This window comes from Stenotrophomonas sp. YJH_SMC_91, from assembly GCF_059368495.1.
The window spans coordinates 57,158-114,828 of record NZ_JCAFRT010000010.1 but is presented as its reverse complement, the minus strand read 5'-3'; the positions used below and the strand labels follow the sequence as shown (position 1 = coordinate 114,828).

Below are 57,671 nucleotides of genomic sequence, written 5' to 3'. Positions count from 1 at the left end.
GCCATACCGCCGCACGCATCGCCCGTGTGCAGGACCTGCTGGGTCGCCGCATCGCAGTGGAGAACGTGTCCTACTACTTGGCGCCGGAGCCGGCGATGGACGAGCTGGCCTTCACCAACGCCGTGCTCGCCGAGGCCGACTGCGACCTGCTGCTGGACGTCAACAACGTCTACGTCAACGCCTGCAACCACGGCTACGACGCCGACACCTTCATTGCCGGGCTGCCCGCAGATCGCATCGTCTGCCTGCACGTGGCCGGGCACCTGGACGAGGCACCGGACCTGAAGATCGATACCCATGGCAGTGCGGTGATCGACCCGGTCTGGGCGCTGCTGGCACGCACCTATGCGCGCATCGGCCCGCGCCCCACCCTGCTTGAGCGCGATTTCAACTTCCCGCCCTACGCCGAACTGCAGGGCGAGCTGCAGACCATCCGTCGCCTGCAGGCGACGCACGCCGGGGGCGCACATGGCTGATGCTCCCGACACGCTGCGCGCGCAGCAGCACGCATTCACTGCCCATCTGCGTGATCCACAGGGCGTGCCGCCACCGGCCGGGCTGGAATCACGCCGGGTCGCGGTATACCAACGACTGCTTTTCAACAACCTGCTCGGCCTGTTGAGCAACGGCTTCCCGGTCTGCGTGCGCCTGCTCGGCGAACCGGCCTGGAGCGGACTGGTGCGCCATTACTTCGCGACCCATCGCTGCCAGACACCGCTGTTCACCGAACTGGCCGCCGAATTCGTGCAGTGGCTGCAGGCGCAGCCACAGCTGCCGCATCCGGCGTTGGCCGAACTGGCCCACTACGAGTGGGTGGAAACCGCGCTGTACCAGCTGGATGCCGAACCGCTGCCGGCGCAGGACGACACCGACCCGCTGCGGGTGCCGCTGCAGCGCTCGCCGTTGGCATGGCCGCTGCTGTACCAGTGGCCGGTGCACCGGCTCGGTGCCGAGGACGCACCGACCGAGCCGCCGGCCGAGCCGACTGGCCTTCTGGTGCGCCGCGATGCCGACGGCGAGGTGCGATTCGCCACGCTCAGCCCTCTGGCGGTGTTCCTGCTGTCCAGCATCGGCGAACAGCCTGGGCTGGAAGGACAAACCTACCTGCAGCAGCTGGCCAGTGGACACGGGCTGTCCGAGGATGCGCTGGCCGGACCCGGCGCCGCGCTGCTGCGGCAGTTCCTGCAGGCCGGCGTGATCGGCCCGCTCACAGCCCCTCCCTGACACACCTCATTCGCGGAGACCCCCTGATGAACCTTCCGAACCTGGCCACCGCGCGTGGCCAGCTGGACCGTCTCGCCCCCTGGTTGGCCCCGCTCGGCCTGCGCCTGCTGCTGGCCTGGGAGTACTTCGAATCCGGCCGCGAGAAACTGCACGGCCAGAACTGGTTCGCCGACCTGCAGGATGCCTTTCCGTTCCCGTTCGATCAGCTGCCGAGCACGCTGAACTGGCAGCTGGCGACCTGGTTCGAACTGGTCGGCGCGGCCTGCCTGCTGCTGGGTTTCGGTACGCGTTTCGCCGCCGCCAGCCTGCTGGTATTGACCGTGGTGGCCACCTACGCCGTGCACTGGCCGATGCAATGGGACTCGCTGGGCGACCTCGCGATGGGCTATGCGATCACTGACCAGGGCTTCGGCAACTTCAAGCTGCCGGTGCTGTTCATGGCGATGCTGCTGCCGTTGATTTTCAGCGGCGCCGGTAGGCTGAGCGTGGATGCGTGGTTGGCACGGTGGCAGCCATCGGGCACGCCTGCGCGGCCAGCAGTCCGGTAGATGCCGACCCTGGTCGGCGCGCATCGTGCCAACCCAGGTTGGCACCTACCGGAATCCTGGGCGCGCGGTGCACCGGTAGGTGTCGACCTTGGTCGACACGCTCCTGCGCAGGGAGCCCGTGCGTCACAGGCTGGCCGGGCGCTCGAGGCCGCTCTGCTAGAATTCACGCATGAATGACCCCACTCCCGCACCTGCCGCCGCCTCCGATTCCGCAATCCCCCAGGCGCAGCGCGCGATGTCACAACGATTCCGCGGCTTCCTGCCGGTGGTGGTGGACGTGGAAACCGGCGGCTTCGACAGCCAGCGCAACGCCCTGCTGGAAATCGCCGCGGTGCCGATCGAGATGGACGAGAACGGCCTGCTCTACCCCGGCCAGACCGCCAGTGCCCATGTGGTGCCGGCCGAGGGCCTGGAGATCGACCCGAAGTCGCTGGAAGTGACCGGCATCATCCTCGACCACCCGTTCCGGCTGGCCAAGGAAGAGAAGGCCGCACTGGACCACATCTTCACCCCGGTACGCGCGGCGATGAAGAAGTACGGCTGCCAGCGCGCGATCCTGGTCGGCCACAACGCCCATTTCGACCTGGGCTTCGTCAACGCCGCCGTGGCCCGGACCGGCCACAAGCGCAATCCGTTCCATCCGTTCAGCGTGTTCGACACCGTCACCCTGGCCGGCATCGCCTACGGGCAGACGGTGCTGGCGCGTGCAGCCACGGCCGCCGGGTTGGGCTGGGATGCGAACGAAGCACACAGCGCGGTGTATGACACCGAACAGACCGCACGATTGTTCTGCACCATCGCCAACGCCTGGCCGCGGTGAAGCGGCCAACGGCGGAGCCCCTCGTGGCGTGAAGCAAATCAGCGGTCGGGCCGGACAAGGTGGGTTCGCGGGGGACGCCGTGAACCCGCCCCTGGGGGCTTAGCCGCACTTCTCTGGTGGGTGCCGACCGTTGGTCGGCACCGCCGGTTGGTACGACAACACCAGTAGATCCACGCCATGCGTGGATGCGATCAACCAATACTCGTACGATCGCGGCCGTCGCTCTTGGCGCGGTACAGCGCGCGGTCGGCGCGCTGGTACAGCAGCGCCGGGGTGCGGTCATCGGCATCCAGTTCCACAAGGCCTGCGCTGAAGGTCACGCGCAGGCCCGCTACACCGGCCCAGTCGGGGTGGTCATGGAACAGGCCGCGCAGGCGCGCGCACAGCTGCGCGGCTTCTTCCAGGCGGGTGTCGTTGAGCAGCAGCGCGAACTCCTCGCCACCGGTACGCGCGGGCAGGTCCGAATCGCGGCAGGCCGCGGCGATCAGCCTGGCCACCTGCACCAGCACCGCATCGCCGATGCTGTGGCTGTGGCGGTCGTTGACGTCCTTGAAGTGGTCGATGTCCAGCACCACCAGGCACAGCGGGTGGCCGCTGCGCTGTGAACGGGCGAAGTCGCGCGCCAGCGTTTCGTCGAAGGCACGGCGATTGGCCAGCCCGGTCAGCGCATCCTCGCGCGCCTGCCGCTCAAAGGCCTCGGCCTGCCGTGCAAGGCGCTCGGCCAGCTCGGTCTTTTCCTGGTTCAGCGCCTGCAGGTGCACGGTCTTGGCCTGCAGGTCGAAGGTTGCCTCGTCCACGCGCCGTGCCAGGCGCAGGTTGCTGGCCTTCAGCTGCTGCAGCAGCAGGCGGTACAGCACCACCAGCCCAGCCAGCAGCAACAACCCGCCCAGCAGCTGCACGCTGCGGCGTTGCCACCAGAACGGCTCCACCGTGAAGCTCCACACGGCTTCCTGCTGGCCCCAGGCCCCGCCTGGATGCGCCGCCGACACGTGCAGGGTGTAGTCACCCGGAGGCAGGCCGACGAACTCGACGCTGCGCTGCGGGCCGCGCTCGACCCAGCCGGTGTCCAGGCCATCCAGCCGCGTGCGATAGCGGATCCGGTCCGACATCAGGTAACTCAGGCCCACATAGCTCACCGCCAGACGTCGGCCGCCGGGAATGTAGTTGCGATCCGGGCCCTCCCAATGCACGGGTGCGCCATCCACCTGCACGCTCTCGATCGCTGCCGGCGGTGATGGGCGCTCGCGGAAGCGCTGCAGGCGTTGCGGGTCGACGGTGCTCAGGCCTCCGGCGGTGACCACCCAGAAGGTGCCGTCCTGGCGCAGGATGGCCGATGGCCCGGAGCTGCCGTTGGCCTGCGCGTTGGCCATGCCGTCGATCTCGTTGTAGCGCTCCACCACCACTCGTGGTGCGCGGCCATCTGCCACGGCATTGAGGGTCGCCATGTCGGTGCGCAGCACGCCGCGGTTGCTGCTGATCCACACGTTACCAAGACGATCCGGCACCAGCTGGAACACCGCATCCACCGGCATGCCCTGCTCCAGGCCGACGCGCGCCAGCTTTCCGTCGAGCCAACGGTACAGGCCGCGGTCGCTGCTGATCCACATCGCGTCGCCCAGCTGGTGGAAACCGAACACACTGCGGCCCCCGCCCATCGGTGCCAGGTCGATCGACTGCACGTGGTCGCCACGCAGCACGCGGATGCCCTCGATGGTGCCGATCCACAGGTTGCCCTGGTGGTCGTGCTCAAGTGCGGTGATGAGGCCACCGGGCATGCCCGGGGCAGTCGACACCTGCACCCGGTCGCCGTCGATGCGTACCACGCCCTTCTGCGTACCCGCCCAGACCCTGCCCTGCGGATCGACACTGATCGCGCGGATGTTGCCACCCGGCATGCCGTCGGCTGCCGCATAGTTGTGGCGGAGACTGCCATCGCGGTCCAGCCGGTAAACGCCGTCGCCGAACGTACCGACCCACAGGTCGCCGTCCGGCCCCTGCGCCAGACTCAATACCGATGGCGCCTTGCCGCCGCGGTTGTGCAGGGGAACCGCGCGGAAGCGGCCATCGGGTGTCTGCAGGTCGAGACCACTGGCACTACCGACCCACAACTGGCGGTCGCGGTCCTCCAGCACCGTGCGCACATAGTCGCCACTGAGGCCATCACGCTCGGTGTAGCTGCTGAACAGTGTTTCGCGCAGGCGGTACAGGCCACCGTTGGCCCCCACCCAGATGCTGCCTTCGGCATCCTCGCGCAGGCTGACCACGCGCCCGCCCGGCAGGTTCAGGCCGGCCGGCAATCGTTCCAGGCCATGTGCCGAGATCCGCAGCAGGCCCTGGTTCTCGGTTCCCAGCCACAGGTCGCCGTGCCGGTCCTGCAGCATCGAGGTCATGTGCAGCTGTCCCGGCAGCCGGTGCACCAGCACCAGCTGATCGTCCTCCACGCGGTACAGGCGCTCGCCAGCGACGATCCACAGCGCGCCATCAGGAGCCCGGTACGGCCAGGACAGGCCGGTGCCGGCCCCCAGGCCCCACGCCGCGGGCGCGCGCTTGAGCACGCCGTCGTTGTCGCGCAGCACCAGCCCGTCAAGCGTGCCAACCCAGACCCGGTCCTGCGCATCGACCACCAGCTTGGTGAAGCTCATCGCCATCGGCAGGTCGGCCGCCGGCGCCTGGTAGACGATGCCCTTGTCCGGCGTGAGATAGCCGATGCCCTTGCCTTCGTACAGCAGCCACAGGCGCCCCTGGCTGTCCATCTGCATGGACTGGATCAGCACCTGCGGGGTGTCGGCCTGATGCTCCCAGACCCGCCACTGGCCGTCGTTGCCACGATGGCTGACGTTACCGCGCGAATCACTGATCCACAGCCCTCCCTGCCGATCGACCAGCAGTGCGCCGATGCCGTTGTCGCGCAGCCCCGGGCGGGTGCTGCGGTCGAACACGGTGAAATCCAGGCCGTTGTAGCGGACCAGGCCTTCCCAGGTGGCAAACCACAGGTGCCCCTCGGGAGTCTGCGCGATATCGCGCAGCGAGTTGTGCGGCAGGCCATTGCGCGAGGTCCACACGTCGATGGCGTAGTCGCGCAGCGGCGGCGCGCCCTCCTGCGCGGCCAGCGGCAGCGCCAGCACCAGCAACAGCCAGAGCAGACCGCGCTGCAGTGCCTGCCTGGCCTTCGAAACGCGGCGCTCCACCCAGCACCCGTTGTCCCCTGACCTGCCCATCAGCTCGGCGGCAGTGGCCGGTAGCGGCTGCAGGGCATGACAGCAAGCGGGAACGACCGGGCAACGCGGAACGGCGTGCCGTCAGGAACGGGCTGACTCATCGGGGAGAAACTGGGGAGATGCGCAGATGATAGGCCAAACCCTGGCCCCGGCGTCATCGCGTGCGGACGGCGGGGTCAGCCGGGCCGGCCAGGCGGCACCACCTGCGCACTGGCCGGCCACTGCACCACCGCCTCCAGACCGCCCTCGGCACGGTTGCGCAGCCACAGCCGCGCGCCATCCTTCTCGGCCAGGGCGCGCGCGATGGTCAGGCCCAGCCCTGCGCCGCCGGTTTCCCGCGAACGCGAGGTTTCCACCCGCACGAACGGGTCGAACACGGCCTCCAGCTGGTCTTCCGCCAGGCCCGGGCCGTCGTCGGACACCATCGCCGTGATCGTGCCGCCGCTTCGCTCCACCCGCACGCGCACGCGGTGGGCATACATCACGGCGTTATCCACCAGGTTGGAGAACAGACGGTGCATGGCCAGCGGGCGCAACATCAGCACCGCACCGGTGCCGCCCTCGAAGACCACGTCGGCACCACCCTCTGCGGCGTCTTCCACGATGCTTTCCAGCAGCGAATCCAGATCCAGCGCGGCGCGCTGCTCGGCGCTCTCGGCACTGCGGGCCAGCTCCAGGCCTTCGCGCACCAGTGCCTGCATCGCCGCCAGATCGCCGATCAGGCGCTCGCGCAGCACCTCGTCGCTGACGTTCTCCAGGCGCAGGCGCAGGCGGGTCAACGGGGTCTGCAGGTCATGGGTGATCGCCGCCAGCATCTGCGTGCGTTCGGCCAGGTGCCGCTGCAGGCGGTGCTGCATGGCATTGAAGGCCTCGGCGGCGCGCTGCACCTCGCGCGGCCCGCGCAACGGCAGTGGATCGCGCTGCAGATCGTCGCCGAGATCCTCCGCGGCCGCCGCCAGCTCCTGCAGCGGCGCACTGGCCATGCGCGCAACGATGTAGGCCAGCACCGCGATGGCCAGCACCAGCAGGGTCAGGAACCACGGGTCCACGGCCAGAATGCCGTTGTGGGCCACTGCTGGCGAATCCAGCGCCAGCTTCAGCAGCGTACCGTCATTGAGCGTCACATCGACCGCGCGGCACTTGGGCGGAATGAAGGCCGGATCACGCTCACGCGGATGCCGTCGGTGCCCCGGCGGCGGTGGCGGCAGCAGATCCTGCAGCTTGGGAATGCAGGAACGGAACGAGGTGAAGTGCACATGCGCGCGCGACACCGGGCCGGGCCGGTCATCCAGGACTTCCATCAGTGCGGTATCCGCCCGCCCCAGGCGCGCGCCGGGCTGCAGCGCACGCACGCTGGGCCCACCGATCTCAAGCAGTCGCTCGCGCAGTTCGGGATTGCCATCGAGCAGGTTGACGTAGCCCTGCAGGCGGTCGGCGATGCGGTTCAGGTTCTGCCGCTCGAACTCCTGCTGGCGTTTGGAGGTGGCCAGCATGGTCGCGCCGATCGCAGCCACGCTCATGCCCAACAGCAGGATGACGAACAACCGCCCGACCATCGAGGACAGGAAATGGCGCAGGCGCTTCATGACGGCTTATTCCAGGTTCACCGAGGAGGCCAGCACGTAGCCTTCGTTGCGCACGGTCTTGATCAGGCCATCCGGCCCACCGTCATCGCCCAGCTTGTTGCGCAGGCGGCTGACCTGCAGGTCGATCGCGCGATCCTGCGCCTCGTAGTTGCGGCCGCTGCTGAGCGCGACCAGCTGTTCGCGCGACAGCACCTTGTTGGCATGCGCGATGAACACGCGCAGCAGGCGGAACTCGGCACCAGACAGCACCACCACGCGGTCGTCCGGATCGACCAGGTGGCGATGCTCCAGGTCGAACACCCAGCGCGAGAAACGCGCACGGCGCACCGCCAGCGGCTCCAGGTTGGCCGGCAGCGCCTCGGTCCGGCGCAGCACGTTGCGGATGCGCGCCAGCAGCTCGCGCGGTTCGAACGGCTTGGCCAGGTAGTCGTCGGCGCCCATTTCCAGGCCGAGCACGCGGTCGATCGGCTCGGCGCGTGCGGTCAGCATGATCACCGGCGTGTTCGAACGCGCACGCAGGTCACGGCACAGGGTCAGGCCATCCTCGCGCGGCAGGTTGAGGTCCAGCACGATCAGGTCCACGTGTTCGCGGTCCAGCAGTTGGCGCATGGCGGTGCCGTCTGCGGCCGTGCTCACCTGGTAGCCGGCGCGGCCGAGCTGCTCGGCCAGCAGGGTGCGGATGTCGTTGTCGTCGTCGACGATCAGCAGTCGATGCATCGTGTTTTCAGTCTCCATGTCGCGATCATCCCGTGTCGGCAGCTGAACCGCATCCGGGGCAATGCGTACCAGTGTATCCAGCCATGAGCGGGATACCTGTGGTTACGCGTATTCACCGACAGTGTTACATAGAGACATACCCCGAGGATTGAGCCGCCTGTCGCCCGGTCTTCACAATGCCCACCAACGCCGCCGCCGCGGCCCCGAGAGTGAAGCCACGACGTGACGTTCCGCCTGTTGCCCGCGACCCGCCGTGGTCGCCTGATACTGATCGCCCTGCTCGCCCTCATCGTGGCCGTCGCCGCCTGGTGGCTGCTGCGCAAACCCGCCGCCCCGGCGGTGGCGACCACGCCGGTCAGCCGCGGCGACATCGAGCAGACCGTGGAAGCCACCGGCGTGATCGACGCCTACAAGCTGGTCAGCGTCGGCGCGCAGGCCTCGGGCCAGATCAAGTCGCTGAAGGTACAGCTGGGCGATACCGTGAAGGAAGGCGACCTGATCGCCGAGATCGATGCCACCACCCAACAGAACCAGGTGCTCAACGCGCAGGCTTCGCTGGACCAGGTCACCGCCCAGCGCGCCGTTCAGCAGGCCACCCTGCGCCAGGCCGAACTGGAGTTCGCGCGCCAGCAGCAGATGCTGGCGGCCGAGGCCACCTCGCGTCAGGAATACGATGCCGCCGAAGCACAGCTGAAAACTGCCCGTGCCCAGCTGCAGTCCTACGAGGCGCAGATCAAGGGCCGCCAGACCGAGCTGGGCACCGCCCGCGCCAACCTGGCCTACACCCGCATCACCGCGCCGATGGATGGCACCGTGGTGGCGGTGGTGGCCGAGGAAGGCCGCACCGTGAATGCCAACCAGACCGCGCCCACCATCGTGATGCTGGCGCGGCTGGACGTGGTCACGGTCAACGCCGAGATCTCCGAGGCCGACGTGGTCAAGATCAAGGCCGGCATGCCGGTGTACTTCACCACCCTGGGTGACCCCGACCGCAAGTACCACGCCACGCTGCGCCAGATCAATCCGGCGCCGGCCTCGATCGCCAACGAGAACTCGTCCAGCTCCAGCAGTTCGTCCAGCTCCAGTTCCAGCAGCGCGGTCTACTACAACGCGCTGTTCGACGTGGAAAACCCGGACGGCACCCTGCGCATCGACATGACCGCGCAGGTCTCGGTACTGCTGAAGCAGGCCAAGGACGTGCTGATGGTGCCGGCGGTGGCGCTGGGACCGAAGCGCCGCGGCGACGAGCGCATGGTGCGGGTGCTGGACGACAAGGGCCAGCCGCAACCGCGCAAGGTCACCGTGGGCATCAACAACGGCGCCTCGGCCGAAATCCTGTCCGGGCTGAAGGAAGGCGAACGCGTGGTGGTGGGCGAAGCCGGTGCGGCCGGTGCCAGCGCCGGCGACGGCAACCGCGGCGGCATGCAGATGCGGGTCGGCGGCCCGGGCATGGGTCCGCGCCGATGAGCACGAAGGCGCCGCTGCTGCGCCTGCGCGACCTGCGGCGCGAATTCCCGGCAGGCGATGATGTGATCGCCGTCCTGCGCGACGTCAACCTGGATATCCACGCCGGCGAGATGGTGGCGATCGTCGGCCAGTCCGGCTCGGGCAAGTCGACGCTGATGAACATCCTCGGCTGCCTCGATCGCCCTACCCGCGGCAGCTACCAGGTGGCCGGCCGCGAAACCGGCAGGATGGCGCCGGATGAACTGGCCGAACTGCGCCGCGAGCATTTCGGCTTCATCTTCCAGCGCTACCACCTGCTGGGCGACCTGGATGCGCGCGGCAACGTGGAGGTACCGGCCGTGTATGCCGGCAGCCCGGGCGCAGTGCGCAACGCGCGTGCCGAGCAGCTGCTGCAGCGGCTGGGCCTGGGCGACCGCATGCACCACAAGCCGGGCCAGCTGTCCGGTGGCCAGCAGCAGCGCGTGTCGATCGCACGTGCGCTGATGAACGGCGGCGAGGTGATCCTGGCCGACGAACCGACCGGCGCGCTCGACACGAAATCCGGCGAGGAAGTGATGGCGATCCTCGGCGAGCTGCACGCCGAAGGCCACGCCATCATCATCGTCACCCACGACATGAGCGTGGCCGAACACGCGCAGCGCATCATCGAAATCCGCGATGGCGAGATCATCGCCGACCGCACCAATCCCAACGCACCGACCTACCGCGCGCAGCGCGAGGCCAGCACCGGCGTGGCCCGCGGCAACAGCTGGCGGGCGGCCCGTGACCGCTTCACCGAAGCGTTCCGCATGGCCCTGCTGGCGATGAACGCACATCGGCTGCGCACCTTCCTGACCATGCTCGGCATCATCATCGGCATCGCCTCGGTGGTCTCGGTGGTGGCGCTGGGCAATGGCTCGCAGCAGCAGATCCTGCAGAACATCAGCGCGCTCGGCACCAACACCATCGACGTCTATCCCGGCCGTGGTTTCGGCGACATGCGCTCGGCGCGGGTACAGACGCTCAAGGCCAGCGATGCCGATGCACTGGCAAAGCAGAGCTACGTGGACAGCGCCACCCCCAGCGTGTCGACCTCGGTCACCGCGCGTTACCGCAACCAGTCCTCCACCGCCCAGGTCAGTGGCGTCGGCGAGCAGTTCTTCCGGGTCAAGGGCGTGACCCTGCTCAGCGGCAGCTTCTTCGATACCGACGCGGTGAAGGGCCTCGGCCAGGTGGCGGTGATCGACGAGAACACCCAGACCCAGTTCTTCCCCGATGTCGATCCGGTCGGCCAGGTGATCCTGCTCGGCAACGTACCGGCACGCGTGGTCGGCGTGGCCAAGCGCCAGAGCTTCGGCTTTGGTGGCAGCACCAGCCTCAGCGTGTGGGTGCCCTACACCACGGTGATGTCGCGCATGCTCGGCCAGAGCCACGTTTCCAGCATCACCGTGCGCGTGGACGACGACACGCCGATGGATGCGGCGCAGGAAGCGATCACCCGCCTGCTGACCCTGCGCCACGGCACCGAGGACTTCTTCCTCAGCAACAGCGCCGAGATCCGCCAGACCATCGAGCAGACCACGCGCACGATGACCCTGCTGATCGGCGCCATCGCCGCCATCGCGCTGCTGGTCGGCGGCATCGGCGTGATGAACATCATGCTGGTCTCGGTCACCGAGCGCACCCGCGAAATCGGCGTGCGCATGGCGGTGGGGGCACGGCAGAGTGACATCCGCCAGCAGTTCCTGATCGAAGCGGTGCTGGTGTGCCTGCTCGGTGGTCTGCTCGGCATCGGCCTGGCCCTGCTGCTGGGCTCGATGATCGGCCGCTTCGCCAGTGACTTCCAGGTGCTGTTCTCCACCGCCTCGATCGTTGCCGCGTTCGCCTGCTCGACCCTGATCGGCGTTGCATTCGGCTTCCTGCCCGCGCGCAACGCCGCGCAGCTGGACCCGGTGGAGGCCCTGGCCCGCGAATGAAGATGATGACCCGACTGCCCTTCCCTGCTCCCTCGCGCCTGCTGCTGGTGGGCGCTGTTCTGCTTGCCCTCTCAGGCTGTGCCTCGGTGGGCCGCTACCCGGTGCAGGCCCCCGACGTGGCGGCCAGCTACGGCCGTGGCGATGCCACCCTCAACGCACCGGCCGACGATCCGCGCAGCAGCCTGGATACACCGGGCCGCGACATCCGCCAGGACAGCTGGTGGACGGGCTTCGGCGATGAACGACTGAACCGCCTGGTGGCGCAGGCGCTGGCCGCCAACAGCGATCTGGCCGCCGCTGGCCTGGCCGTGCAGCGGTCGCGCCTGCAGGCCGGCCTGGCCAGCAACGCGCTGTGGCCGCAGCCGTCGTCGTCTGGCGTGAGTGGCAGCGCCAGCCGCGCCACCGACCAGGCCGATGACTGGCGCCGCAGCTATTCCACCGGCGTCTCGCTGGGCTGGGAGGTCGATCTGTGGGGCCGTCTGCGCACCCAGCGCGACATCGCCCGCTGGGAAGCCGAGGCCAGCGAGGAAGACCGGCAGAACACCGCGCTGCTGGTGATCGGCGACACCATCACCCAGTACTGGAACCTGGCCTATCTCAACCAGTCCATCGCCACCGGCCAGGCCAACCTGGAGCGGCTGGAGCGCACCCGCGACCTGGTGCAGGCCCGCTTCGACGCTGGTGCGGTATCGCGCCTGGAAGTGCGCCAGGCGCTGCAGAACCTGCAGTCGCAGCGTTCGTCGCAGAGCGCGCTGGAACAGCAGCGGGTGGAGGTGCGCAATGCACTGACCGTGCTGCTGGACGGCACGCCCTGGCCGCAGCAGGACGAACCGCAGGACCTGCTGGGCGCACGCAGCCCCGGGATCAATGAAGGCCTGCCGGCCGACCTGCTCGGCCGCCGTCCCGACCTGCGCGCGGCCGAACTTCGCCTGCGCAACAGCCTGAAGACCATCAAGGTGACCGCTACCCAGTACTACCCGGCGCTGAGCCTGACCGGCAGCCTCGGCTCCAGTGCAACGTCGCTGGGTGACGTGCTGCGCAACCCGGTGGCCACGCTGGGCGCCGGCCTGTCGCTGCCGTTCCTCAACCTGCAGCGCGCGCAGCTGGATACCGACATCGCCGGCACCAGCTATCAGATCGCCGCGACCAATTTCCGCAAGACGCTGTACACCGCGCTGTCGGAAGTGGACAACGCGCTGTCGGCACGCGAGCAGCTGGCGCGCCAGGTGGCGGCCTCGCAGGCTTCGTATGACGAAGCAGTGGAAGTGGAGCGCGCGCAGGAAGTGCGCTACCGCGTAGGTGCCACCGACCTGCGCACCTGGCTGGAGGCCCAGCAGACCAGGCGTGATGCCGAGCTGTCGCTGGCGCGCGTGCGCCAGGGCCAGCTGAACAACGACGTCACCCTGTTCAAGGCACTGGGCGGCAGCGCGGGGTGAGGCGGCAAGAGCGCCAACCCAGGTTGGCGACTACCCGGTGGGTGTCGACCTTAGTCGACACGGCAACGACCCGGTAGGTGTCGACCTTGGTCGACACGGCACATGGAAAAGGGATCCGACCTCGAAATCAACCGCGCTGGCGCACGGCCTCGAACAGGCTGACGCCGGCGGCAACGGAAACGTTCAGGCTCTCGATCTCGCCCGGCATCGGGATCTTGACCAGGCCATCGCAGTTCTCGCGGGTCAGGCGGCGCAGGCCATCGGCCTCGCCACCCAGCACCAGGGCAATGTTGCCCTTCAGGTCCAGCTGGTACAGTGACGCAGTGGCTTCGCCGGCCAGGCCGTAGATCCACACGCCCTGCTTCTGCAGGTCCTTCAGGCAGCGCGACAGGTTGGTCACCGCCACCACCGGGATCAGATCGGCGGCACCGGCCGAGGTCTTGCGCACGGTCGCGTTCACCGTGGCCGACTTGTCCTTGGGGATGATCACGGCAGTGGCGCCTGCGGCAGCCGCCGAGCGCAGGCAAGCGCCAAGGTTGTGCGGGTCCTGCACTTCGTCCAGCACCAGCAGCAGGGCCTTGCCCTCGGCTGCGGTGACCAGGCCCTCCAGCTCGTTCTCGCTGTAGGTGCGGGCGGCGGCATAGCGCGCGGCCACGCCCTGGTGGCGTACCGAACCGCCGACACCGTCCAGCGCCTGGCTGTTCACCTTGCGCACGTCGATGCCCTTGCGGCGGGCGTTTTCCTCGATCTCGGTCAGGCGCGGGTTCTTCGCACCGGCCTCGACCAGCACTTCGCGGACGTTCTCGGCGTCGTTCTCGATGGAGGAGGCGACGGCGTTGACGCCGACGATCCACTGGCTGTTCTTGCTCATGCGGGCGGGGACCGGAAAGGGGGTGGCTATGGTAGAGCATCGGCGGGCCGGGCGCTGCGGCGGCGCCCCTGTTGAGCCGAGCCTGCGCTCGCTGCCGGGCTGAGGCCGCGGCGACCTGCCAGCCGAGCCTGGGCTCGGCGCTACAGGGGCGTTACCGGCTGCGCGGCGGCCAGTGCGGCGTGTCGTGGTCCGGGTGCTGATGGGACACGATGGTGGCCAGGAACTCCAGCGCCGCGATGTCTTCCTCGGTACGACGGGCCGGCAGGCTGGCCAGCGTATCGACGAACGGCAGCTTGCGCTCGACCCCGTACTGGATCGTCGGCGGCAGGCGCTCGGGTTCGTCAAAGGCGCCGGCCGCCACCGCCACGCCGTCCGGCGCCTCGTAGCTCAGCGGCGTGCCGCAGTCGGCACAGAAGCCCCGGCGCACCACGTTGGAGGACTGGAAATAGCGCGGCTGGCCACGGGTCCAGCTGAACTGCACGCCGCGCACCGACACCAGCGGTGCGTAGTAGGCACCGAAGGCCTTCTGGCACATCCGGCAATGACAGATCGAACTGTCGGTCAGCGCGCCACGCACCTGGAAGCGGATCGCGCCGCACTGGCAGCCGCCGCTGTATTCGGGTTGGCCCTGCATGCGATGTCTCCTGGTAGTGCCGGCCGCTGGCCGGCAACCCGTCGGTGCCGAGGGTGCCATGGATGCCGGCCAGCGGCCGGCACTACCACGGTCATCAGTATTTCTCTTTCTTCCGCTTGGCCGGCTTGCCACGCTCGGGCAGCGGCGGCAGGCCATCGCCTTCGTCCTCGCCCTTGTGTTCGACCAGGCGGAAGTCGATCTTGCGCTCTTCCATGCTGGCCTTCAGCACCAGGATCCGCACGCGGTCGCCCAGACGGTAACTGCTGCCGCGGCGTTCGCCCGTCAGCGTCTTGCGCGTGGCGTCGAACTTGTAATAGTCCTGCGGCAGCTGGGTCACGTGCACCAGGCCCTGCACCTTCGACTCGTCCAGTTCCACGAACAGGCCGAAGCTGGTCACGCCGCTGATCACGCCATCGAACTGGCCACCCACGTGCTTTTCCATCCACGCCGCGCGGTAACGCTCGTCGACCTCGCGCTCGGCTTCATCGGCACGGCGCTCGCGCTCGGAGCACTGCAGCGCCAGCGCAGCCATTTCGCGCGCGTTGTAGGTGAACTTGTCCAGCGGCTTGCCGGACAGCGCGTGCTTGATCGCGCGGTGCACCAGCAGGTCGGGGTAACGGCGGATCGGCGAGGTGAAGTGCGCGTACGCCTCCAGTGCCAGACCGAAATGACCGTGGTTTTCCGGGCTGTAGATCGCCAGGCTCTGGCTGCGCAGCAGCACCGATTCCAGCAGCGTGGCATCGGGGCGGTCGCGGATCTTCTTCAGCAGCTTGGTGTAATCGCCCGGGCGCACCTTCGACCACGGCGGCAGGCTCAGCTTGAACTCCTTGAGGAATTCCAGCAGGTCGGCGTACTTGGTTTCCGGCGGCTTCTCGTGGATGCGGTACGGGGCCGGCACATGGCGCGACAGCAGGTACTTCGCCGCCTCCACATTGGCCGCGATCATGCATTCCTCGATCAGCTTGTGCGCGTCGTTGCGCACCAGCATGCCCGCCTGGGTCACTTCACCGCGGTTGTCCAGCACGAAGCGCACTTCGCTGCTTTCGAACTCGATGGCGCCACGCTTGGCACGCGCCTTGGACAGGACCTTGTACAGCTGGTGCAGGCGCTGCACCTGCGGCAGCAGGTCACCCATCCAGGCCTTGGTATCGGCATCGTCCTCGCCCACCGCCTTCCACACCTGGGTGTAGGTCAGGCGCGCATGCGAGTTCATCACCGCTTCGTAGAAGCGCGAATGCGTGACCAGGCCGTCGCGGTCGATCTGCATGTCGCAGACGAAGCACATGCGGTCGACCTTCGGCATCAGCGAACAGATGCCGTTGGACAGCGTCTCCGGCAGCATAGGCACCACGAAGCCCGGGAAGTACACCGAGGTGGCACGCTTCTGCGCCTCTTCGTCCAGTGGCGTGCCGGGCCGGACGTAGTTGGAGACATCGGCAATCGCCACCACCAGCCGGAAGCCATCGGCATTCGGCTCGCAGTACACCGCGTCGTCGAAGTCCTTGGCATCCTCGCCATCGATGGTGACCAGCGGCATGCTGCGCAGGTCCACGCGGTCGCCGATCATCGCCGGCTCAACCACCAGCGGCACCGAGGCGGCTTCGTCCAGCACTTCCTGCGGGAACTCGAATGGCAGTTCATGGCCGTGGATGGCGGTCTCCACCACCAGCGAAGCGGTCAGCTTGTCGCCGAGCACGGCGATGATGCGGCCGATCGGCGGGCGACGGCTGTCCGGCGCCTGGGTCAGTTCGCAGACCACCAACTGGCCGTCGCGCGCACCACCGGTCTGGTCCGGCGGCACCTGCACGTTGCGCTGCACGCGCTTGTCGTCGGGCACCACGTAGTTGATGCCCATCTCGATGCTGAAGCGACCGATCAGGCGGGTCATGCCGCGCTCCAGCACGCGGGCGATGCTGCCTTCGCGGCGGCCACGGTGGTCGATGCCGGTCACGCGGGCCAGCACCTTGTCGCCGTGCATGACCTTGCGCATTTCATACGGCGGCAGGAACAGGTCGTCGCCGCCCTCGACCGGGCGCAGGAAGCCGAACCCCTCCGGGTTGGCGATCACCACGCCGGTGACCAGGTTCAGGGTCTGGATCGGGGCGAAGCCGCCGCGGCGGTTCTGCACCAGCTGGCCGTCGCGGACCATGGCGCCGAGCCGGCGCGACAGTGCTTCGGCACGGTCCGGTGCGGTCAGGCCCAGGCGTGCGCCCAGTTCCTCTGCCGTCTGCGGCCCTTCGCAACGCTCCAGCAGGGCCAGGATGGCTTCGCGGCTGGCGATGGGCTGTTCGTACTTCTCTGCTTCGCGGGCGGCATAGGGATCGTCGATCACCTTGCCGGTCGGCGGCAACTTGCGGCCCGGGGCCGGGCCCGGTGCGTCGCTGCTGCGGACCTTGCGGCCACGCGGCGGTGTGCCGCCTTCATTCAATTCGGGGAACCAGCCCGGCAACGGCTTGCCCGGCTTGGTGGTGCGGGCCGTGCCCGCCTTGGCGCCCTTCTTCGGGGCCTGGCCGCGGGAGGTGCTCCCGCCCTTGCTTGGTTTTTTGGTAGTCATCGCCCTACATGGTAGCCGTTGACGGCGTGCAGAACGGGTCAGTGGCCGTCTTGAAGGCCTTGCGTGAAAAATATTCAGGAAGTCGTTGACAACCTGCGGATTCATCTTCACAATTGCGCCTCTGGAACGCCCAGGTGGCGGAATTGGTAGACGCACTAGTTTCAGGTACTAGCGGGTAAAACCGTGGAGGTTCGAGTCCTCTCCTGGGCACCAACGAAAAAACTCCTCGCTTCGGCGGGGATTTTTTTTGCCTGCAATCCAGCAACGGGGCCGAATTCCTTTCCGAAGGAAAGCGCTCCGACCCCAAGCGAGTGAGATGGGGTCAGCGCCCGCTCCGCACGCGAAACGGGATCCGACACCGGATCCAGAAAAAGTGTTGACACCCCCGTAACAACACCCCATAATCTCGCTCCTCGACGCCCAGGTGGCGGAATTGGTAGACGCACTAGTTTCAGGTACTAGCGGGTAAAACCGTGGAGGTTCGAGTCCTCTCCTGGGCACCACGTCGAGAATGAGAAAAACCCGCGAGAGCGGGTTTTTTCATGCCCGGAATCCGGCATCAGAGCAGCGGCCGCAGCACCAGTTCCAGCCCGAGCAGCAGCAGGAAACCCAGGAAGCAGCCCCGGAACACCCGCGCACTGATGCGCTGCCGGATCACCTGCCCCAGCCACATGCCCAGCAATGCCGGCAGCACCGCCAGCGCACTCAGCCCCAGCTGCTGGATGCCGAATGCGCCGTGCAGCACCAGGCCGGCGGTCAGCGAAATCGTTGACACCGTGAACGCCAGCCCCAGCGCCTGCACCAGCTCCTCGCGCTGCAACCCCAGCGACTGCAGGTACGGCACCGCCGGCATCACGAACACGCCGGTGGCGCCGGTCACCACGCCCGACAACGCCCCCACCAGCGGCCCCAGCCAACGCTCGCGCCGCTGCTGCACGCGGAACACCGGCGCAAGCAACGCATAGGCGGCATAGACCACCAATGCCACGCCCAGCGCAACGCGCGACCAAGTGCGATCGACCCGCACCAGCAGCGCCGCCGAGCCCAGCGTCACCACCACCACGGCCAGCATCATCGGCCACAGGCGCCGCACGATACGGTCCAGTGACGGCCCGGACAACAGCTGCCACGCATTGGTGACGAAAGTGGGAATGAACAGCATCGACGCTGCCGCCACCGGCGACAGCGTGCTGCCCAGCAGCCCCATCGCCACCGTCGGCAACCCCATGCCAGTCACACCCTTGACCACACCGGCCAGCACGAACACCGCCACCAGCAGCACGTAGAAGTACATCGATTCATTCATGCCTTCATTGGATCGGCCGGCCGCTCGGCGCACAATGCGGTGTTTCCGGCCTTGCCCTCGGCTGATCCGAAGGCGCAGCCGTTGCGATGAGGGCATCACATGCGGATGGATATCGCCGACCTGCGCCTGTTCCTGGCGATTGCCGAGGCGGGCAGCATCACGGCCGGCGCAGCGCAGGCAAACCTGGCACTGGCGTCGGCCAGCGAACGCCTGCGCACGATCGAAGCCGATGCCGGCACCGCGTTGGTGAACCGGCACCCCCGCGGCGTCAGCCTGACCGAAGCCGGCGCCGCACTCGCCCACCATGCACGATTGATCCTGCAGCAGCAGGCGCAGCTGCGCGGTGAACTGCAGGCGTTCGCGCACGGCGCGCGCGGCACACTGCATCTGTATGCCAACACCGCAGCACTGACCAACTACCTGCCTTCGCGGCTGGCACCGTGGCTGGCCGAACGCCCGCGCCTGCACGTGGAATTGCTGGAGCGCACCAGCCCCGAAGTCGTGCGTGCGATCAACGCTGGCCAGGCCGAAGCCGGCATCATCAGTGATGCGGTCGACGCTGCCGGCCTGCAGCAGCACGTGGTCGCCGAAGATCCACTGGTGATGCTGCTGCCCGCGGAACACCGCTTCGCATCGCGGCGCAGCGTGGCCTTCGCCGATGTTGCCGGCGAGACCTTCGTCGCGCTGGCCGACGGCAATGCACTGCAGGCCTACATCGAAGACCAGGCACGCGACATCGGGCGACGCCTGGACGTACGCATCCGCATGAAGACCTTCGAAGGCGTGTGCATCATGGTCGGCCACGGCATTGGTCTCGGCATCGTGCCGCGCACCATCGCCCGCCAGCATCGACGCAATACCCGTACTGTTGCGGTCCCGCTTGCAGATGCGTGGGCACAGCGCCGCCTGTGCGCCTGTTTCGCCGGATGGGCGCAGCTGTCACCGGCGATGCGCAGCCTGCTGCTTCATCTGGGCGTGCAGCCGCAGAAAAATGTGTGAAATGTTGTTGACACTCTCTCTGCCGTCCCGCACAATTCATCCCCTGAGTCGCCCAGGTGGCGGAATTGGTAGACGCACTAGTTTCAGGTACTAGCGGGTAAAACCGTGGAGGTTCGAGTCCTCTCCTGGGCACCACGACTCAAGATGATCAAACCCGCGAAAGCGGGTTTTTTCGTTTCCGGGGTTTGGCGATCCTGGCATCGCAACCGCCACTCGGACTGTCGTATCTCGCACCGTCCGGGCGTCGTCTGCGGGTGCATACCTCCTCCCGGCGCGTCGTCACCAGACCTTGAACGGCCCCCTTTTGGGGCGCATTTCACGTTCCCCGTTCAATTCGTACTTTTCCTAGTCGAGATCCACCCGATTCCTTTTCGGTGGGAGGCAGATTTGCGGGAGCCGGTTGCAGGTGTATCGCCACGACCTGACCAGCGCCCCTCCTCTCCCCAAAAGGACGCACCAATGCAGCGCAGCATCATCTGCCCACACTGCCATACCGGCTCGAACCACGGCGTAAGCGTATGCGTGGGATGCCAGGCCGAGGTCCACTACGGCGCATCAAAGGAGGCCGTAATGCTTGTCTTTGTCGCCGCCATCATCTGCGGCGCACTTGTCGGCAGCCGACTTCAGGCCACTGCCGGCTGGCTCGCATGCGGCGCCTTACTTGTGGCGGGGATCTGGGCCATTTCCCGATTGTCTTCCGACCGGGTGGTGTTCAAACGCGTCTATCGCACGCGCTGAACCTGCGCCGTTGCACCACCCCGAGGGCAATGCCCGCGCGACCAGCGTCGCCCCAACAAAAACCCCGCCTCGCGGCGGGGTCAAAATACAGCACGGTGTTTCCAGGGAGTTTCAGTGTCCACCACCGGCGGCTGCACCCGCACCTGCGCCGAATGGCGGCTTGGCCAGCCACAGGAACGTGATGATCGCCAGGAAGATCCAGCCCAGCAGGAAGAAGATGTCGTTGAAGCCCATCTGCGATGCCTGATGGTTGATCATGTTGTTCAGTACCGCTGCGCCGTGCTGCAGGTCGCCCTGCCCCATCGCCGCCACTTGGTCCTGCATGCCCGGCTGATAGGCCGAGATATGCTCGGTCAGGTCGGCATGGTGCACCTGGGTGCGCCGCGCCCACAGCCACGTCGTCAGTGACGCCGCGAAGCTGCCACCCAGCGTACGCAGGAACGTGGCCAGGCCGGAGCCCGCCGCGATCTCGCGCCCATCCAGGTCCGACAGCAGGATCTGCAGCACCGGCATGAAGAACAGCGCGACGCCGATGCCCATGATCAGCTGTACGCCGGCCACGTGCATGTAGTCCACCTGCAGGTTGAAGTTCGAACGCAGGAAGCTGGTCATCGACAACACGATGAACGCGACCGTGGCCAGCATGCGCATATCGAAGCGCGACGCATACTTGCCCACGAACGGGGTCATGATCACCGGCAGGATGCCGATCGGCGCCGTCGCCAGGCCCGCCCAGATCGCGGTGTAGCCCATGTCACGCTGCAGCCACTGCGGGATCAGCAGCGCCACGCTGAAGAACGCCGCGTAGGCCACCACCATCGCCAGCGTACCGGCGCGGAAGTTGCGGTGCCGGAACAGCTTCAGGTCAACGATCGGATCCTTGTCGGTCAGCTCCCAGATCAGGAACACCGTCAGCGTCACCACCGCTACGCAGGCCAGCACCACGATCTTCATCGACGAGAACCAGTCCTCGTCGTTGCCCAGGTCGAGGACCAGCTGAAGCGCACCGACGCCGATCACCAAGGTGACCAGGCCGACGTAGTCCATCTTCGGCTTCTCGATCTGCTCCGGTCGCCCCTTCAGCTGGTTGCCGACCACCAGCGCAGCGAAGATGCCCAGCGGCACGTTGATCAGGAAGATCCACTCCCAGCTGTAGTTGTCGGTGATCCAGCCACCAAGGATCGGGCCACAGATCGGCGCAACCACCGTGATCATCGCCAGCAGTGCCAATGCCTGCCCGCGTTTCTCGCGCGGATAGATCGAGACCAGCAGCGACTGCGTGATCGGGTACATCGGGCCGGCAACGAACCCCTGCAGCGCACGCGACAGCACCAGCATGCCCATGCTCTGCGCCAGGCCGCACAGCAGCGAGGTGATGACGAAGGCCAGCGTGGCCCAGACGAACAGCTTGCGTTCGCCGAAGCGGCGGCTGAGCCAGCCGGTCAGCGGCAGCGCGATGGCCGTGCTGACCGCGAACGAGGTGATGACCCAGGTCGCCTGCTGCGAACTGGCGCCGAGATTGCCGGCGATGGTCGGCAGCGAGACGTTGGCGATGGTGGTGTCGAGCACCTGCATGAACGAGGCCATCGCCAGGCCCACGGTGCACAGTGCGACGCTGGGCGGCAGGAACCCGGAGGCCGCACCCGGCGCCGCCGGTGCGCCCGGAGCGCCGGGCGCGGCTGGAGCTTGTGCGGACATGGCGACCTCAGCCCACCTTCGCCTGCTGCTGCGGCAGGTTGCCCTGGATGATCGTGTGGATCACCTCGTCGGCATCATGCAGCTGCTTGGCATACACGTCGGTGTCGAACACCGTGCCCTTGGCCGGAGTGCTCGGCAGCACTTCACCCTTCTGGTCGCGCAGGCTCACTTCAGCCTTCATCGACAGGCCGATGCGCAGCGGGTGTTCGGCCAGCTGCTTGGCATCGATGGCGATGCGCACCGGCACGCGCTGCACGATCTTGATCCAGTTGCCGCTGGCGTTCTGCGCCGGCAGCAGCGAGAACGCGGAGCCGGTGCCCAGGCCAAGGCTCTGGATGCGGCCCTTGTACTTCACGTCACCGGCGTACAGGTCCGACTTCAGTTCCACTTCCTGGCCCAGGCGCATGTGGCGCAGCTGGGTTTCCTTGAAGTTGGCCTCGACCCACATCTGCTCGGTCGGCACCACGGCCATCAGGGCATTGCCCGGCTGCACGCGCTGGCCGACCTGCACCGAACGCCGGGCGACGTAGCCGGTGACCGGCGCGACGATGCCGGCGCGGGCGTTGTTGAGGAAGGCCTGGCGCAGCTGCGCGGCAGCCGCCTGCACGTCCGGCTGGGTGGCGATCACGGTGTCGTCGACCAGCGCGCGGTTGCGCTCGACGGTCTCGCGCGAGCCGGCCACGGCCGCTTCGGCGGCAGCCAGCTCGTCACGGGCGTGGGCCAGTTCTTCGTTGGAAATGGCGCCGGTGGCGGCCAGGTCCTTGCGGCGGGCGAAGTCTTCGCGCACGCGCTTCAGGGTCACCTGGCGGGCGTTCAAGTCCGCTTGGGCGCCTTCCACGCTGCGGTACAGACCGCGGGTCTGGCGCACCGTCTTGGCCAGGTTGGCTTCGGCCTGCTGCAGTGCCACCGCGGTGTCGGACGGGTCCAGCTGCACCAGCAGCTGGCCGCGCTCCACGCGCATGCCGTCATCGGCGTTGATGGCGACCACGGTACCGGCCACCAGCGGGGTGATCTGCACCTGGTTGCCCTGCACGTAGGCATCGTCGGTCTCTTCGAACCAACGGCCGAACATGAAGTACCACAGCGCCAGTGCGGCAAGCAGCAGCACGACGATCACGAACAGGCCGCGCAGCAGGTTGCCGCGGCGGTTGGGGGCGGCCGGGGCCGCGGTGTCTTGGGTCTGGCTCATGGCGGACGTCTTCAGGAATGCGAGGAATCGGAATGGGAGGCGATCGGTGCGCGGTCGGCGTCAGCGGACTGGAAACCACCGCCCAGCGCCTTGCTCAGGCGCACCGAGGACTGCACCTGCTGCGACTGCAGGCCGGCCAGCTGCTGCTGCGACTGCAGCAGGGTGGACTGCGCGGTCAGCACGTCCAGGTAGCTGCCGATGCCGGCGCGGTAACGCTGCTGGGCCAGGTCGAAGGCCGAGCGTGCGGTATCCACCGCCTGCTGCTGCGAGTGCGCCTGCTGCGCCAGCGAGCGCACCGCGTTGACCTGGTCGGCGACGTCGCGCAGTGCGTCGAGCACGGCCTGGTTGTAGTTGGCCACCGCCAGGTCGTACTGCGCATCGGTGTTGGCCAGGTTGGCGCGCAGCTTGCCGCCTTCGAAGATCGGCAGGCTCAGCGCCGGGCCGATGTAGGCGAAGGTGGAGCTGCTCTTCAGCAGGTCGCCCACGTTCGGGGCGACCACGCCGGCCAGCGCGGTCAGGTTGAAGCTCGGGTAGAACCTGGTCTTGGCAACCTTGATCTGCTTGTCGGCCGCTTCAACGCGCCAGCGTGCGGCAACGATGTCGGGGCGACGGCCCAGCAGTTCGCTGGGCAGCACGCCCGGCAGCTGCAGCGCCACCGGGTTCAGCGGCTGCGGGCGCTGGATCGACAGGCCACGGTCCGGGCCCTTGCCGACCAGCGCGGCCAGTGCGGTGCGGGCCGCGTCGATCCGCTGCTGTGCGGCCTGCACCTGCTGCTGCGCGGCCGGTACGCGGGCCTCGGCCTGGCGCACCTGCAGATCGCTGTCGATGCCGGCGCGGCGGCGCTGGCGGGTCAGTTCCAGCGACTTCTGCGAACGGGCCAGCTCTTCCTCGGCCACATCGTTGAGCTGCCAGGCGTAGGCCAGGTCGGCATAGGCCTGGGTGATGCCGGTGGACAGGTTCAGGCGTGCGGCCTGGGCCTCGACGGTGGCCGCATGCGCGCCGTCCACGGCCGCTTCCCAAGCGGCGCGCTTGCCGCCCCACAGGTCCACGCCATAGCTGAAGTCGAAGGCGACCTGGCTGCTGCCGGCGTAATGGCCACCGATCTCGCTGCCTGCCATCGACTCAGGCAGGCGCAGCCCGGTATATCCACCGGACACCGACAGGCTGGGCAGCTCATCGGCGCGTGCGGTGCCGACCTGGGCCTGGGCCTGGCGCAGGCGCGCGTCGGCGGCGTCCAGGCTCGGGTGGCCGGCCAGGCCCTCGGCGACCAGCGCGTCCAGCTGCGCATCGCCCAGCGCCTTCCACCAGTCCTGCGCCGGGAAGCCGGTGGCGCTGAGGTCGGTGTCGGCCAGGGTGCGTTCGCTGTGCAGACTGTCCACGTCAAGCACGTGGCCCTGCGGGTTGAGACCACGACTGCTGGCGCAGGCGGCCAGGGCCAGGGCCAGCGCTGACACCAGCAGCGCGCGCCCGGACCGGCGGAGAGTGGAATGCGGGATCGGGTTCATGGGGTCGTCAGGGAATCGCGGATTCGGGTAAGGAGGGACAGCAGCAGCGTGCGCTCGTCGGCGGAAAGATCACGCAGGGCGTAATCCATCACCGCGTCGCCACGCAGCTTCAACCGCGCCCACAATGCGCGGCCTTCATCGGTCAGCACGATCTGCAGCGCACGCCGGTCCTGCGCATGCGGTTCGCGGCGGACGCAGCCCAGTGCCTCGAGCTTGTCCAGCAGGCGGGTGACTGCGCTGGGTACCTGGTCGATGGCCTGGGCCAGTTCGTTGGCCGTGCACGGGGCCATGTGCGAGAGCACCTTCAACCCGATGTAGTGGGTGAAGCCGATACCCAGGTCTTCTTCAGCCATGGACGCGTCGAGTTGCCGGACCAGGCCGTCGCGCACCTGGCGCAGCAGCAGGCCGAAACTGGGGGGAGTGGTTGCAGGACAGATCATGGGGGAGCATTCTCTTCCAAAAAAAATATTTCTCAATGGAAATATTCGATCTGGCATCGAATGCTGTGTTGCAGCAGTGGGCTGGATCAATGAAGGCGCCTACCTTAATGATCTGGTCAGGTGGCCCGGTAGTACAATTCAGCCAATGGATGACACATTTCAGCCAGCGGACATGATGAACAAGGCAGAAATTCCCGCTCCCAAGCGCCTGCTCAGGGACGACGCACTGGATTGGTTCGAGCGCAACGATGGCCCACCGGTGGTCGCTTTCCGCTTCGACAGCCCGCAGGGGCTGGTCCGGGAAGTGGACTGGCACCACCACCAGCGCGCCCAGCTGATCTGTGTCGAGCGTGGCCTGCTGACCACCCGCACCTCGCACGGGACGTGGTCGCTGGCGCCGGGCTCGGCCGGCTGGATGCCGCCGCTGGAGCCGCATACGGTGACCCTGGACGGTCCGCTGCGCGGCTGGGGCATGGCGCTGGCCGCGCCGGCCTGCGCCACCCTGCCCGCCGATCCCTGCGTACTGGGCCTGTCCAAGCTGGCGCAGGCGCTGGCCGACCGCATCTGCGAATGGCCGCTGGGCTATGACACCACGCCCGAGCGCCAGCACATCATCGAGGTGCTGCTGGACGAGATCCGCACCGCGCCGCGCCAGCGCATGCACCTGCCGATGCCGCACGACCGGCGCCTGCTGAAGATCGCCTCGCAGCTGCTGGCCGACCCGTCCGACGAGCGCAGCCTGGCCGAATGGGCGCATTGGGCCGGCCTGTCGCCGCGCAGCCTGACCCGTCACTTCCGCGACGAGACCACGCTCAGCTTCGCCCAGTGGCGGCAACAGGCCCGCCTGTCCGAAGCCCTGCGCCAGCTGACCGATGGCCGCAGCGTGGCCGACATCGCCCATGCACTGGGCTTCAGCAGCGCCAGTGCCTTCGTCACCGTGTTCCGCCGCCACTTCGGGCTGCCACCGGGGCGCTATCTGGCGCGGGCCGGGCATGGCCTCGAAACCGGGCTGGACCCTGCACGTGGCTTGGCATCCCCCGCCGCATCCGGATAATCACAGGATTGCGAGCGGCGACCGCCGTCGCCGCCTCCCGACATAGGTAACAACGCCGCATGACCGAACTTGCCCGCCCCGTGTTCCACGGATTCGAACAACTGCCGCTGCGCGAGTACGCCGAACGCGCCTACCTCGACTACTCGATGTACGTGGTCCTGGACCGCGCCCTGCCGTTCATCGGCGACGGCCTGAAGCCGGTGCAGCGCCGCATCATCTATTCGATGAGCGAGCTGGGCCTGAATGCCGCGTCCAAGCCGAAGAAGTCCGCGCGCACCGTCGGTGACGTCATCGGTAAGTACCACCCGCACGGCGACAGCGCGTGCTACGAGGCGCTGGTGCTGATGGCGCAGCCGTTCTCGTACCGCTACCCGCTGATCGAGGGCCAGGGCAACTTCGGCTCCAGCGATGACCCGAAGTCGTTCGCGGCGATGCGTTACACCGAATCCAAGCTGACCCCGATCGCCGAAGTACTGCTGGGCGAACTGGGCCAGGGCACCACCGACTGGGCACCGAACTTCGACGGCACCCTGCAGGAACCGACCTGGATGCCAGCGCGGCTGCCGCACCTGCTGCTGAACGGCACCACCGGCATCGCCGTGGGCATGGCCACCGACGTGCCGCCGCACAATCTCAACGAGATCGTCAGCGCACTGCTGCACCTGCTGGACAACCCCGATGCGACCGTGCGCGACCTGTGCGAGCACGTGCAGGGCCCGGACTACCCGTCCAGCGCCGAGATCATCACCGCCGCCAACGATCTGCGGAACATCTACGAGACCGGCAACGGCAGCGTGCGTGCGCGTGCGACCTTCAACAAGGAAGCCAACAACATCGTGGTGACGGCGCTGCCGTTCCAGGTGTCGCCGTCGAAGGTGATCGAGCAGATCGCCGCGCAGATGCGCGCCAAGAAGCTGCCGTGGCTGGAAGACATCCGCGACGAATCCGACCACGCCAACCCGGTGCGCGTGGTGCTGGTGCCACGTTCCAACCGCGTTGACGCCGACCAGCTGATGGGCCACCTGTTCGCGACAACGGACCTGGAGCGCAGCTACCGCGTCAACCTCAACGTGATCGGGCTGGACGGCCGTCCGCAGGTGAAGAACCTGAAGATGCTGCTCAGCGAATGGCTGACCTTCCGCAGCAACACCGTCACCCGCCGCCTGCAGCACCGCCTGCAGAAGGTCGAGCGCCGCCTGCACCTGCTGGAAGGCCTGCTGGTCGCCTTCCTCAACCTGGACGAGGTGATCCACATCATCCGTACCGAGGACGAACCGAAGGCGGCGCTGATCGCGCGCTTCGGCCTGTCCGAGGAACAGGCCGAGTACATCCTGGAAACCAAGCTGAAGCAGCTGGCCCGCCTGGAAGAGATGAAGATCCGCGGCGAGCAGGACGAGCTGGCCAAGGAACGCGAGAAGATCCTCGGCATCCTCGACAGCAAGGCCAAGCTGAAGAAGCTGATCCGCGACGAACTGACGGCCGACGCCAAGAAGTTCGGCGACGCGCGCCGTTCGCCGCTGGTGCAGCGCCAGGCCGCGCAGGCCATCGACGAGACCGAGCTGGTGCCGAGCGAGCCGATGACCGTGGTGCTGTCGGAAAAGGGCTGGATCCGTGCCGCCAAGGGCCATGACGTCGATGCGTCCGCCCTCTCCTACCGCGACGGTGATGCCCTGCAGGGCGCGGTGCGTGCGCGCAGCACCCAGCAGGTCGCGTTCCTCGACAGCGAGGGCCGCGCCTACTCGACGCCGGTGCACACCCTGCCCTCCGCGCGTGGCAACGGTGAGCCGCTGACCGGCCGCTTCTCGCCGGCAGCGGGTACCAGCTTCGTGACCCTGGCCAGTGCCGAGCCGGATGCCCGCTTCGTGCTGGCCTCCAGCCATGGCTACGGCTTCGTCACCCGCTTCGAGAACCTGATCGGTCGCAACAAGGCCGGCAAGGCGATGCTGAACCTGTCGTCCGGCTCGTCGGTGCTCACCCCGTCGATGGTCGCCAACGTGGCCACCGACCGCATCGTGGCAGTGACCAGTTCCGGCAACCTGCTGGCGATCGCCGCCAACGACCTGCCGGAACTGGACAAGGGCAAGGGCAACAAGATCATCGAGATCCCGAAGGCCAAGCTCGCCACTGAACGCGTGGTCGCCATCGTGGCGATCAGCCCGGGGCAGACCCTGCAGGTGCGCAGCGGCCAGCGCACGATGGGGCTGAAGTTCAACGAGCTCGACGCCTACCTCGGCGCCCGCGCCACCCGCGGCCACCTGCTGCCGCGCGGCTGGCAGAAGGTGGAAGGGCTGTCGGTGGAATAAGGGCTGGGCCCTGCCCCTGGCGGGTGTCAACCTTGGTTGAGGTGGGTGTCAACCTTGGTTGACACGCATTACCCCGGCAAACGCCAACCTCGGTTGGCGTTTTCGATCCCAATGGGGTCAGAGCCGTTTTCGTTGAAAACGGATCCGACCCCGGACACGAAAAAGCCGGGGCATTCCCCGGCTTTTTCGTTGTCGGCTGGCGGGCGATGGAGCAGCTGGCTGGCGAAGGCTGGCTGGCGGTGCTCCGGTGCTGGCGGGCGACAGAACGCTGTGCTGCTGGTAGAGCCGACCGCTGGTCGGCTGCTCTTTTGCTCCTGGTAGAGCCGACTGTCAGTCGGCTGCTCCTTTGCTCCTGGTAGAGCCGACTGTTAGTCGGCTGCTCTGCCGAAAGGCAGCCGACTAACAGTCGGCTCTACCGGGTTGGCTCTACCGGGTCGGCTCTACCGAAAAGAGCGACGTCGGCTCAGTGCGCCGGGGCGCCGTTGCCGTCGATCTTGCTCAGCTGGTACAGCTCCAGGCCGATGCGCTTGATCAGGCCCAGCTGCTGCTCCAGCCACCAGGCGTGGTCTTCCTCGGTGTCCTTCAGCTGGGCCAGCAGGATGTCGCGGCTCACGTAGTCACCCTTCTCCTCGCACAGCTTCATGCCGGCGGCGAGATTGTTCCGAACCGCGTATTCAGTGTCGAGATCCTTCTGCAGCATCTCTTCCACGGTCTTGCCCGGCTCGGTGGCGTGGGGGCGCATGTCCGGGTCGCCGCCCAGGAACAGGATCCGGCGCAGCAGCGCATCGGCGTGCTGGGTTTCCTCTTCCATCTCGTGGTTCAGGCGTTCGTACAGCGCGAACAGGCCCTGGTCCTCGTAGCGGCGGGAATGGATGAAGTACTGGTCGCGGGCAGCAAGCTCGCCGCGCAGCAGTTCCTTCAGGCAGGCGATGACGTCCGGGTTGCCTTTCATGGGGGGCTCCTGTGAATCGATGCGGCATAGGGTGCCGCATTTCAAAATACGGTGATCTAATCGGAATCAGTCGCAGTTGCGCCTGCGGCTACAATCGGCCCACGAGTTCGGAAAGGACGTGCGATGCGACGTACATGGCGTTGGGTGCTGGGCGTGTTGGTCGCCATCGTGCTGGTCACCGCACTGGTCCTGTGGCTGCTGCTGCGCGGCAGCCTGGCCGACCTGGACGGCGAGCATGCGCTGCCGGGCCTGGCCAGGCCGGTCACCATCGAGCGCGATGCGCTGGGCGTGGTCACCATCACCGCCACCAGCCAGGCCGACGCGATGCGCGCATTGGGCCGCGTGCATGCGCAGGAACGCTATTTCGAGATGGACCTGATGCGCCGTAGCGCCGCCGGCGAACTGTCCGCACTGTTTGGCCCGAAGGCGATCGATGCCGACAAGCGCATGCGCGTGCATCGGCTGCGCGCGCGCACCGAGGCGAACATGCAGGCTGCGCTGGGCGACAACGTCGAAGCCGTGAGCGCCTATGTCGGCGGGGTCAATGAGGGCCTGGCCGGCCTCTCCGTGCGGCCATGGGCCTACCTGCTGCTGCGGCAGTCGCCGCAACCGTGGCAGGCCAGCGACAGCGTGCTGACCGGGCTGGCCATGTATGCCGACCTGCAGGACCCCGGCAACCAGACCGAGCTTGCACTGAGCCGCATCCGCGCAGTGGTGCCGCCGGCGCTGTACGCATTGATCGCCCACGACGGCACCGAATGGGATGCACCGCTGTTCGGCGAACCCACCGGCAACGCTGCCCTGCCCGATGCCAGCCAGCTGGATCTGCGCACATTGCACGCGAAACCGGGCACCGAGCAGGAAGAGGCCGATGTCATCGGCAGCAACAACTTCGCCGTGGCCGGCGCGCTCACCGCCGACGGTCGCGCGATCGTCGCCGACGACATGCATCTCGGCCTGCGCGCGCCGGGTCTGTGGTTCCGCGTGCGCCTGCGCTACCCCGACCCGCAGGCCGCGGGCGGACAGGTTGACGTCACCGGCTTCTCGCTGCCCGGCCTGCCAGCGGTGATCGTCGGCAGCAACGGCCACGTCGCCTGGGGCTTCACCAACAGTTACACAGACACCGCCGATTACCGCACTGAACCAGCCAACGCCGCAGTGACCGTGCATGAAGAGCGGATTGCGGTGGCCGGCCAGGCCGACGTGCTGTTCCCAGTGCACGAAACCGACTGGGGGCCGATCCTGCACACGCATGCCGATGGCAGCGGCGACGCGCTGCGCTGGGTCGCCCACCTGCCCGGCGCGGTGCGCCTGGACTTCGGTGACCTGGCCCGCGCCGGTGACCTGGACAGTGCCCTGCAATTCGCCGACCACGCCGGCATCCCCGCACAGAACCTGGTGGTCGGCGACCGCAGCGGACGCATCGCCTGGCGCCTGATCGGCGCCCGCCCCGACCGCGGTCCGGGCTGTGCACCGGCCGGCTTCACCGCCGCCAACAACCACGACTGCGCCCCCTGGCCGATCCGCAGCGACGCCTCGCCGGCATTGATCGATCCCCCCACCCATCGCCTGTGGACCGCCAACGGTCGCGTCCTCGACGGCGAGGCGCTGGCCACCGTCGGCAACGGCGGTTACGACCTGGGGGCTCGTGCGCGGCAGATCCGCGATCTGCTCGCCATCCAGGACCGTTTCGACGAGCACGATCTGCTGGCGATCCAGCTCGACGATCGCGCGGTGTTCCTGCAGCGCTGGTGGGCCCTGCTGCACGACGTCATCGAGCGCAGTGACGACCCTGCACTGAAGCGTTTGAAGGAAGTCAGCCATCAATGGGGCGGTCGTGCCGCGGCCAGTTCGGTCAGCTACCGGGTAGTACGTGAATTCCGCACCCAGGTGATGGAGACGTTGTCCGATGCACTGCTGGCACCGGCCAATGCGCAGCTGGGTGATGACTACCTCGACCCACGACTGGCGCAGCTGGAAGGCGTGGCCTGGCCGATGCTGCAACAGCGTCCGGCCCATCTGCTGCCACCGGCCTTCGACAGCTGGGATGCGCTGCTGATCGACGCGGCACGCCGTACCGAGAGCGAGCTGGCCAAGCAGGGACCGCTGTCCAAACGCACCTGGGGCGAACGCAACACTGCGGCGATCTGCCACCCCATCGCACAGGCGCTGCCGGGCATCGCCAAGCGCTGGCTGTGCATGCCCGCCGACCAGCTGCCCGGCGACCGTGACATGCCACGCGTGCAGACGCCGAACTTCGGTGCTTCCGAGCGCATGGTGGTCTCGCCCGGCCACGAGGCCGACGGCATCGTGCACATGCCGGGCGGCCAGAGCGGCCATCCACTGTCACCCTACTGGGGCGCCGGCCACGAGGACTGGGTGCATGGACGGCCGACGCCCTTCCTGCCCGGCAAGGCAAAGCACGTGATGACACTGGTGCCGGCGCGGTAGTGCCGGCCATTGGCCGGCATCGATGCAGGTGTGTCCAGCATCATGAGGTTGCCGGCCAGCGGCCGGCACCACCGTTCAACGCTCAAGCCCTGCGACGCTCGATCAGATTCAGCAGCGGCCCGGTCATCGCCGTGGTCACCAGCGCCATGACCACCAGCACCGCGAACAGGCGGTCGCCGAGCAGGCCCAGCTCGTAACCCAGGTTGAGCACGATCAGCTCCATCAGGCCACGGGTGTTCATCAACGCGCCCAACCGCCACGCCTCGCGCGTGGGCATGCCGGCACTGCGTGCAGCACTGAAGGTGCCCAGCAGCTTGCCGGCCGTGGCCACCACGATCACCACCCCGCACAACACGATGTCGCTGGCCTGCAGCGCATCGGCACGCATGCGCAGGCCGGTCATGGCGAAGAACAACGGCAGCAGCAGGGTCACCGCAAACGGTTCGACGCGGGCCATCAACAGGTCGCGCAGCTGCGCGTTGGACGATACCGCGACGCCCGCCGCGAAGGCACCGAACAGCGCGTGGATGCCCAGCATTTCGGTGATCAGGGCACTACCCAGCGACAGCAGCAGGATGCCGAGCAGCCAGCGCCCCTCACGGCCCGGCGCGATCTGCTGGCGGGCAAACCACGGCTTCACCAGCCCCAGCATCAGCGCCACGAAGGCGACCACGCACAGCAGGTTGAGGCTGGCCGGCAGCCATCCACTGGCCTGTGCAGCCGCCACGATCAGTGCCAGCAGGCACCATGCGGTGGCATCGCCCAATGCCGCGCAGGCGATGGCGGTCTGCCCCAGCGACGTCTGCGCGATGCCGCGGTCGGCAAGGATGCGCAGCAGCACCGGGAACGCGGTGATGCTCATCGAGATGCCGACGAAAAGTGCGAAGGCAGTGAAGCCCACGCCCTGCGGGCCGTGCTGCGGATACAGCCAGATCGCCAACGCGACGCCGAGCACGAACGGCACCGCGATGCCGGCATGGCTGACCGTGAAGGCGAAACGCCGGCGGCCGCGCAGTGCCGCCAGGTCCAGCTCGGCACCGGCCACCAGCAGGAACATCAGCACGCCCAGCTGGCTGAGCATGCCCAGCGGGCCCAGCGAACTGGCCGGGAACAGCGCACCATGCAACTGCGGCAGCAGGCTGCCGAGCACCAGCGGGCCCATCATCAGGCCGGCCGCCATCTCGCCAATCACCGCCGGCTGGCCCAGCCGCTTCAGCAATGCACCGGCGCCCTTGGCTACCAGCAACAGCACCAGCAGCTGCAGCAGGAAGAGGCCCAGCGGTGACGCCAGATGCTGCGCCCAGCTGCCTTCGGCAGCAACCGTGGCACGGGCGACCATCTCGGGCGCCGCCGGCCCGGCATACCGCGCCAGCAGCACGCCGGCCAGCAACGGCACCCCGGCCCACGCCAGATAACGCCATCCCCATTTCGTGGGCGGCGCGTTGCCGCCTGCCTGTACGTCCATGAACATTCCCCAATGCGCAGGGGGCGATCATACAAAAAGGGGACGGAGGGGATTAAGTCGTTTGTGCCACTTACGACTTAATCCCCTCCGTCCCCTTTTTGGGGCTTAGGCCAGTGCCTGCTCGTGCACGCCGGCGATCGCGCGGCCCGAGGGGTCTGCAGCTGCGGCGAAGCTGGCGTCCCAGGCGATCGCCGCCGGCGACGAACAGGCGATCGACTTGCCGCCCGGCACGGTCTCGGCGGCCGCGCGGCTCGGGAAGAACTGCTCGAACAGGTGGCGGTAGTAGTACGCCTCCTTGGTCTGCGGCGGGTTGTGCGGGAAGCGCTTGTCGGCCGCCGCCAGCACGCGGTCACTCACCTGCGCCTCGGCATGCGCCTTCAGGCCGTCGATCCATCCATAGCCGACGCCATCGCTGAACTGCTCCTTCTGACGCCACAGGATGCTGTCCGGCAGGTAGCCGTCGAATGCCTCGCGCAGCACCGCCTTCTCGATGCGACGGCCACCGAAGCCGGCACCGACCATCTTGTGCGCAGCATCGAAGCGCATCGCCACGTCGAGGAATTCGCGGTCCAGGAACGGCACGCGTGGCTCCACGCCCCAGGCCATCATCGACTTGTTGGCACGCAGGCAGTCGTAGTTGTGCAGCGCGTCGAGCTTGCGCACCAGCTCCTCGTGGAATTCACGCGCATCCGGTGCCTTGTGGAAATACAGGTAGCCACCAAAGATCTCATCGCTGCCCTCGCCGGAGAGCACCATCTTCACCCCCATCGCCTTGATCCGCCGCGCCAGCAGGAACATCGGCGTGGAGGCGCGGATGGTGGTGACGTCGTAGGTTTCGATGTGGCGGATCACTTCCGGCAGCGCATCGAGGCCTTCCTCGAAGGTGTATTCGAAGCCGTGATGCACGGTGCCCAGCGCTTCGGCAGCAATGGCAGCGGCAGCCAGATCGGGCGAGCCCTTCAAGCCGATCGCGAACGAATGCAGGCGCGGCCACCAGGCTTCGGTCTGCCCGCCATCCTCGATGCGGCGACGTGCATAGCGCGCGGCTACCGCCGCCACCAGCGACGAGTCCAGGCCACCGGACAGCAGCACGCCGTACGGCACGTCGCTCATCAACTGGCGTTCCACCGCGTGCTCGAAGGCCTGGCGCAGTTCGGCCAGATCGGCCTGGCGACCCTGCACGTCGGCATAGTCACGCCACGGTTGCTGGTAGTAGCGCACCAGTTCACCGCTGGCACTGTCGAAATAGTGGCCCGGCGGGAACTGCGCGACATCGGCACAGGTATCGACCAGCGCCTTCATTTCCGAGGCCACGCGCAAGCGCCCCTGGGCGTCGTGGCCCCAGTACAGCGGCACCACACCGACCGGGTCGCGCGCCACCAGCACGCGTCCACTGTCACGGTCCCACAGCGCGAAGGCGAAGATGCCGTTGAGCTGTTCCAGCCACTGCGCCGGCGCGCCGCCCTGGCGGTACAGCGCGTTGATCACCTCGCAGTCCGAGCCGGTCTGGAAGTCGTAGGGGGTGGTCAGCGCCGCCTTCAACGCCTGGTGGTTGTAGATCTCGCCGTTCACCGCCAGCGCCAGCTGGCCATCGGCCGACAGCAGCGGTTGCGAACCACCGGCCGGATCGACGATGGCCAGCCGTTCATGGACCAGCAGCGCACCTTCGTCGAGGTACACGCCGCTCCAGTCCGGGCCACGGTGGCGCTGGCGTTGCGACAGTTCCAGCGCGTGGCGGCGCAGGGTGGGAAGATCGTCACCGGCCTGCAGGCCGAAGATTCCGAAGATCGAACACATGGGGGAGCTCCTGTTGGGGAATTTCACGGGTGGGAAGGTGTTCGACCGGCCATCCAGGCCCGGGCAGGCTGCGCCCGGGCACAAAAAAACCCGCATCGGCTGATGCGGGTTTTCTGGTGTCCGGGCGTGTGTTGCTGTCTATCTACCCAGGGCGCAGTCCCGCATCGGCCGCGCACGATTATTCGCGCGCAGATTATTGCGGTTGTTGTTGACGGCGGTGGCTTGGCGGATCGACATGGCATCGACCCTACCCCGGTTTCCAGCGCGGCGCAACAGTTGCGTCGGCAACCGAGGCACCGGGGCACTGGCTGCCCTGCCCTGCCCTGCCTGGGCCTGGCGCCTGCCAGACCCTCACCCGCCTTCGGCCCTGCCAGCGGCGGCCGGCTTGTTCGCCAGGCCCCAGGCGCAGCGCTCCTACATGGCCGCGCCAAGCTACTGGGAAAAGGCGATCATGCCGCCGTTACTCATCTTTTCGGACCAGGGCCCGGCTGCAGTCCTGCGGAAGGTGTGCCGACCGACGATCGGCATCCACCATCCTCACACCAGCAGCCGTTCCACCAGCCGCTGGTACAGCCCCGGCAACGCTTCCAGATCGTCCACGCGCACGTTCTCGTCCACCTGGTGGATGCTGGCATTGACCGGGCCTACTTCGATGCATTGCGCGCCCAATGGCGCGATGAAGCGTGCATCGGAGGTGCCGCCGCCGGTGCTTTCTTCTGGCGCGCGGCCGATGTGCTCGGCCAGCACCGCACGGGCGATGGCGCGCAGCGTGCCTTCCGGGGTGTAGAACGGCTCGCCGCTGCGATGCCACTTCAGCGTGTACTGCAGGCCATGCCGTTCCAGCAGTGCGGTGATCTCCGCCTCCAGCTTCGGCGCATCCCAGTGCGGGTTGTAGCGGATGTTGAAATCCACGTCGAGCTCACCGGGAATCACGTTGTTGGCACCGGTGCCGGCGTGGATGTTGGAGATCTGCAGGCTGGTCGGCGGGAAACTCTCGTAGCCTTCGTCCCAGCGCCGCGCGCATAGTTCTGCCAGGGCCGGCGCCGCCTGGTGAATCGGGTTGCGTGCCTTTTCCGGATACGCCACGTGGCCCTGCACGCCTTGGACGCGCAGTTTGGCCGACAGGCTGCCGCGACGTCCCACGCGCAGCAGATCGCCCAGCGTCGCGGTCGACGACGGCTCACCGGTGATGCACCAGTCGATGCGCTGCCCGCGTGCGGCGAACAGGCGTGCAACGTGGCGCACGCCATCGATGGCATCGCCCTCCTCGTCGCTGGTCAGCAGTACCGCCAGCGTGCCGGGATGGTCGGGATGGTCGGCGACGAACTGCTCGGCGGCCACCACGAACGCCGCCACGCTGCCTTTCATGTCGGCGGCACCGCGCCCATACAGCACGCCATCGCGGATCTGTGGGGTGAACGGGTCGCTGGTCCAGGACTCGCGCGGGCCGGTGGGCACCACGTCAGTGTGGCCCAGCAGAACCAGCACCGGCGCGCCCTGGCCATGGGTCGCCCACAGATTGTCAACGTCGCCCAGGCGCAGATGATCGCACTGGAATCCGGCCTGCTTCAGCCGCGCCGCCAACAGCGCCTGGCAACCAGCATCGTCCGGCGTTACCGAAGGTCGCGCAATCAGCTCGCAGGTCAGGTCGAGGACCGCGCTCATGCGTCGCCCACGCCGAAGCGTGCCTTGAAACCATTGTCACTGAAACCCTGGCTGGCCTTGCCATCGGCGGTGACCACCAGTGGGCGCTTGATCAGCTGCGGATACTCGCGCAGCAGCAGCTTCCATTCGGCCTCGGAGTCCGCAGCCTTGCGGTTGTCCGGCAGCTGCCGCCAGGTGGTGGAGGACTTGTTGACCATCGCCGCCAGCCCCCCCAGCTGCGCGGCCCATTCCAGCAGCATTTCCGGGCTGGGTTTGTTGTCGCGGTAGTCGTCGAAGGTGTACGGCACGCCGAAGCGGTCCAGCCACTTGGTCGCCTTCTTGCAGGTATCGCAGTTCTTCAAACCGTAGACAGTGGTGCTCATGGCCATCTGTGATGCTGGAAAACAGAGGGCCAGAATCTCACAACAGGCGCTCGGACACGACCCGGAACGGCACTCTCGGCAAGCGGAAGGCCAGGCCCGATGCAAGCGCCACGCTCATCGCCTGCAGGCGCGGGCACTGCAGCTCGCGTTCCAGGCGCAGCGGCTGCAGGCTGTCGAGGTCTACCGGCAGCCCGATGCGGGTGCTGGCCCAGCGACAGTCGCAGGTGCGGGCGATGGCCTCGTCCTGGCAGGTGAGGAAACGCAGGGGGGCCTGATGGCCACCGAAGGCGGCGCCGGCATCGGCCAGCGCCGCGACAGTGCGCGGCGCAGTCGGGTCCAGCGCATGGCGTGCAGCAGGCGCGGCAGCATCCGCCCCAACAGGGTGTCGGACGGATGCCGGTAGATCGCGGACTGCGCCAGATCCTCCGGCGCAGCCACCTTCAGTCGGCCAGGCCGCGCAGCAGGTCGTTGACGCTGGTCTTGCTGCGGGTCCTGGCATCAACCTGCTTGACGATCACCGCGCAGTACAGCGAATGCGTACCGTCCTTGCTCGGCAGCGAGCCGGACACCACCACGCTGTACGGCGGGATGTAGCCGTAGGTGATCTCGCCGGTGGCACGGTTGTAGATGCGGGTGCTCTGGCTGAGGAACACGCCCATGCCGATCACGCTGTGGTGTCCGACCACCACGCCTTCCACCACTTCCGAACGCGCACCGATGAAGCAGTGGTCTTCAATGATGGTCGGGCTGGCCTGCAGGGGTTCCAGCACGCCGCCAATGCCGGCACCGCCGGACAGGTGGCAGTGCTGGCCGATCTGCGCGCACGAACCCACGGTGGCCCAGGTATCGACCATGGTGCCTTCACCGACATAGGCACCGATGTTGGTGAAGCTCGGCATCAGCACCACGTCCTTGCCGAAGTACGTACCGCGGCGGGCAATGGCGCCCGGCACCACGCGCACGCCACCACGGCGGAACTTCGCTTCGTCATAACCGGCAAAACGCGATTCGACCTTGTCCCAGAACGGCGCCGGACGTGCGTCGACCACGGCCATGTCGTTGACGCGGAAGTACAACAGCACGGCCTTCTTCAGCCACTCGTTGACCTTCCAGCCACCGTGGCCGTCCGGTTCGGCAACGCGGAATTCGCCGCTCTCCAGGCCGTCGATCACACGGTTGACCAGCGGCCTGGTCGAGCCTTCCAGTTCGTGAAGGGTCAGCGTGGCGCGGCGTTCGAAGGCACTTTCGATGCCGAACTTCAGTTCTTCCACGCCCGGCGCGGCCGGCTTGCGCAGCGACTTGCGGGCGATGGTTTCGGCGCGTGCGGCTTCTGCGCTCTTGGCCGGGGCCTTCTTCGGTGCTGCCACCTTCTTCGCCGGCGCCTTCACCACCGCGGCTTTCTTCGGCGCGGCCGGCACGGCGGCAGTTTTCTTGGCCGCTGCGCTCTTGGCGGTGGCAGCAGTCTTCTTAACAGGCTTGGTGGCCATCAGGCGGGGTCTCCGGCGTTTCTATCAGGGTCCAGGCAGGCCAGCATCGCGTCATGCAGCTGCTGCCGGGCAGGTTCAGTCAGGGGGAGGTCGTGTTCGTCACTGATCACGAAGGTGTCTTCGGCGCGCTCGCCGAACGTGGCAATGCGGGCATCATGCACGCGCAGGCCCTGGTTGCGCAGCACGAACGCCACGTCGGCCAGCAGGCCGGGGCGGTCGGGGGCGACCAGGGCAAAACGGGTTGCGCCCGGTTCATCGCGGAACTCGATGCGCGGCGCGAAGCGGAAATGGCGCAGCTGGCGTGGCACCACCCGACGCGACGGGCGCAGGCGCGACAGGTCACCACTGAGTGCCTCGCGCAGCGCGGCCTCCAGGTTGGCGCTGCTGCCATCGGCGAAGCTGTCGGCCGGGTTCACTTCGAAGGTATCGAAAATGGTGTCGGCCGGGCCATCCAGCACGCGCGCGCGATGGATCCCGTAGCCCTTGCGGTCCAGGGTCATCACGATGGCGGCAAACAGGCCGTCGCGGTCCGGCGAATGCACGAACACTTCCAGTGCCGGGTCGTCGACACTGATGCGGCGCACCTTCACCAGCGTCTGGCCCTGTTTCACCGGTACCAGCGCGGCGGCCTGCCAGGCCAGCTGCTCAGGGCGCAGGCGAATGAAGCCCTCATCCGGCATCACGGCGAACTGGCGGTCGATGGTGGCGTCGTCGTAACCCTGCTCGCGCACCAGTGCGCGCACGCTGTCGCGCGCCTCGGCCACGCGCTCGGCCGCCGGTACCGGATGCTCGAGCCCTTCGCGCAGCGCGCGCCGGGTGGCGAAATACAGATCGGCCAGCAGGCGATCCTTCCAGGCATTCCACAGTTTCGGGCTGGTGCCGGCGATGTCGGCACAGGTCAGCAGGTACAGGTAGTCCAGGCGGTCGCGGCTGCCGACCAGCGTGGCGAAGCGATGGATCACCACCGGGTCGGCGATGTCCTGCTTCTGCGCGGTCACCGACATGCGCAGGTGCTGTTCGACCAGCCACGCCACCAGTTCGGTATCGGACGTGCTCAGCGCATGCGCCTGGCAGAACGCGCGCGCATCGACCGCGCCCAGTTCGGAATGGTCGCCGCCGCGGCCCTTGGCAATGTCATGGAACAGGCCGGCCAGCAGCAGCAGCTCCGGCTTGCGCAGGCGCGGCCAGACTTCATGGGCGATCGAGAAGCGTTCGTCGGCACGGCTGCTGGCGAACAGGCCGATGTTGCGCAGGACCATCAGCGTGTGCTGGTCGACGGTATAGACATGGAACAGGTCGAACTGCATGCGCCCGCTGACCTGGGCGAACGCGGGAATCCACTGGCCGAGCACGCCCAGCCGCGCCATGCGCGAAAGCGTATCGACCGGGCGTTGGCCACGCAGCAGGGTCATGAACTGCTCGCGCGCATCGGTGTCGGCCTGGTCGTAGGCCGGCAGCAGCGGCAGCGATTCGGCCAGCGCGCGCGCGGTCAGCGAATGCAGGCCGCGTACCTGCGGATTGTTGGCCCAGCTGGAGAACAGCGCGAACACCTGGCCGATGTCGCCGCGCGGCCAGTCGGCCTCGTTGGCGGCCAGGTAGCCACGGCGCAGGGAAAAGCCCACGGTCAGCGGTTCCGGCTGCGCTTCGCCATCGAACTGTTCCTCGAAGCGCTGCAGCAGGCGGTCGCTGATCCGGCGCACCACCAGCGCTGCGCGGTAGAAGCCCTGCATCATTTTCTCGACACCGAGGTTCTCGGCGTCGTCTTCGAAGCCCAGGCGCGCGGCCAGGGTCTTCTGGTAATCGAAACGCAGGCGCTCTTCCGGGCGACGTGCTACCAGGTGCAGGCCAAACCGCAGTCGCGCCAGCACCGCACGTTCGCGCTTGAGCGCCGCGGCTTCGTCGGCACCCAGATGGCCGAGCCCGACCAGGGCTTCCAGGTCGCGCACGCCAAAGGCACGCAGAGCCATCCAGCCCAGCGTGTTGAGATCGCGCAGGCCACCGGGGCCATCCTTCAGGTCCGGCTCCAGGTTGTCGGCGGTATCGCCGAAACGCTGGTGCCGGTTGCGCAGCTCTTCCAGCTTGGCCAGGAAGAACGCGCGTGCCGGCCACAGTTCGCGGTCGTCGATGGCCTCGCGCAGCGCGCGGCGCGCCGCATCATCAGCCAGGATCGGGCGCGCCTCGATCAGCGCGGTCAGCACGGTCTGGTCCGTCGCCGCCTCGCGGCACTGGGATGCAGAACGCACCGCATGGCTGACCGCCAGCCCGCAATCCCACAGCAGCGCAAACAGGCGCGCCAGTGCCGCTTCGTGCGCCAGCTGTGCCGGCGGGCCGCCGAACACCAGCAGGTCGATGTCCGAGCGCGGGAACAGCTCACCGCGCCCATAGCCGCCCACCGCGAACAGCGACAGGCCACTATCGACTGGCAGGCAGCGCTGCCACGCCAGGCGGATCAGATGGTCGGCGGCACGCGCGCGCAGCGCCAGCAGGCGCTCGATGTTGTCGCCCTGGTCGAAGCGGCGGTACAGGCGCGCGTCGGCCTGCTGCAGCGCCTGGCGCGCGGCAGCAGCCCAGTCCGGGTCGTTGAGCGACGCGGCCGGCGTGTCCAGCAGCGAACTCGCCGGCAGCATCCTCAGGAGACCTGCGACTCGCCCGGCGACAGCGTCAGCACGTCGACGCCGGTCTCGGTGACCGCGATCATGTGCTCCCACTGCGCCGACAGCTTGCGGTCCTTGGTCACCACGGTCCAGCCATCCGGCAGCACCTTGTTGTAACGGGTGCCCTCGTTGATCATCGGTTCGATGGTGAAGGTCATGCCCGGCTGCAGCACCAGGCCCTGGCCCGGGCGGCCGTAATGCACCACCTGCGGCTCGTCGTGGTAGACCTTGCCGATGCCGTGGCCGCAGTACTCGCGCACCACACTGAAACGCTCGCCTTCGGCATAGCTCTGGATGGCATGGCCGATGTCGCCCAGGGTTGCGCCCGGACGCACCGCACGGATGCCGCGCCACATGGCTTCGTAGGTGGTTTCCACCAGGCGGCGGGCCATCACCGACGGCGTGCCGACGAAGTACATGCGGCTGGTGTCGCCGTGCCAGCCGTCCTTGATGACGGTAACGTCGATATTGATGATGTCGCCATCCTTCAGCACCTTCCCTTCGCTGGGAATACCGTGGCAGATGACGTTGTTGACCGAGGTGCACACGGTCTTCGGGAAGCCGCGGTAGCCGACGTTGGCCGGAATCGCGCCCTGCACGTTCACGATGTGGTCGTGGCAGATGCGGTCCAGCTCCTCGGTGGTGACACCGGGCTTGACGTGGGGGGTGACGATGTCGAGCACTTCGCTGGCCAGGCGGCCGGCGATGCGCATCATCTCGATTTCCTGCGGGGTTTTCAGATTCACGCTCATGGCGCCCATTATCGCCGATCCCGCTGCAATCTGAACGAACGCCACCCAACTGGCGATCCGGGGCATGCACGGTTCCGGCAAGGAAAGTGAAAGCGTGACGATCTCCACCCTTTCGCACGCCTGTTTATCACGGATTACAGACACTTACCCGCAGAAGCTGGCCACGACCGTTGTCAAAGCGGCCCCGAACCTGCCGCCTTCGCCTTGTTCAACAGACCTTCGGGTCAGGGAGGTTGTCCATGCGATCCACGTTCCGCTCACCGCTCGCCTGGGTCCTGACCGGACTGTTGCTGGCCGGCCCCGCACTGGCCGCCGACACCACGACCTTCAACGTGACCCTGGTGGTCACCAAGGCCTGCACCATCACGGCGGCGGCGGCCACCAACGTTGACTTCGGCACGGCGGCCTCGACCACGGCGACCCCCACCCTGGGCCAGGGCACGGTGACCGCCCAATGCTCGGCCCTGACCCCGTACACGATTTCGCTGAACGCGGGCGCCAATGCCAGCACCGCCAACGACGTCACCACCCGCCGGATGAAGAACACCAACGCCGCGGTGACCGCCAACAACTTCGTTGGCTACCAGCTCTACCAGGACGCCGCTCATACCCTGGTCTGGGGTGCGACCTCGGGCACCAACACCCAGGCCGGCATCGGCACTGGCCTGGCCGTGCCCTACATCGTCTACGGCCAGATCCTGAACCTGAGCACCAACAACCCGGCCACCGGCAACTACCTGGATACGGTCACCGCCACGATCACCTATTGATGGAGCACGCCCGCATGGCCGGACCCCGCCCGTGGCGCGCCACCGGCGTGGCGCTGCTCGCCCTCTCCCTGCTGGCCGCAGCCCCTGCCGGTGCCACCAGCCTCCAGGTCGCCCCCACCAGCCTGCAGCTTGAGGCCCGCCAGCGCGCTGGCGAACTGTGGCTGACCAACAGTGGCACCTCGCCGGTCAGGCTGCAGGTGCGGGTCTTCCGCTGGGTACAGCAGGATGGCCAGGAACAACTGCTGCCCACCGAGGAACTGCTGGCCACCCCTCCGATGCAGGAACTGGGCGCGGGCCAGCAGCAGCTGGTACGGGTCATGCGCCCGAACCACGAACCGCCTGCGGCACAGCAGTACTACCGGCTGATCGTCGACGAGGTGCCTGATCTGGCGACCCGCGCCAACGGCATGCAGTTCGTGCTGCGCTATTCGATTCCGGTGTTCGTGCAACCGTCTGGCGGCAAGCTGGCGCCGCGCCTGCAGGCCAGCCTGGTCCGGTTGCAGGACGGACGCAACGGCGTGGAGGTGGCCAACACCGGCAACAGCTATGCACAGATCGCCGACCTGGCGCTGGGCAGCGTCCAGCGCCCGCGCATCGTGCACCCCGGCCTGCTGGGCTATGTACTGCCCGGGCAGGTGATGCGCTGGCCGATCGAGCGCACGGCCATCGACCGCGACAACGACCAGATCACGGCCAAGCTCAATGGCGAGTCGGAACAGACGCCGCTGTCGCCACCACCGGCTCGCTGAGGCGTTGATGGGCGCGCTGTTGGCTGCCCTGGCTCCTGCGGCGACCGAAGCCGCCGATGTGTCCGGCGTGGCTGCCGCCGGGGCTGCGGACGTCTCCGGGGTGTCGGCCGACGCGATCCTGCCCGCCCCCACGCCCCTGACCGCCAGCCAGACCCTGTACCTGGACGTCTCGCTCAACAGCACGCCCCGCGGCCTGCTGCCATTCACTGAAACCCGTGGCCGGCTGCAGGCCAGTCCGGAAGTGCTGCGCCAGCTCGGCTTCAGCGCCCGCGGCGATGCGCCGGTCTATCTGGACCAGATCAGCGGGGCCGTTGTGCGCTACGACGCGCATATGCAGACCCTGGCCCTGGACGTGCCGCTGGACCAGCTGACCCTGCCGACCACCGTGCTCAGCCAGCCGCAGACCCGGGCACCGGCCAGCACCGCCTCGCCCGGCCTGCTGCTGAACTACGACGTGTATGGCAGCCGGGTCGACATGCTCGGCAACCTAAGCCTCAGCTCGGAGCTGCGCCTGTTCGGGATTGGTAACGGCACCGTCGAGAACACAGCGATCAGCCGGCGCTACCAGCAGCCCGGCGATCGTCGCTGGCGCGGTGAGAGCGTGCGCCTGGATACGCGCTGGAGCCTGGATTTCCCCGGCAAGGCGATGACGCTGGAGGTCGGCGATTTCTACAGCGGCTTCGTCGACTGGACCCGTCCGGTGCGCCTGGGCGGCCTGCAGATCGGCCGCAACTACGGCCTGCAGCCGTATCGCGTACTCACCCCCACGCCCAGCTTCCTCGGCCAGGCGGTGGTGCCGTCCACGGTCGAGCTGTACGTCGATGGCCTGCGCCAGTACAGCGGGCAGGTGCCGGTCGGTCCGTTCCAGCTGGCCGCGCAACCCGGCATCAGCGGCACCGGCAGCGCACAGGTGGTGGTGACCGATGCATTCGGGCGCATGCAGACGCTGGATTTCAGTTTCTACGGCACCCAGCAGCTGCTGGCCAAGGGCCTGTCGGACTGGTCGGCCGGCGTTGGCCGCCTGCGTGAGGATTTCGGCCAGCGTTCCTTCGCCTACGACGATCGCACCGTGGCCAGTGCCAGCTGGCGAGGCGGTATCAGCGACACCTTTACCGGCGAAGCACATGCCGAAGGCGGCGGCGGCCTGGCCCAGGCCGGCATCGGCGGCTGGTGGCTGCTCGGCGGCGCGGGCGTGTTCAACGCCGCCTATGCGCACAGTGACTATCACGGCCTGCGGGGCGGGCAATGGGCACTGGGCTACAGCTGGAACAACCGCCGGCTCAATTTCAATCTGCGCAGCGTGCGCAGCCATGGCGATTACCGCGACCTGGGCGCACTGCAGGGCAACCTGCCGCCGAGCATCAGTGAACAGGCCACGGTCGGCGCCGATCTGCTGCGGCTGGGCACGCTCAGCGCCAGCTACCTGCGCCTGCGCTATCCCGACGGAGACGACAACCGCTACGCCAGCCTGTTCTGGTCACGCACCTGGAGCCAGCGGTGGTCGGCCTACCTGTCGGTGAACCAGAACCTGGACAAGAGCGATGACCGCAGCATCTACCTGTCGGTCACCGCCAGCCTGGGCAACAACCGCCAGGCCAGCCTCTCCAGCCAGCGCAACGGCGACAGCCAGAGCTGGGTAGCGGACGTGACCCAGCCGGTACCCGGCGACGGCAGCGCCGGCGGCGTCGGTTGGCGCGCGCAGGTGCGCCATGGCGAGGACGGCAATGGCGGCCTGGCCGAAGTCGGCATCCTCAATGACGTCGGTCGCTACTCATTCGGCGCCTCGCGCCAGGGCGGCCTGAACTATGCCTACGCCAGCGCCAGTGGCAGCCTGGTGTGGATGGGCGGGCATGCCTTCGCCACCCGCGAAGTCTCCGACGCGTTCGCAGTCATCAGCACCAACGGCGTGGGCGGCGTGCCGGTGCGGCTGGAAAACCGGCTGATCGGCGTGACCGATGATCGCGGCCTGCTGCTGGTCAGCCCACTGCTGTCCTGGCAGCGCAATCGCGTCTCCATCGACACCCTGGACCTGCCCGAGGACATGCGCGCCGATCGCATCGAAGACTGGGTGACACCCCGCCAACGCGCCGGCACCCGCGTGACCTTCGCGCTGCGTTCGCGGCCGTCGTTGAACCTGACCCTGCACGGCATGGACGGGCAACCGCTGGAGGTCGGCAGCGAGGTGCAGCTGCCGGACGGGCGACAGGCGCTGGTGGGCTATGACGGGCTGCTGTACCTGGAAGACGTGTCCGCCGGCAGCGTGCTGTACATCACCACCAGCCGCGGGCAATGCAGGGTGAAGGTACCGGACGTGCCCAAGGTGGTGGCTTCCGGCGCGCGGCCGAAGCCGGCACCGCTGGCGTGCATCCCGGAGGTAGCGCCATGAGGACGTTGCTGCTCGGCCTGCTGCTGGTCGCCGGCCTGCTGGCGGCGGCACCGGCCCGCGCCGTCGCGGTGTGCGCCGCCGTCGCCGACCCGACGCTGCCGTTTGGCAACGTCAACAGCAATGCCCCCGGCGCAACCACCGGCACGCTCAACATCACCGTGACCTGCACCACTGCCGCGCTGAGCGTGCTGGCCACTACCGGCGTGCGGGTCTGCGTGGGCATCGGCGCCGGCAGCGGCGGCGGCAGCAGCTCCAGCTGGCGGACGATGAAGACCAGCACCAGCGACAGCATGAACTTCCAGCTCTACAACACCTCCAACTTCAGCCAGGTGACCGGGTTGACCCCGCGCGGCTCGCCGCCGGCGCAGGAGCTGACCCTGACCTACAACGTGCCCCTGACCGGCGGCAGCGGCACGCAGACCACGCAGCTGTCCGCACAGATCCCCGCCAATCAGATCCTGGCGTCAGGCGCCTACAGCAGCACCTTCAACGGCGCCAACGTGGTGCTGACCTGGGCCTGGAACGAGGTCCTGCTCGGCAATGCCACGGTGCCCGCCAACTGCAACGGCGGCGCCACCGGCACCAACAGCATCAGCAACGCCTTCAGCTTCACCGCCACCGCCAACGTGCTGCCGCAGTGCGGCAGCTACGTCACCACCAACATGGACTTCGGCAACGTCACCGGCGGCATTCCCGCCAACATCGACCGGACCGCCACCTTGACCCTGACCTGCCTGAAGAACACGGCCTACCAGGTCAGCCTCAACAACGGCCAGAACAACCCCTCCGCCACCAGCACGCGGCGCATGGCCACCACCATCGGCGGCAGCACCTACTACCTCACCTACGAGCTGTACCGCAATGCCGCGCGCAGCCTGCGCTGGGGCAACACCCTCAACGTCGATACCGTTGGCGGCACCGGAAGTGGCAGCGCGCAGCAGCTGACCATCTATGGCCGGGTGCCGCCGGTCACCGGCCAGCCCCCGGCCGGCATCTACAACGATGTGGTGCAGGTGACCATCACCTATTGACCTGCATGCCGACCAACGGTCGACACCCACCGGGGTTTCGGCACATCCACGTCATGCGTGGATGCGCGCATCATTCCTGTGCCAGGAGCAGTCGACTGACAGTCGACGCTACAGATTCGGCCGATCCAGCCGATACCGCGCAGCGAGATCTTTCAGCACGGTGGTTGCCAGGTGGCTCGCGCATTTCTGATAGGGGCGATACTGTTCGCCAGCACATCGGCGTGGGCCGAACCCGGCCCCAGCAACCTGCAGATCCGCCTGACCGTGGTCGAAGCCTGCCGCGATGACCCCGGCAGCACCCACTGCCCCGCCCCCCACCAGCGCAGCGACACACCGCAACTTCCGCCCCAGGTCCGCGAGCTCGCGCCTCCCGCCGACGGCGAAGACACGACGTCCGCCGTGACCGTCATCTACTGATGCGGGCACTTCTGACCCTGCTGGCGATGCTGCTGGCGTTGCCTGCCGCGGCATTGGACCTGTTGCCGACCACACTGCAGCTGCCCGCCGAAGGTGGCCAGGGCGAACTTTGGCTCTTCAACCCCGGTCCCGGCCGCTGGCAGGGCCGGGTACAGATCCTTGCGTGGGACCAGCAGACCGACGCGGACATGCTGCGTCCCACCGACCAGGTGCTCGCCAGCCCCACCCTGCTCGACATCCCGCCCGGCGTCCGACAGCGCATCTGGCTGCTGCCACGCCAGCCGGCATCCGCTGTCGGCGAACAGGCCTATCGGGTCGTCCTGGCCCCCACTACGCCAGGCCTGCAGCGCTATTCGCTGCCGTTGTTCCGCGGGCACGCCACGCCAATGACCCAATCGCGGCTGCATGCAGGGATCGAACCCGGCCAGTCACATACCTTCCTGCGACTGAGCAACACCGGTACCCTGCACGCACGCCTGAACGATCTCGCCTACATCACCAGCGGCGGTCAGCGCACCCTGCTGCTGCCCGGCCTGGCCGGGTATCTGCTGGCCGGCCATGAGCGCCGCTGGGCCCTGCCCGCCCGCGCTGATGGCTACGCCGGCGGTCATTTCCAGGCCCGGCTGCAGGATGGCCGCGTGATCGATCTGGTCGCTCCAGGCCCGGCAATTGCAGCCAGCGCACCGAGCGGGCTATAATCGACCGGATTCCTGCCGCCTGCGTGCGCGGGAACCCGTCCACACCGGACGTCACCGGTGAATCCACACCTGCTGCCCCCATCCGTGCCGGGGTGCTCCGCAAGGAGTTCGGCCACGGAGGCAACAGGGAAGCCCAACCCCGGAACCGATCGCGCTTCCACGCGTCCCGCATACCTATCCCCGCGGGCGGAATCGCTGGTTCCATATCAGGAGTATTGCAATGCCCCAGGTCACCATGCGTCAGATGCTGGAAGCCGGCGTCCACTTCGGCCACCAGACCCGCTACTGGAACCCCAAGATGGCTCCGTACATCTTCGGCGCCCGCGGCAAGATCCACATCATCAACCTGGAAAAGACCGTCCCGCTGTTCAACGACGCGATGAACTTCATCTCGTCGGTTGCCCAGAAGCGCGGCACCGTCCTGTTCCTGGGCACCAAGCGCAGCGCCCGCGAAACCATCAAGGAAGAAGCCGAGCGTTGCGGCATGCCGTTCATGAACCAGCGCTGGCTGGGCGGCACCCTGACCAACTTCCGTACCGTCAAGCAGTCGGTTGCCCGCCTGAAGGAACTGGAAGCCGGTGAAACCGACGGCACCTTCGAGAAGCTGGTCAAGCACGAAGTGCTGGGCCTGCGTCGCGAGCGCGACAAGCTGGAAGCCTCGCTGGGCGGCATCAAGGACATGAACCGCCTGCCGGACGCCATCTTCGTGATCGACATCGGCCACGAAGACATCGCGATCAAGGAAGCCAAGAAGCTGGGCATCCCGGTCATCGCCGTGGTCGACACCAACTACAACCCGGAACTGGTGGACTACGCCATCCCGGGCAACGACGACGCCATCCGCGCTGTGCAGCTGTACGCCCGCGCCGCTGCCGACGCCGTGCTGGAAGGCAAGGCTGCTGCTCCGCACGCTGCTTCGGTGCGTGAGGAAGAGTTCGCTGAAGCCGCTGCTGAAGGCGAAGAGAAGCCGGCCCGCCGCGCTCCGGCCAAGAAGGCTGCCAAGAAGGGCGACGACGCCCAGGCCTGATCCAGGCCCGGGGTGGACGCCCGGCGTCCACCCTCCCTGCGCGCAGCCTTTGGCGCGTGACAGGACCGTGTCACACGGGCCGGCCACCATGCCGGCCCAACCCCTTTCTTTCGTGAGGTAATCCCGTGGAAATCACTGCTTCCCTGGTCAAGGAACTGCGCGAGCGCACCGGCGCCGGCATGATGGAATGCAAGAAGGCGCTCACCGAAGCCAACGGCGACATCGACGCTGCTGCTGAAGCCATGCGCAAGTCCGGCGCCGCCAAGGCCGACAAGAAGGCTGACCGCGTGGCCGCCGAAGGCCGTCTGGGCCTGGCCCAGGATGGCGGCAAGGCCGTGCTGGTCGAAGTCAACTCGGAAACCGACTTCGTCGCCAACGATGACAACTTCAAGTCCTTCGTCAATGCCGTTGCCGCTGCCGCCCTGGCATCGGGCGCCACCGACGTCGAAGCCGTGAAGGCTGCCAAGCTGGCCGATGGCCGCACCGTTGAAGAAGCCCGCGCCACCGCCGTGCAGACCCTGGGTGAGAACATCCAGATCCGTCGCATGGTGAATGTCGACACCACCGGCAACATCGGTGCGTATGTCCACACCAACGGCAAGGTCGGCGTTCTGGTCGATCTGATCGGCGGCGACGTCGAGCTGGCCCGTGGCCTGGCCATGCACGTGGCTGCGCTGAAGCCGCCGCACAACAAGGCTGCGGACGTTCCGGCCGACTTCGTCGAGAAGGAAAAGGAAATCGAGCTGGCCAAGATGTCCGAAAAGGACAAGGCCAAGCCGGCCGACATCCTGGAAAAGATCATCAGCGGCAAGATCAACAAGATCGTCAGCGACGTGACCCTGTACGGCCAGACCTACGTGCTGGGCGACACCACCGTCGAGCAGGTGGTCAAGGCCGCTGGCGCCGATGTTGCTGGCTTCAAGCTGCTGATCGTCGGCGAAGGCATCGAGAAGGTGGTGGAAGACTACGCCGCCGAAGTTGCCAAGGCGATGCAGGTCTGATTCCAGCCTTCCGGCTGTGAAGCAACCAGAAGGAGCCGCGGGAGACCGCGGCTCTTTTTTTATGCCGGCGGCCCTGTGGGGTGCGCACAGCGGCACCTTTGCGTTGCGCGCGAATCAAGCCGATACTCGGCACAGGGAATCAACAGTCATTTAGCAGGAACGAAAATCGCGGACTGTGATGCATTCCTAGGTATTCTTGTCCCAATGGAATTGAACGACCCGACATGCCTCCCGAGCTGACAGCTGCCCTGGCGCTCTGCCGCAACCTGCCCTCGCCACCCGGTATTGCCCTGCGCATCATCGAACTGGCACAGGACCCGGAAGCGGATATCGCCACCGCCGCCGACATCATCGCCATCGACATGGCGCTGAGCGCTCGCATGCTGCGCATCGCCAATTCGCCGCTGTACGCCAGCCGCCGTCGGATCGAGAACCTCGGCCAGGCACTGACCATGCTCGGCCTGAATGCCACGATCAGCCTGGCCCTCGGCTTCACCGTCACCCAGGGACTGACCGGCGGCACCGGCGCCGACCACGACCTGCGCCAACGCGCCTGGAAGCGCAGCATCCTCAGCGCGCTGGCCGCCAGCCAGCTGGGCCAGGCACGCGGCCTGCGCCGGCTGGAAGAACTGATGCTGGCCGGCCTGCTGCAGGACCTGGGCGTACTGTGCCTGGCCCAGGCCGAATCGGAGCGCTACCTGCCGCTGCTGCGCGAAGCACGCGACAACATCGATCTGGTCGCGCGCGAGCGCGACGAACTGGGCTGCAGCCACGCCGAGGTCGGCGCCTGGGTGGCCGAGCAGTGGGGCCTGCCGCGCTACCTGGTGGAGAGCATCAGCCACAGCGAAGACCTGGACGCCGCGGAGTCGCCGTTCCAGGCCTGCGTGCAGCTGTCCGGTGCCGTGGCCGACATCTGGCTGGACGATGACGCCGATGCCGCCCGCGAGCGCGCCCTGCAGCAGGTGCATGACCGCCTTGAACTGGACAGCGCCCGTTTCGACCAGGTCCTGACCCGCATCAGCGAGGCCCTGCCGGACATCGCCAGCCTGTTCGAGGCCGGCCTGAATTCCCCCTCGCGGGTGCGCGAGCTGATCGACCACGCGCAGGAGCTGGCCACCCTGCGCAACCTGCGCGAACTGCAGGATGCCGACCAGGCCCGTCGCCGCGCTGACGAATTCGAAGCCCGGGCCAAGCGCCTGGCCGACCAGGCCCATCGAGATGCCCTCACCGGCGTGCTCAACCGGCGCCAGCTGGAAGCCGTGCTGGAGCAGGAATTCCTGCGCGCCGGTCGCCAGGGCTGGCCGCTGTCGGTGGCCTTCATCGACCTGGACGACTTCAAGAAGATCAACGACGCCCATGGCCACCTGACCGGCGACGAGGTGCTGCGGGCCTTTGCCGGCAAACTGCAGGGCCAGCTGCGCCACAGCGACACCGTGGCCCGCTTCGGCGGCGAGGAGTTCGTCGCGCTGCTGCCCAACACCAGCGAAACTGTAGCACTGGACGTGATCCGCCGGGTACTGGCCAACATCGTTGCCACGCCGATGGCCGAACTGGAAGGCGGCCCGCTGTTCGTCACCTTCTCCGCCGGCGTGGCCACCCAGGGCGGCTACGAACGCTTCGCCGACGTGCAGGACCTGCTGCGCGCCGCCGACGACGTGCTGTACCGCTCCAAGAACCTCGGCCGCAACCGGGTGATCGCGCGCTCCCCCGGCGCCCTCGGCCACGACGAGCTGTCAGCGACCGCGGGCGCCGAGCTGGGCTGAACCGGAAGCCCCGGATGACCAGGGCGAACGCCAGGATTTTACGCCGCAGTGCACAAAACACTATGGCCCGACGCCGCATGCGCGTAGAATCGCCCGCGATTTCCACGCACCCGAGGTCCCCATGTCCAAGCTCGCCTATCGCCGCATCCTTCTGAAACTGTCCGGGGAGGCGCTGATGGGAGATGAGGACTACGGCATCGACCCGAAGATCATCAACCGCCTGGCCCGTGAGGTCATCGAAGCCCAGCAAGCCGGTGCCGAAGTGGCGCTGGTGATCGGCGGCGGCAACATCTTCCGCGGCGCCGGCCTGGCCGCAGGCGGCATGGACCGGGTCACCGGCGACCAGATGGGCATGCTGGCCACGGTCATCAACGCCCTGGCCATGCAGGACGCCCTGGAGAAGCTGGGCGCCAAGGCGCGCGTGATGAGCGCGATCAAGATCAACGACGTGTGCGAGGACTACATCCGCCGCCGCGCCATCCGCCACCTGGAAAAGGGCCGCCTGGTGATCTTCGCCGCCGGCGTCGGCAGCCCGTTCTTCACCACCGACTCCGGCGCCGCCCTGCGCGCGATCGAGATCGGCGCCGACCTGCTGCTGAAGGCCACCAAGGTCGATGGCGTGTACGACAAGGACCCGAACAAGCACAGCGATGCGGTCCGCTTCGACAGCCTGAGCTATGACGAAGTGATCCGCCGCGGCCTGGAAGTGATGGATACCGCCGCCTTCGCACTGGCCCGCGACAGCGACCTGCCGATGCGCGTGTTCGACATGGGCCAGCCGGGCGAGCTGCTGAAGATCCTCAACGGCGAGAACATCGGCACCCTGGTCCAGGGCCGCGATCCGGCCTGAGCCTGAGCGCGCGGCGACAACCGGGCCGATTCAGGCCCGGCAGCGTCCCGTATTCGCCTATAATCGCCCGATTCCAGATACATCCAGGACCGGGCGATGCTCAACGACATCAAGAACAACGCGCAGACGCGCATGGCCAAGAGCATCGACGCTCTGAAGCACACCCTCACCTCCATCCGGACCGGGCGTGCCACGCCGGCCCTGCTGGACCGCGTGACGGTCAATGCCTACGGCAACGCCAGCACCCCGCTGAACCAGGTTGCCTCGATCTCCAACGCCGATGCGCACTCGCTGCTGGTCACCCCGTTCGACAAGGGCATGATCAAGGAGATCGAGAAGGGTCTCTACAACGCCGAGTTCACCCCGAACACGCTGGGCACCGCGATCCGCATCAACATGCCGCCGCCGACCGAAGAGCGCCGCAAGGAGCTGGTCAAGCAGGTGCAGAAGGAAGGCGAAGGCGCCAAGATCGCGATCCGCAACATCCGTCAGGACGCGAACAAGGAAATCGCCAAGCTGGTCAAGGACAAGGCGATCAGCGAGGACGAGAAGAAGCGCGGTGAGGACGACATCCAGAAGTTGACCGACACCAACATCAAGGACGTCGACAAGGTCGTTGCCGACAAGGAAAAAGAACTGCTGTCGGTCTGAAGTCGATGCCTTCAGTCCCGCCTCCGTTGCCGGCCACCCTGCCCCGCCACGTCGCCATCATCATGGATGGCAACGGGCGCTGGGCACAGCAGCGCCGCCGCCCGCGCGTGATCGGCCATCGTGCCGGCGCGCGCGCGGTCAACCGCACCATCGAGCGCTGCCTTGAACTGGGCATTCCGGCGCTGACCCTGTTCGCGTTTTCCAGCGAGAACTGGGGCCGGCCGCAGGAAGAAGTCGACGCCCTGATGAAGCTGTTCCTCGGCGCGCTCGACCGCGAAGTGGACGAACTGCACCGACGCGGCGTGCGCGTACGCTTCATCGGCGAACGCGAGCGCTTTGGTGCCGGACTGGTCAGCCGCATGCAGCTGGCCGAGCAGCGGACCGCCGACAACACCACCCTGACCCTGTCGATCGCCGCCAGCTACGGCGGTCGCCAGGACATCGCCCGTGCCGCGCGCGCACTGGCCGCTGAAGTCGCCGCAGGACGCCTGCTGCCCGAACAGATCGACGAATCGCTGCTGGGCAGCCAGGTCGCCCTGGCCGACCTGCCGCCGCCGGATCTGTTCATCCGCACCGGTGGCGACACCCGCATCAGCAACTTCCTGCTGTGGCAACTGGCCTACACCGAGCTGTGGTTCACCGAGGCGCTGTGGCCGGACTTCGATGCCGCCCTGCTGCAGCAGGCGCTGGATGCCTATGGCAGCCGCGAGCGTCGTTTCGGCCTGACCAGCGCCCAGATCGCCGCACTGGCCACCGAGACCTCCAGCCCATGACCAAGACCCGAGTCCTCGCCGCGCTGATCATGGCGCCGCTCGCCATTGCCGCGATCCTGCTGCTGCCGACGCAATGGCTGGCCGCCGCCGCCGCCGCCGTGCTGCTGATCGGCCTGTGGGAATGGCTGAAGCTGGCCGGCATCGAAGACACCCTCGCGCGCACCGTGCTGCTGGTGCTGAACCTGCTGCTGATGGTGCTGCTGGTGTGGGCCGATGGCAGCACGCTGGTGCTGTTCCAGATCACCACACTGGCAGGTGTTGCCTGGTGGCTGGCGGCGCTGGCCTGGCTGCGCTTCTTCAACTTTGGCGCCCAGCCGACGGCCCCCTCCCGGATCGTGAAGATGCTGGCCGGCACCCTGGCCATCGTTCCTGCCTGGGCAGCGCTGGTACTGATCCACGCTGGCGGTGACCCGCCAGGCAAGCAGGGCCACCTGTGGCTGCTGGCGGCACTGGCACTGGTCTGGGCAGCTGATTCGGGCGCCTATTTCGCCGGCCGTCACTTCGGCAAGCACAAGCTGGCGCCGCGGATCAGCCCCAACAAGACCTGGGAAGGCCTGTTCGGCGGCCTGCTGGCCGGTGTCGCCGTGGCCCTCGGACTGGGCTGGCTGGCCGGCATCGACATCGCGCACCTGCCGGGCCTGCTGATCACCTCGGTGGTGGCCGTATTCGCGTCGGTGCTGGGTGACCTGTTCGAAAGCCTGATCAAGCGCCACGCCGGTGCCAAGGACTCGGGCAACCTGATTCCGGGCCATGGTGGCGTGCTCGACCGCGTCGACGGCGTCCTCGCCGCCGTGCCGGTGTTCGCGCTGGGCAAGGAAATCTTCGGGTTCTGACCATGAATGCTGTCGCAGACCTGCGCCGGGTCGCCGTATACGGCGCCACCGGCTCGATCGGTGCCTCCACGCTGGACGTCATCGCCCGCCACCCGCAGCGCTACCAGGCCACGGTGCTGGCCGCCGGCCGCCAGGTGCAGGCACTGCTGGCCCTGTGCCGCCAGCACAAGCCCGCGCACGCGGTCATCGCCGACGAAGCGCTGTTCACCGAACTGCGCGACGGCCTCCGCGATGCCGGGCTGTCGACCGAGGCCCACGCCGGTCATGCCGCACTGGATCAGCTGGCAGCAAGCGATGCCTGCGACACGGTCGTCGCGGCCATTGTCGGTGCTGCAGGGCTGTCCTCGACCCTCGCCGCCGCTGCGGCCGGCAAGCGCATCCTGCTGGCCAACAAGGAATCGCTGGTACTGGCCGGCGAGCTGCTGACCCGCACCGCCGAGCGCGCCGGCGCCGAGATCATTCCGATCGATAGCGAGCACAGCGCGATCTTCCAGTGCCTGCGTTCGCGCGACGCCAGCATCGACGGCGCCGGCGTGCGCCGCATCCTGCTGACCGCGTCGGGCGGCCCGTTCCGCGGCCGCAGCCGCGCCGAGCTGGCCGAGGTCACCCCGGCCCAGGCCGTGGCTCACCCGAAGTGGTCGATGGGCCCGAAGATCTCGGTCGATTCGGCGACGTTGATGAACAAGGGCCTGGAAGTCATCGAGGCGCACCATCTGTTCTCGGTGCCCGGCGAGCGCATCGAGGTGCTGGTGCACCCGCAGAGCCTGGTCCATTCGCTGGTCGAATTCGTCGACGGCTCGACCCTGGCCCAGATGGGCCTGCCGGACATGCGCACCACCCTGGCGGTCGGCCTGGGCTGGCCGCAGCGCATCGAATCGGGCGTGGCCGGGCTGGACCTGCTGGCGCAGGGCCGGCTGGATTTCGAGGCGCCTGACACCGACGCCTTCCCCTGCCTGGCGCTGGCCTGGCAGGCCATGCAGGCCGGCGGTACTGCCCCGGCGGTGCTGAACGCCGCCAATGAAGAGGCGGTTTCAGCATTTCTTCAGGGCCGGATCGGTTTCCTGACCATCCCGGAGCTGGTTGCTAACGCTCTTTCAACACTGCCGACCCAGCCAGCCGATACACTGGAGGTCCTGTTGTCCGCCGACCAGCGGGCACGCCAGCTCACCCTGAACGCCATCGACGCCGCCTGAACGACCGCCTCGCCCAGCATGACGCCGCCGCCCCTGCCCGCCACTGTGAGCCTGCATGACTGACTTCCTCGGATCGGTCTGGTGGATGATTGTCAGCCTCGGGCTGCTGGTCACGTTCCACGAGTTCGGGCATTACTGGGTCGGCCGCCTCTGCGGGGTCAAGATCCTGCGCTTCTCGGTCGGCTTCGGCCGTCCGCTGTGGTCGCGCCGCGACAGGCACGGCACCGAGTTCGCCATTGCCGCCATCCCGCTGGGTGGCTACGTGAAGTTCCTCGACGAACGTGAGGTCGAGGTCCATCCCCACGAGCGCGGCCAGGCCTTCAACCACAAGACCGTGTGGCAGCGCATCGCCATTGTTGCTGCAGGGCCGATCGCCAATCTGCTGCTGTGCATCCTGCTGCTGTGGGCGATGTTCGTGATCGGCAAGCAGGACTACTCGCCGACGATCGGCCGGGTTGACGGCATCGCCGCCAGCGCCGGACTGCTCAGCGGTGACCGCCTTCTGCGGGTGGATGAGCGCCAGGTCGCCACCCTGGGCGAGGCCAGCATGGCGCTGACCGCCGCCGCGATGGATCGCCGCGACGTCACGCTTGAGGTACTCGACCCTGCGGACCAGGTGCGCGTGCGCACCCTGCCGCTGTCGCAGCTGCCCGCCGGCTTCGATGAACGACGGGTACCGATCCTGGCCGGCCTGTATTGGCAATCGTGGCTGCAGCCGGCACTGGTCGACTCGCTCACCGCCGATTCGGTGGTCACCGGGCTGCTGCAGCCGGGCGACCTGATCGTGGCGATCGACGGCCAGCGCATCGACAGCGTCGACCAGGTGATCGGCGAGATCCAGGCCCTCGGCCGTGCCGGAGGCCCCGGCATGATCGAGGTCCTGCGAGGCGGTGAACGCCTTGCACTGGAAGTCACGCCCCGCCAGGGCAAGGATGGCAAGGGCAACCCGGTCTGGCAGATCGGCGTCGGCTTCCCCACCACCTACAGCCCCTCCTACGACACCCTGCTGCGCTATGGGCCGCTGGATGCAGTGACCGTCGCCGTACGTGAAACCGGCCGGCTTGCCGCCGATTCGCTGGGCATGATGGCCCGCATCGTCACCGGCAAAGCCTCGCTGCAGAACGTTTCCGGGCCGGTCACCATCGCCCGCGTGGCCAATGTCTCGGCCAAACGCGGCCTCGACTGGTTCCTGCAGTTCCTTGCCCTGCTGTCACTCAGCCTGTGCATCATCAACCTGTTGCCGATCCCGATCTTGGACGGCGGGCACCTGCTGTATTACCTTATCGAGTTGGTCAAGGGCAGCCCGCTGAGCGAGCGTGCCATCGCCGCCGGCCAATACATCGGCCTGGCGTTGCTGGCCGGGCTGATGGGGTTGGCGTTCTACAACGACATCCTCGGCCTGGTCCCGCGATGAACTTTTCCACGTTGTTGCCGTCTACAGCGTCGGCATCCCGCACCAATGAAATCGACCTTCCTACCGGACGTGACATGACGCGACTCCCCAATCGCCGCCTGCTGGCCCTCGCCCTCGCCGCCGTCACCGGCGCTCCCGCCCTGGCCCAGGCAGCCGAGCCCTTCACTGTCAGCGACATCCGCGTCGATGGCCTGCAGCGCATCAGCTCGGGCACGGTGTTCACCTACCTGCCGGTGGAACGGGGCGAGACGATCACCGACAACAAGGT

At 67.6% G+C, this 57,671-nt stretch carries 47 protein-coding genes and 3 tRNA genes (2 of these 50 running past the window's edge); 30 read left to right on the top strand and 20 right to left on the bottom strand.

Annotation, left to right across the window (positions count from 1 at the left end; all coding sequences use genetic code 11):
* From AC5P5X_RS13435 to rnt, 4 genes are all read left to right on the top strand, one after another.
* On the top strand, positions 1-476 hold the 3' portion of the coding sequence (locus AC5P5X_RS13435) for an HvfB family MNIO-type RiPP peptide maturase (RefSeq protein WP_111117838.1). Its footprint begins 400 nt before the window's first position; 476 of the gene's 876 nt are visible here — the last part of the coding sequence; its start codon lies off the left edge, out of view; it ends in the stop codon at positions 474-476.
* Positions 469-1,224, top strand: a complete 756-nt coding sequence (locus AC5P5X_RS13430; RefSeq protein ID WP_065183352.1) for an HvfC family RiPP maturation protein — start codon at positions 469-471, stop codon at positions 1,222-1,224. The genes AC5P5X_RS13435 and AC5P5X_RS13430 overlap by 8 nt, the downstream gene beginning before the upstream one ends.
* 26 nt (positions 1,225-1,250) lie before the next feature.
* Positions 1,251-1,772 (top strand): HvfX family Cu-binding RiPP maturation protein, encoded by a 522-nt coding sequence (locus AC5P5X_RS13425; protein WP_065183351.1) that lies wholly within the window; start codon positions 1,251-1,253, stop codon positions 1,770-1,772.
* Between the two features lie 169 nt (positions 1,773-1,941).
* Positions 1,942-2,592 carry a ribonuclease T gene (rnt, locus tag AC5P5X_RS13420; RefSeq protein ID WP_032965690.1) on the top strand — a complete coding sequence of 217 codons (651 nt, stop codon included), beginning with the start codon at positions 1,942-1,944 and terminating at the stop codon, positions 2,590-2,592.
* A gap of 191 nt (positions 2,593-2,783) precedes the next feature.
* Here the strand turns inward: rnt and AC5P5X_RS13415 are convergent, their stop codons facing one another.
* The 3 genes from AC5P5X_RS13415 to AC5P5X_RS13405 all read right to left on the bottom strand — a co-directional run bounded on the left by AC5P5X_RS13415 (position 2,784) and on the right by AC5P5X_RS13405 (position 8,131).
* Positions 2,784-5,810, bottom strand: coding sequence for a ligand-binding sensor domain-containing diguanylate cyclase (locus AC5P5X_RS13415; RefSeq protein ID WP_076739123.1), 3,027 nt, complete (start codon positions 5,808-5,810; stop codon positions 2,784-2,786).
* A gap of 176 nt (positions 5,811-5,986) precedes the next feature.
* Positions 5,987-7,396, bottom strand: coding sequence for an ATP-binding protein (locus AC5P5X_RS13410; protein WP_005408780.1), 1,410 nt, complete (start codon positions 7,394-7,396; stop codon positions 5,987-5,989).
* A gap of 6 nt (positions 7,397-7,402) precedes the next feature.
* Positions 7,403-8,131, bottom strand: a complete 729-nt coding sequence (locus AC5P5X_RS13405) for a response regulator (RefSeq protein WP_005408779.1) — start codon at positions 8,129-8,131, stop codon at positions 7,403-7,405.
* A 204-nt stretch (positions 8,132-8,335) separates the two neighbouring features.
* Here AC5P5X_RS13405 and AC5P5X_RS13400 point away from each other — a divergent pair, with 204 nt between their 5' ends.
* The 3 genes from AC5P5X_RS13400 to AC5P5X_RS13390 are packed head-to-tail and all read left to right on the top strand — an operon-like array spanning position 8,336 to position 12,971.
* Positions 8,336-9,580 (top strand): efflux RND transporter periplasmic adaptor subunit, encoded by a 1,245-nt coding sequence (locus AC5P5X_RS13400; RefSeq protein WP_111189009.1) that lies wholly within the window; start codon positions 8,336-8,338, stop codon positions 9,578-9,580.
* On the top strand, positions 9,577-11,535 hold the full coding sequence (locus AC5P5X_RS13395; protein WP_111189010.1) for a MacB family efflux pump subunit: 1,959 nt from the start codon (positions 9,577-9,579) through the stop codon (positions 11,533-11,535). Before AC5P5X_RS13400 ends, AC5P5X_RS13395 begins: the two co-directional genes overlap by 4 nt.
* On the top strand, positions 11,532-12,971 hold the full coding sequence (locus AC5P5X_RS13390; RefSeq protein ID WP_111189011.1) for an efflux transporter outer membrane subunit: 1,440 nt from the start codon (positions 11,532-11,534) through the stop codon (positions 12,969-12,971). The genes AC5P5X_RS13395 and AC5P5X_RS13390 overlap by 4 nt, the downstream gene beginning before the upstream one ends.
* A 127-nt stretch (positions 12,972-13,098) precedes the next feature.
* Here AC5P5X_RS13390 and rlmB read toward each other — a convergent pair whose 3' ends face one another.
* The 3 genes from rlmB to rnr form a co-directional block, all read right to left on the bottom strand.
* Positions 13,099-13,842, bottom strand: coding sequence for a 23S rRNA (guanosine(2251)-2'-O)-methyltransferase RlmB (gene rlmB / locus AC5P5X_RS13385; protein WP_005408775.1), 744 nt, complete (start codon positions 13,840-13,842; stop codon positions 13,099-13,101).
* A 151-nt stretch (positions 13,843-13,993) separates the two neighbouring features.
* A complete protein-coding gene (locus AC5P5X_RS13380) occupies positions 13,994-14,476 on the bottom strand; it encodes a GFA family protein (protein ID WP_005408774.1) in 483 nt (160 codons plus the stop codon).
* A 94-nt stretch (positions 14,477-14,570) separates the two neighbouring features.
* The gene (rnr, locus tag AC5P5X_RS13375) at positions 14,571-17,030 is read right to left on the bottom strand and encodes a ribonuclease R (RefSeq protein ID WP_088429629.1); all 2,460 of its coding nucleotides are present in this window, start codon (positions 17,028-17,030) and stop codon (positions 14,571-14,573) included.
* 128 nt (positions 17,031-17,158) lie between these two features.
* On the opposite strand from rnr, the gene AC5P5X_RS13370 reads away from it, so the two are divergent.
* Positions 17,159-17,243: transfer RNA gene (locus AC5P5X_RS13370), tRNA-Leu, on the top strand.
* Between the two features lie 205 nt (positions 17,244-17,448).
* Positions 17,449-17,533 (top strand) — tRNA-Leu (locus AC5P5X_RS13365).
* A gap of 56 nt (positions 17,534-17,589) precedes the next feature.
* Here the strand turns inward: AC5P5X_RS13365 and AC5P5X_RS13360 are convergent.
* The gene (locus AC5P5X_RS13360; RefSeq protein ID WP_033834104.1) at positions 17,590-18,336 is read right to left on the bottom strand and encodes a sulfite exporter TauE/SafE family protein; all 747 of its coding nucleotides are present in this window, start codon (positions 18,334-18,336) and stop codon (positions 17,590-17,592) included.
* A gap of 99 nt (positions 18,337-18,435) precedes the next feature.
* On the opposite strand from AC5P5X_RS13360, the gene AC5P5X_RS13355 reads away from it, so the two are divergent.
* From AC5P5X_RS13355 to AC5P5X_RS13345, 3 genes are all read left to right on the top strand, one after another.
* Entirely contained in the window at positions 18,436-19,335 is a 900-nt protein-coding gene (locus tag AC5P5X_RS13355; protein WP_111189012.1) for a LysR family transcriptional regulator, read from the top strand.
* Between the two features lie 50 nt (positions 19,336-19,385).
* Positions 19,386-19,470 (top strand) — tRNA-Leu (locus tag AC5P5X_RS13350).
* A 324-nt stretch (positions 19,471-19,794) separates the two neighbouring features.
* Positions 19,795-20,073, top strand: a complete 279-nt coding sequence (locus AC5P5X_RS13345) for a hypothetical protein (RefSeq protein WP_111189013.1) — start codon at positions 19,795-19,797, stop codon at positions 20,071-20,073.
* Positions 20,074-20,184: 111 nt separating this feature from the next.
* Here AC5P5X_RS13345 and emrB read toward each other — a convergent pair whose 3' ends face one another.
* Genes emrB through emrR form a run of 4 tightly spaced genes read right to left on the bottom strand, consistent with a single transcriptional unit; the run spans position 20,185 to position 24,905 of the window.
* Positions 20,185-21,771, bottom strand: a complete 1,587-nt coding sequence (emrB, locus tag AC5P5X_RS13340; RefSeq protein ID WP_032966542.1) for a multidrug efflux MFS transporter permease subunit EmrB — start codon at positions 21,769-21,771, stop codon at positions 20,185-20,187.
* A 7-nt stretch (positions 21,772-21,778) separates the two neighbouring features.
* Positions 21,779-22,960 carry a multidrug efflux MFS transporter periplasmic adaptor subunit EmrA gene (gene emrA / locus AC5P5X_RS13335; RefSeq protein ID WP_005408768.1) on the bottom strand — a complete coding sequence of 394 codons (1,182 nt, stop codon included), beginning with the start codon at positions 22,958-22,960 and terminating at the stop codon, positions 21,779-21,781.
* Positions 22,961-22,971: 11 nt separating this feature from the next.
* Positions 22,972-24,465, bottom strand: a complete 1,494-nt coding sequence (gene emrC / locus AC5P5X_RS13330; RefSeq protein ID WP_495215996.1) for a multidrug efflux transporter outer membrane subunit EmrC — start codon at positions 24,463-24,465, stop codon at positions 22,972-22,974.
* Positions 24,462-24,905 carry a multidrug efflux system transcriptional regulator EmrR gene (gene emrR, locus AC5P5X_RS13325; protein WP_005408766.1) on the bottom strand — a complete coding sequence of 148 codons (444 nt, stop codon included), beginning with the start codon at positions 24,903-24,905 and terminating at the stop codon, positions 24,462-24,464. The genes emrC and emrR overlap by 4 nt, the downstream gene beginning before the upstream one ends.
* A gap of 172 nt (positions 24,906-25,077) precedes the next feature.
* On the opposite strand from emrR, the gene AC5P5X_RS13320 reads away from it, so the two are divergent.
* Positions 25,078-25,959: a helix-turn-helix domain-containing protein gene (locus AC5P5X_RS13320; RefSeq protein ID WP_005408765.1), complete on the top strand. Its 882-nt coding sequence runs from the start codon at positions 25,078-25,080 to the stop codon at positions 25,957-25,959.
* A 59-nt stretch (positions 25,960-26,018) separates the two neighbouring features.
* Positions 26,019-28,262 (top strand): DNA topoisomerase IV subunit A, encoded by a 2,244-nt coding sequence (parC, locus tag AC5P5X_RS13315; RefSeq protein ID WP_005408764.1) that lies wholly within the window; start codon positions 26,019-26,021, stop codon positions 28,260-28,262.
* A gap of 463 nt (positions 28,263-28,725) precedes the next feature.
* Here parC and bfr read toward each other — a convergent pair whose 3' ends face one another.
* On the bottom strand, positions 28,726-29,214 hold the full coding sequence (gene bfr, locus AC5P5X_RS13310) for a bacterioferritin (protein ID WP_005408763.1): 489 nt from the start codon (positions 29,212-29,214) through the stop codon (positions 28,726-28,728).
* A 123-nt stretch (positions 29,215-29,337) separates the two neighbouring features.
* Between bfr and AC5P5X_RS13305 the strand changes: the two genes are divergently transcribed.
* Positions 29,338-31,665 (top strand): penicillin acylase family protein, encoded by a 2,328-nt coding sequence (locus AC5P5X_RS13305; RefSeq protein ID WP_111117840.1) that lies wholly within the window; start codon positions 29,338-29,340, stop codon positions 31,663-31,665.
* Between the two features lie 82 nt (positions 31,666-31,747).
* Here AC5P5X_RS13305 and AC5P5X_RS13300 read toward each other — a convergent pair whose 3' ends face one another.
* The 8 genes from AC5P5X_RS13300 to map all read right to left on the bottom strand — a co-directional run bounded on the left by AC5P5X_RS13300 (position 31,748) and on the right by map (position 41,913).
* On the bottom strand, positions 31,748-33,136 hold the full coding sequence (locus tag AC5P5X_RS13300) for a cation:proton antiporter domain-containing protein (RefSeq protein ID WP_043034867.1): 1,389 nt from the start codon (positions 33,134-33,136) through the stop codon (positions 31,748-31,750).
* 99 nt (positions 33,137-33,235) lie between these two features.
* Positions 33,236-34,927: an asparagine synthase B gene (asnB, locus tag AC5P5X_RS13295; RefSeq protein ID WP_108270484.1), complete on the bottom strand. Its 1,692-nt coding sequence runs from the start codon at positions 34,925-34,927 to the stop codon at positions 33,236-33,238.
* A gap of 537 nt (positions 34,928-35,464) precedes the next feature.
* Entirely contained in the window at positions 35,465-36,592 is a 1,128-nt protein-coding gene (dapE, locus tag AC5P5X_RS13290; protein ID WP_111189014.1) for a succinyl-diaminopimelate desuccinylase, read from the bottom strand.
* Positions 36,589-36,960 carry a Spx/MgsR family RNA polymerase-binding regulatory protein gene (locus AC5P5X_RS13285; RefSeq protein WP_181453844.1) on the bottom strand — a complete coding sequence of 124 codons (372 nt, stop codon included), beginning with the start codon at positions 36,958-36,960 and terminating at the stop codon, positions 36,589-36,591. Before AC5P5X_RS13285 ends, dapE begins: the two co-directional genes overlap by 4 nt.
* 31 nt (positions 36,961-36,991) lie before the next feature.
* Positions 36,992-37,453, bottom strand: coding sequence for a hypothetical protein (locus tag AC5P5X_RS13280; protein WP_241889075.1), 462 nt, complete (start codon positions 37,451-37,453; stop codon positions 36,992-36,994).
* Positions 37,395-38,441, bottom strand: a complete 1,047-nt coding sequence (dapD, locus tag AC5P5X_RS13275; protein ID WP_111117842.1) for a 2,3,4,5-tetrahydropyridine-2,6-dicarboxylate N-succinyltransferase — start codon at positions 38,439-38,441, stop codon at positions 37,395-37,397. Before dapD ends, AC5P5X_RS13280 begins: the two co-directional genes overlap by 59 nt.
* Entirely contained in the window at positions 38,441-41,050 is a 2,610-nt protein-coding gene (locus AC5P5X_RS13270; protein ID WP_464049036.1) for a [protein-PII] uridylyltransferase, read from the bottom strand. The genes dapD and AC5P5X_RS13270 overlap by 1 nt, the downstream gene beginning before the upstream one ends.
* A gap of 20 nt (positions 41,051-41,070) precedes the next feature.
* Positions 41,071-41,913 carry a type I methionyl aminopeptidase gene (gene map, locus AC5P5X_RS13265; protein WP_005408754.1) on the bottom strand — a complete coding sequence of 281 codons (843 nt, stop codon included), beginning with the start codon at positions 41,911-41,913 and terminating at the stop codon, positions 41,071-41,073.
* A gap of 173 nt (positions 41,914-42,086) precedes the next feature.
* On the opposite strand from map, the gene AC5P5X_RS13260 reads away from it, so the two are divergent.
* The 15 genes from AC5P5X_RS13260 to bamA all read left to right on the top strand — a co-directional run.
* Positions 42,087-42,617 (top strand): Csu type fimbrial protein, encoded by a 531-nt coding sequence (locus AC5P5X_RS13260; protein WP_005412747.1) that lies wholly within the window; start codon positions 42,087-42,089, stop codon positions 42,615-42,617.
* Complete coding sequence (locus AC5P5X_RS13255; protein WP_005412746.1) at positions 42,617-43,366, top strand: fimbrial biogenesis chaperone; 750 nt, start codon at positions 42,617-42,619, stop codon at positions 43,364-43,366. The genes AC5P5X_RS13260 and AC5P5X_RS13255 overlap by 1 nt, the downstream gene beginning before the upstream one ends.
* Before the next feature lie 7 nt (positions 43,367-43,373).
* Positions 43,374-45,752, top strand: a complete 2,379-nt coding sequence (locus tag AC5P5X_RS13250) for a fimbria/pilus outer membrane usher protein (RefSeq protein ID WP_111189015.1) — start codon at positions 43,374-43,376, stop codon at positions 45,750-45,752.
* Positions 45,749-46,783: a Csu type fimbrial protein gene (locus AC5P5X_RS13245; RefSeq protein ID WP_005408750.1), complete on the top strand. Its 1,035-nt coding sequence runs from the start codon at positions 45,749-45,751 to the stop codon at positions 46,781-46,783. Before AC5P5X_RS13250 ends, AC5P5X_RS13245 begins: the two co-directional genes overlap by 4 nt.
* A 416-nt stretch (positions 46,784-47,199) precedes the next feature.
* Positions 47,200-47,898 carry a fimbrial biogenesis chaperone gene (locus AC5P5X_RS13240; RefSeq protein WP_062607492.1) on the top strand — a complete coding sequence of 233 codons (699 nt, stop codon included), beginning with the start codon at positions 47,200-47,202 and terminating at the stop codon, positions 47,896-47,898.
* A 220-nt stretch (positions 47,899-48,118) separates the two neighbouring features.
* Positions 48,119-48,925: a 30S ribosomal protein S2 gene (gene rpsB / locus AC5P5X_RS13235; protein ID WP_005408748.1), complete on the top strand. Its 807-nt coding sequence runs from the start codon at positions 48,119-48,121 to the stop codon at positions 48,923-48,925.
* 125 nt (positions 48,926-49,050) lie between these two features.
* On the top strand, positions 49,051-49,926 hold the full coding sequence (gene tsf / locus AC5P5X_RS13230; protein ID WP_005408747.1) for a translation elongation factor Ts: 876 nt from the start codon (positions 49,051-49,053) through the stop codon (positions 49,924-49,926).
* 224 nt (positions 49,927-50,150) lie between these two features.
* On the top strand, positions 50,151-51,689 hold the full coding sequence (locus tag AC5P5X_RS13225; protein WP_005412741.1) for a GGDEF domain-containing protein: 1,539 nt from the start codon (positions 50,151-50,153) through the stop codon (positions 51,687-51,689).
* Between the two features lie 121 nt (positions 51,690-51,810).
* Entirely contained in the window at positions 51,811-52,539 is a 729-nt protein-coding gene (gene pyrH / locus AC5P5X_RS13220) for a UMP kinase (RefSeq protein ID WP_005408745.1), read from the top strand.
* A 96-nt stretch (positions 52,540-52,635) separates the two neighbouring features.
* Entirely contained in the window at positions 52,636-53,190 is a 555-nt protein-coding gene (frr, locus tag AC5P5X_RS13215) for a ribosome recycling factor (RefSeq protein WP_005408744.1), read from the top strand.
* Positions 53,191-53,195: 5 nt separating this feature from the next.
* Complete coding sequence (uppS, locus tag AC5P5X_RS13210) at positions 53,196-53,963, top strand: polyprenyl diphosphate synthase (RefSeq protein WP_005408743.1); 768 nt, start codon at positions 53,196-53,198, stop codon at positions 53,961-53,963.
* Complete coding sequence (locus AC5P5X_RS13205; RefSeq protein WP_005408742.1) at positions 53,960-54,796, top strand: phosphatidate cytidylyltransferase; 837 nt, start codon at positions 53,960-53,962, stop codon at positions 54,794-54,796. The genes uppS and AC5P5X_RS13205 overlap by 4 nt, the downstream gene beginning before the upstream one ends.
* A 2-nt stretch (positions 54,797-54,798) precedes the next feature.
* Positions 54,799-55,989, top strand: coding sequence for a 1-deoxy-D-xylulose-5-phosphate reductoisomerase (locus AC5P5X_RS13200; RefSeq protein WP_005408741.1), 1,191 nt, complete (start codon positions 54,799-54,801; stop codon positions 55,987-55,989).
* Between the two features lie 55 nt (positions 55,990-56,044).
* Positions 56,045-57,403, top strand: coding sequence for an RIP metalloprotease RseP (rseP, locus tag AC5P5X_RS13195; protein WP_099562088.1), 1,359 nt, complete (start codon positions 56,045-56,047; stop codon positions 57,401-57,403).
* A gap of 74 nt (positions 57,404-57,477) precedes the next feature.
* Positions 57,478-57,671, top strand: the 5' portion of a protein-coding gene (bamA, locus tag AC5P5X_RS13190) for an outer membrane protein assembly factor BamA (protein ID WP_024956313.1). Its footprint extends 2,170 nt past the window's final position; only the first 194 of its 2,364 coding nucleotides appear in the window; it begins with the start codon at positions 57,478-57,480; its stop codon lies off the right edge, out of view.

Bases quoted from the DNA above. Each gene is read 5' to 3' on its own strand.
- bfr (WP_005408763.1), bottom strand. From the start codon at position 29,214: ATGAAAGGCAACCCGGACGTCATCGCCTGCCTGAAGGAACTGCTGCGC.
- AC5P5X_RS13285 (WP_181453844.1), bottom strand. From the start codon at position 36,960: ATGGCCATGAGCACCACTGTCTACGGTTTGAAGAACTGCGATACCTGC.
- AC5P5X_RS13395 (WP_111189010.1), top strand. From the start codon at position 9,577: ATGAGCACGAAGGCGCCGCTGCTGCGCCTGCGCGACCTGCGGCGCGAA.
- AC5P5X_RS13345 (WP_111189013.1), top strand. From the start codon at position 19,795: ATGCAGCGCAGCATCATCTGCCCACACTGCCATACCGGCTCGAACCAC.
- AC5P5X_RS13355 (WP_111189012.1), top strand. From the start codon at position 18,436: ATGCGGATGGATATCGCCGACCTGCGCCTGTTCCTGGCGATTGCCGAG.
- rlmB (WP_005408775.1), bottom strand. From the start codon at position 13,842: ATGAGCAAGAACAGCCAGTGGATCGTCGGCGTCAACGCCGTCGCCTCC.
- emrC (WP_495215996.1), bottom strand. From the start codon at position 24,465: ATGAACCCGATCCCGCATTCCACTCTCCGCCGGTCCGGGCGCGCGCTG.
- AC5P5X_RS13410 (WP_005408780.1), bottom strand. From the start codon at position 7,396: ATGAAGCGCCTGCGCCATTTCCTGTCCTCGATGGTCGGGCGGTTGTTC.
- AC5P5X_RS13320 (WP_005408765.1), top strand. From the start codon at position 25,078: ATGATGAACAAGGCAGAAATTCCCGCTCCCAAGCGCCTGCTCAGGGAC.
- asnB (WP_108270484.1), bottom strand. From the start codon at position 34,927: ATGTGTTCGATCTTCGGAATCTTCGGCCTGCAGGCCGGTGACGATCTT.
- uppS (WP_005408743.1), top strand. From the start codon at position 53,196: ATGCCTTCAGTCCCGCCTCCGTTGCCGGCCACCCTGCCCCGCCACGTC.
- rnr (WP_088429629.1), bottom strand. From the start codon at position 17,030: ATGACTACCAAAAAACCAAGCAAGGGCGGGAGCACCTCCCGCGGCCAG.
- AC5P5X_RS13430 (WP_065183352.1), top strand. From the start codon at position 469: ATGGCTGATGCTCCCGACACGCTGCGCGCGCAGCAGCACGCATTCACT.
- AC5P5X_RS13250 (WP_111189015.1), top strand. From the start codon at position 43,374: ATGGGCGCGCTGTTGGCTGCCCTGGCTCCTGCGGCGACCGAAGCCGCC.
- rpsB (WP_005408748.1), top strand. From the start codon at position 48,119: ATGCCCCAGGTCACCATGCGTCAGATGCTGGAAGCCGGCGTCCACTTC.
- emrB (WP_032966542.1), bottom strand. From the start codon at position 21,771: ATGTCCGCACAAGCTCCAGCCGCGCCCGGCGCTCCGGGCGCACCGGCG.
- AC5P5X_RS13360 (WP_033834104.1), bottom strand. From the start codon at position 18,336: ATGAATGAATCGATGTACTTCTACGTGCTGCTGGTGGCGGTGTTCGTG.
- pyrH (WP_005408745.1), top strand. From the start codon at position 51,811: ATGTCCAAGCTCGCCTATCGCCGCATCCTTCTGAAACTGTCCGGGGAG.
- AC5P5X_RS13380 (WP_005408774.1), bottom strand. From the start codon at position 14,476: ATGCAGGGCCAACCCGAATACAGCGGCGGCTGCCAGTGCGGCGCGATC.
- rseP (WP_099562088.1), top strand. From the start codon at position 56,045: ATGACTGACTTCCTCGGATCGGTCTGGTGGATGATTGTCAGCCTCGGG.
- rnt (WP_032965690.1), top strand. From the start codon at position 1,942: ATGAATGACCCCACTCCCGCACCTGCCGCCGCCTCCGATTCCGCAATC.
- emrA (WP_005408768.1), bottom strand. From the start codon at position 22,960: ATGAGCCAGACCCAAGACACCGCGGCCCCGGCCGCCCCCAACCGCCGC.
- dapE (WP_111189014.1), bottom strand. From the start codon at position 36,592: ATGAGCGCGGTCCTCGACCTGACCTGCGAGCTGATTGCGCGACCTTCG.
- AC5P5X_RS13200 (WP_005408741.1), top strand. From the start codon at position 54,799: ATGAATGCTGTCGCAGACCTGCGCCGGGTCGCCGTATACGGCGCCACC.
- AC5P5X_RS13240 (WP_062607492.1), top strand. From the start codon at position 47,200: ATGCGGGCACTTCTGACCCTGCTGGCGATGCTGCTGGCGTTGCCTGCC.
- AC5P5X_RS13280 (WP_241889075.1), bottom strand. From the start codon at position 37,453: ATGCCAGGACCCGCAGCAAGACCAGCGTCAACGACCTGCTGCGCGGCC.
- emrR (WP_005408766.1), bottom strand. From the start codon at position 24,905: ATGATCTGTCCTGCAACCACTCCCCCCAGTTTCGGCCTGCTGCTGCGC.
- AC5P5X_RS13390 (WP_111189011.1), top strand. From the start codon at position 11,532: ATGAAGATGATGACCCGACTGCCCTTCCCTGCTCCCTCGCGCCTGCTG.
- AC5P5X_RS13405 (WP_005408779.1), bottom strand. From the start codon at position 8,131: ATGGAGACTGAAAACACGATGCATCGACTGCTGATCGTCGACGACGAC.
- AC5P5X_RS13425 (WP_065183351.1), top strand. From the start codon at position 1,251: ATGAACCTTCCGAACCTGGCCACCGCGCGTGGCCAGCTGGACCGTCTC.
- AC5P5X_RS13205 (WP_005408742.1), top strand. From the start codon at position 53,960: ATGACCAAGACCCGAGTCCTCGCCGCGCTGATCATGGCGCCGCTCGCC.
- map (WP_005408754.1), bottom strand. From the start codon at position 41,913: ATGCCCCGGATCGCCAGTTGGGTGGCGTTCGTTCAGATTGCAGCGGGA.
- AC5P5X_RS13255 (WP_005412746.1), top strand. From the start codon at position 42,617: ATGGAGCACGCCCGCATGGCCGGACCCCGCCCGTGGCGCGCCACCGGC.
- AC5P5X_RS13415 (WP_076739123.1), bottom strand. From the start codon at position 5,810: ATGGGCAGGTCAGGGGACAACGGGTGCTGGGTGGAGCGCCGCGTTTCG.
- frr (WP_005408744.1), top strand. From the start codon at position 52,636: ATGCTCAACGACATCAAGAACAACGCGCAGACGCGCATGGCCAAGAGC.
- AC5P5X_RS13225 (WP_005412741.1), top strand. From the start codon at position 50,151: ATGCCTCCCGAGCTGACAGCTGCCCTGGCGCTCTGCCGCAACCTGCCC.
- parC (WP_005408764.1), top strand. From the start codon at position 26,019: ATGACCGAACTTGCCCGCCCCGTGTTCCACGGATTCGAACAACTGCCG.
- AC5P5X_RS13300 (WP_043034867.1), bottom strand. From the start codon at position 33,136: ATGTTCATGGACGTACAGGCAGGCGGCAACGCGCCGCCCACGAAATGG.
- AC5P5X_RS13260 (WP_005412747.1), top strand. From the start codon at position 42,087: ATGCGATCCACGTTCCGCTCACCGCTCGCCTGGGTCCTGACCGGACTG.
- dapD (WP_111117842.1), bottom strand. From the start codon at position 38,441: ATGGCCACCAAGCCTGTTAAGAAGACTGCTGCCACCGCCAAGAGCGCA.
- AC5P5X_RS13245 (WP_005408750.1), top strand. From the start codon at position 45,749: ATGAGGACGTTGCTGCTCGGCCTGCTGCTGGTCGCCGGCCTGCTGGCG.
- AC5P5X_RS13305 (WP_111117840.1), top strand. From the start codon at position 29,338: ATGCGACGTACATGGCGTTGGGTGCTGGGCGTGTTGGTCGCCATCGTG.